The organism is Rhodococcus sp. PBTS 1 (genome assembly GCF_001620025.1).
GTDB classification, from domain to species: Bacteria; Actinomycetota; Actinomycetes; order Mycobacteriales; family Mycobacteriaceae; genus Rhodococcoides; species Rhodococcoides kroppenstedtii.
The window spans coordinates 3,544,128-3,601,584 of sequence record NZ_CP015219.1; the positions used below are offsets into that span (position 1 = coordinate 3,544,128).

The 57,457-nt window shown below is 67.4% G+C and carries 58 protein-coding genes (2 of these 58 only partly in view); 32 read left to right on the forward strand and 26 right to left on the reverse strand.

All coding sequences use genetic code 11. The features are described from left to right. From kdpB to A3Q40_RS21040, 5 genes are all read right to left on the reverse strand, one after another. Nucleotides 1–1,295, reverse strand: partial view of a potassium-transporting ATPase subunit KdpB gene (gene kdpB, locus A3Q40_RS16190; RefSeq protein ID WP_068103706.1) — the 5' portion only. The gene continues 799 nt to the left of window position 1, outside the view; 1,295 of the gene's 2,094 nt are visible here — the first part of the coding sequence; it begins with the start codon at nt 1,293–1,295; its stop codon lies off the left edge, out of view. Beyond that, nucleotides 1,292–3,064, reverse strand: a complete 1,773-nt coding sequence (gene kdpA, locus A3Q40_RS16195) for a potassium-transporting ATPase subunit KdpA (RefSeq protein WP_068103708.1) — start codon at nt 3,062–3,064, stop codon at nt 1,292–1,294. The genes kdpB and kdpA overlap by 4 nt, the downstream gene beginning before the upstream one ends. Continuing rightward, the gene (gene kdpF, locus A3Q40_RS16200; protein WP_068103710.1) at nt 3,064–3,162 is read right to left on the reverse strand and encodes a K(+)-transporting ATPase subunit F; all 99 of its coding nucleotides are present in this window, start codon (nt 3,160–3,162) and stop codon (nt 3,064–3,066) included. Before kdpF ends, kdpA begins: the two co-directional genes overlap by 1 nt. After that, nucleotides 3,159–3,314 carry a hypothetical protein gene (locus A3Q40_RS20400; protein ID WP_157889637.1) on the reverse strand — a complete coding sequence of 52 codons (156 nt, stop codon included), beginning with the start codon at nt 3,312–3,314 and terminating at the stop codon, nt 3,159–3,161. The genes kdpF and A3Q40_RS20400 overlap by 4 nt, the downstream gene beginning before the upstream one ends. A gap of 116 nt (nt 3,315–3,430) precedes the next feature. Next, nucleotides 3,431–3,562, reverse strand: coding sequence for a hypothetical protein (locus A3Q40_RS21040; RefSeq protein ID WP_256365873.1), 132 nt, complete (start codon nt 3,560–3,562; stop codon nt 3,431–3,433). A 92-nt stretch (nt 3,563–3,654) separates the two neighbouring features. Here A3Q40_RS21040 and A3Q40_RS16205 point away from each other — a divergent pair, with 92 nt between their 5' ends. Further along, nucleotides 3,655–4,272 carry a pyridoxamine 5'-phosphate oxidase family protein gene (locus tag A3Q40_RS16205; protein WP_068103712.1) on the forward strand — a complete coding sequence of 206 codons (618 nt, stop codon included), beginning with the start codon at nt 3,655–3,657 and terminating at the stop codon, nt 4,270–4,272. 210 nt (nt 4,273–4,482) lie between these two features. After that, the gene (locus A3Q40_RS16210; RefSeq protein ID WP_139203948.1) at nt 4,483–4,839 is read left to right on the forward strand and encodes a hypothetical protein; all 357 of its coding nucleotides are present in this window, start codon (nt 4,483–4,485) and stop codon (nt 4,837–4,839) included. A 134-nt stretch (nt 4,840–4,973) separates the two neighbouring features. Here A3Q40_RS16210 and A3Q40_RS16215 read toward each other — a convergent pair whose 3' ends face one another. Then, nucleotides 4,974–5,180, reverse strand: coding sequence for a hypothetical protein (locus A3Q40_RS16215; RefSeq protein WP_068103715.1), 207 nt, complete (start codon nt 5,178–5,180; stop codon nt 4,974–4,976). A 488-nt stretch (nt 5,181–5,668) separates the two neighbouring features. Here A3Q40_RS16215 and A3Q40_RS16220 point away from each other — a divergent pair, with 488 nt between their 5' ends. From A3Q40_RS16220 to A3Q40_RS16240, 4 genes are all read left to right on the forward strand, one after another. Further along, nucleotides 5,669–7,045: an NAD-dependent succinate-semialdehyde dehydrogenase gene (locus A3Q40_RS16220; RefSeq protein WP_068103716.1), complete on the forward strand. Its 1,377-nt coding sequence runs from the start codon at nt 5,669–5,671 to the stop codon at nt 7,043–7,045. Between the two features lie 136 nt (nt 7,046–7,181). Next, nucleotides 7,182–7,625: an alpha/beta fold hydrolase gene (locus A3Q40_RS16225; protein WP_235606332.1), complete on the forward strand. Its 444-nt coding sequence runs from the start codon at nt 7,182–7,184 to the stop codon at nt 7,623–7,625. 837 nt (nt 7,626–8,462) lie between these two features. Then, nucleotides 8,463–8,678, forward strand: coding sequence for a hypothetical protein (locus A3Q40_RS16235; protein WP_082833963.1), 216 nt, complete (start codon nt 8,463–8,465; stop codon nt 8,676–8,678). Between the two features lie 153 nt (nt 8,679–8,831). Then, nucleotides 8,832–9,554 (forward strand): IS3 family transposase, encoded by a 723-nt coding sequence (locus A3Q40_RS16240; protein ID WP_082833964.1) that lies wholly within the window; start codon nt 8,832–8,834, stop codon nt 9,552–9,554. A gap of 806 nt (nt 9,555–10,360) precedes the next feature. Here A3Q40_RS16240 and A3Q40_RS16245 read toward each other — a convergent pair. Further along, complete coding sequence (locus A3Q40_RS16245; RefSeq protein WP_068103718.1) at nt 10,361–11,035, reverse strand: TetR/AcrR family transcriptional regulator; 675 nt, start codon at nt 11,033–11,035, stop codon at nt 10,361–10,363. A gap of 264 nt (nt 11,036–11,299) precedes the next feature. After that, a complete protein-coding gene (locus A3Q40_RS16250; protein ID WP_068103720.1) occupies nt 11,300–12,649 on the reverse strand; it encodes a lipase family protein in 1,350 nt (449 codons plus the stop codon). A 438-nt stretch (nt 12,650–13,087) separates the two neighbouring features. Between A3Q40_RS16250 and A3Q40_RS16255 the strand changes: the two genes are divergently transcribed. Together A3Q40_RS16255 and A3Q40_RS16260 are read left to right on the forward strand one after the other, a co-directional pair. Continuing rightward, nucleotides 13,088–14,542 carry a lipase family protein gene (locus A3Q40_RS16255; protein ID WP_235606334.1) on the forward strand — a complete coding sequence of 485 codons (1,455 nt, stop codon included), beginning with the start codon at nt 13,088–13,090 and terminating at the stop codon, nt 14,540–14,542. Between the two features lie 9 nt (nt 14,543–14,551). Further along, nucleotides 14,552–15,178 (forward strand): TetR/AcrR family transcriptional regulator, encoded by a 627-nt coding sequence (locus A3Q40_RS16260; protein WP_068103724.1) that lies wholly within the window; start codon nt 14,552–14,554, stop codon nt 15,176–15,178. Between the two features lie 88 nt (nt 15,179–15,266). On the opposite strand, the gene A3Q40_RS16265 is transcribed toward A3Q40_RS16260, so the two are convergent. The 3 genes from A3Q40_RS16265 to A3Q40_RS16275 form a co-directional block, all read right to left on the reverse strand. Further along, nucleotides 15,267–15,644 (reverse strand): ACT domain-containing protein, encoded by a 378-nt coding sequence (locus A3Q40_RS16265; protein ID WP_068103726.1) that lies wholly within the window; start codon nt 15,642–15,644, stop codon nt 15,267–15,269. A gap of 196 nt (nt 15,645–15,840) precedes the next feature. After that, complete coding sequence (locus A3Q40_RS16270; protein WP_068103727.1) at nt 15,841–16,284, reverse strand: hypothetical protein; 444 nt, start codon at nt 16,282–16,284, stop codon at nt 15,841–15,843. Between the two features lie 29 nt (nt 16,285–16,313). After that, nucleotides 16,314–16,784 carry a COG4315 family predicted lipoprotein gene (locus tag A3Q40_RS16275; protein ID WP_082833965.1) on the reverse strand — a complete coding sequence of 157 codons (471 nt, stop codon included), beginning with the start codon at nt 16,782–16,784 and terminating at the stop codon, nt 16,314–16,316. Between the two features lie 37 nt (nt 16,785–16,821). Here A3Q40_RS16275 and A3Q40_RS16280 point away from each other — a divergent pair, with 37 nt between their 5' ends. Then, nucleotides 16,822–17,310 (forward strand): MarR family winged helix-turn-helix transcriptional regulator, encoded by a 489-nt coding sequence (locus A3Q40_RS16280; protein ID WP_157889638.1) that lies wholly within the window; start codon nt 16,822–16,824, stop codon nt 17,308–17,310. Nucleotides 17,311–17,317: 7 nt separating this feature from the next. Here A3Q40_RS16280 and A3Q40_RS20540 read toward each other — a convergent pair whose 3' ends face one another. The 5 genes from A3Q40_RS20540 to A3Q40_RS16305 form a co-directional block, all read right to left on the reverse strand. Next, nucleotides 17,318–18,532 carry a Dyp-type peroxidase gene (locus A3Q40_RS20540; protein ID WP_068103732.1) on the reverse strand — a complete coding sequence of 405 codons (1,215 nt, stop codon included), beginning with the start codon at nt 18,530–18,532 and terminating at the stop codon, nt 17,318–17,320. After that, on the reverse strand, nt 18,532–19,263 hold the full coding sequence (locus tag A3Q40_RS20545; protein ID WP_162269857.1) for a hypothetical protein: 732 nt from the start codon (nt 19,261–19,263) through the stop codon (nt 18,532–18,534). The genes A3Q40_RS20540 and A3Q40_RS20545 overlap by 1 nt, the downstream gene beginning before the upstream one ends. Nucleotides 19,264–19,310: 47 nt before the next feature. Then, nucleotides 19,311–20,633 carry an ATP-binding cassette domain-containing protein gene (locus A3Q40_RS16295; RefSeq protein ID WP_082833967.1) on the reverse strand — a complete coding sequence of 441 codons (1,323 nt, stop codon included), beginning with the start codon at nt 20,631–20,633 and terminating at the stop codon, nt 19,311–19,313. Between the two features lie 634 nt (nt 20,634–21,267). Further along, a complete protein-coding gene (locus A3Q40_RS16300; protein ID WP_335340804.1) occupies nt 21,268–21,603 on the reverse strand; it encodes a hypothetical protein in 336 nt (111 codons plus the stop codon). Nucleotides 21,604–21,632: 29 nt separating this feature from the next. Beyond that, nucleotides 21,633–22,295, reverse strand: a complete 663-nt coding sequence (locus A3Q40_RS16305) for a DJ-1/PfpI family protein (RefSeq protein ID WP_068103739.1) — start codon at nt 22,293–22,295, stop codon at nt 21,633–21,635. Nucleotides 22,296–22,586: 291 nt separating this feature from the next. Here A3Q40_RS16305 and A3Q40_RS16310 point away from each other — a divergent pair, with 291 nt between their 5' ends. Next, nucleotides 22,587–23,570 carry a GlxA family transcriptional regulator gene (locus tag A3Q40_RS16310; protein ID WP_068103744.1) on the forward strand — a complete coding sequence of 328 codons (984 nt, stop codon included), beginning with the start codon at nt 22,587–22,589 and terminating at the stop codon, nt 23,568–23,570. A gap of 304 nt (nt 23,571–23,874) precedes the next feature. On the opposite strand, the gene A3Q40_RS16315 is transcribed toward A3Q40_RS16310, so the two are convergent. From A3Q40_RS16315 to A3Q40_RS16350, 8 genes are all read right to left on the reverse strand, one after another. Then, nucleotides 23,875–24,618, reverse strand: a complete 744-nt coding sequence (locus tag A3Q40_RS16315; protein ID WP_068103747.1) for a hypothetical protein — start codon at nt 24,616–24,618, stop codon at nt 23,875–23,877. A gap of 52 nt (nt 24,619–24,670) precedes the next feature. After that, nucleotides 24,671–25,183, reverse strand: a complete 513-nt coding sequence (locus tag A3Q40_RS19930) for a DUF4913 domain-containing protein (protein WP_235606335.1) — start codon at nt 25,181–25,183, stop codon at nt 24,671–24,673. Then, complete coding sequence (locus A3Q40_RS20935; protein WP_068103748.1) at nt 25,180–26,019, reverse strand: type IV secretory system conjugative DNA transfer family protein; 840 nt, start codon at nt 26,017–26,019, stop codon at nt 25,180–25,182. Before A3Q40_RS20935 ends, A3Q40_RS19930 begins: the two co-directional genes overlap by 4 nt. Nucleotides 26,020–26,832: 813 nt before the next feature. Beyond that, nucleotides 26,833–28,230 carry a cytochrome P450 gene (locus A3Q40_RS16330; RefSeq protein ID WP_068103749.1) on the reverse strand — a complete coding sequence of 466 codons (1,398 nt, stop codon included), beginning with the start codon at nt 28,228–28,230 and terminating at the stop codon, nt 26,833–26,835. Then, nucleotides 28,227–29,348, reverse strand: a complete 1,122-nt coding sequence (locus tag A3Q40_RS16335; RefSeq protein WP_068103750.1) for a DUF6545 domain-containing protein — start codon at nt 29,346–29,348, stop codon at nt 28,227–28,229. The genes A3Q40_RS16330 and A3Q40_RS16335 overlap by 4 nt, the downstream gene beginning before the upstream one ends. Then, on the reverse strand, nt 29,345–29,827 hold the full coding sequence (locus A3Q40_RS16340) for a hypothetical protein (protein ID WP_068103753.1): 483 nt from the start codon (nt 29,825–29,827) through the stop codon (nt 29,345–29,347). The genes A3Q40_RS16335 and A3Q40_RS16340 overlap by 4 nt, the downstream gene beginning before the upstream one ends. Before the next feature lie 24 nt (nt 29,828–29,851). After that, nucleotides 29,852–30,277, reverse strand: coding sequence for a hypothetical protein (locus A3Q40_RS16345; RefSeq protein WP_068103755.1), 426 nt, complete (start codon nt 30,275–30,277; stop codon nt 29,852–29,854). Beyond that, on the reverse strand, nt 30,274–30,906 hold the full coding sequence (locus A3Q40_RS16350) for a hypothetical protein (RefSeq protein ID WP_157889641.1): 633 nt from the start codon (nt 30,904–30,906) through the stop codon (nt 30,274–30,276). Before A3Q40_RS16350 ends, A3Q40_RS16345 begins: the two co-directional genes overlap by 4 nt. 579 nt (nt 30,907–31,485) lie before the next feature. Here A3Q40_RS16350 and A3Q40_RS16355 point away from each other — a divergent pair. The 15 genes from A3Q40_RS16355 (at nt 31,486) to A3Q40_RS16425 (ending at nt 45,711) form a co-directional block, all read left to right on the forward strand. Continuing rightward, nucleotides 31,486–32,577, forward strand: coding sequence for a hypothetical protein (locus tag A3Q40_RS16355; RefSeq protein ID WP_068103759.1), 1,092 nt, complete (start codon nt 31,486–31,488; stop codon nt 32,575–32,577). Between the two features lie 108 nt (nt 32,578–32,685). Next, nucleotides 32,686–33,531: a hypothetical protein gene (locus tag A3Q40_RS16360; protein ID WP_068103761.1), complete on the forward strand. Its 846-nt coding sequence runs from the start codon at nt 32,686–32,688 to the stop codon at nt 33,529–33,531. 20 nt (nt 33,532–33,551) lie between these two features. After that, entirely contained in the window at nt 33,552–35,192 is a 1,641-nt protein-coding gene (locus A3Q40_RS16365; RefSeq protein ID WP_068103763.1) for a cutinase family protein, read from the forward strand. A gap of 29 nt (nt 35,193–35,221) precedes the next feature. Continuing rightward, nucleotides 35,222–35,869 (forward strand): DUF6668 family protein, encoded by a 648-nt coding sequence (locus A3Q40_RS16370; protein ID WP_068103765.1) that lies wholly within the window; start codon nt 35,222–35,224, stop codon nt 35,867–35,869. 40 nt (nt 35,870–35,909) lie between these two features. Further along, complete coding sequence (locus A3Q40_RS16375) at nt 35,910–36,194, forward strand: hypothetical protein (protein WP_068103767.1); 285 nt, start codon at nt 35,910–35,912, stop codon at nt 36,192–36,194. Beyond that, complete coding sequence (locus tag A3Q40_RS16380; RefSeq protein ID WP_068103769.1) at nt 36,191–36,475, forward strand: hypothetical protein; 285 nt, start codon at nt 36,191–36,193, stop codon at nt 36,473–36,475. Before A3Q40_RS16375 ends, A3Q40_RS16380 begins: the two co-directional genes overlap by 4 nt. Beyond that, nucleotides 36,472–36,759: a hypothetical protein gene (locus tag A3Q40_RS16385; RefSeq protein ID WP_068103771.1), complete on the forward strand. Its 288-nt coding sequence runs from the start codon at nt 36,472–36,474 to the stop codon at nt 36,757–36,759. Before A3Q40_RS16380 ends, A3Q40_RS16385 begins: the two co-directional genes overlap by 4 nt. A 27-nt stretch (nt 36,760–36,786) precedes the next feature. Next, nucleotides 36,787–37,425, forward strand: a complete 639-nt coding sequence (locus A3Q40_RS16390; RefSeq protein WP_068103772.1) for a hypothetical protein — start codon at nt 36,787–36,789, stop codon at nt 37,423–37,425. Then, on the forward strand, nt 37,422–38,246 hold the full coding sequence (locus A3Q40_RS16395; RefSeq protein WP_068103774.1) for a hypothetical protein: 825 nt from the start codon (nt 37,422–37,424) through the stop codon (nt 38,244–38,246). The genes A3Q40_RS16390 and A3Q40_RS16395 overlap by 4 nt, the downstream gene beginning before the upstream one ends. Next, on the forward strand, nt 38,243–39,763 hold the full coding sequence (locus A3Q40_RS16400; protein ID WP_068103775.1) for a hypothetical protein: 1,521 nt from the start codon (nt 38,243–38,245) through the stop codon (nt 39,761–39,763). The genes A3Q40_RS16395 and A3Q40_RS16400 overlap by 4 nt, the downstream gene beginning before the upstream one ends. After that, nucleotides 39,760–41,262, forward strand: coding sequence for an SCO6880 family protein (locus A3Q40_RS16405; RefSeq protein ID WP_068103776.1), 1,503 nt, complete (start codon nt 39,760–39,762; stop codon nt 41,260–41,262). The genes A3Q40_RS16400 and A3Q40_RS16405 overlap by 4 nt, the downstream gene beginning before the upstream one ends. Nucleotides 41,263–41,311: 49 nt before the next feature. Beyond that, complete coding sequence (locus A3Q40_RS16410; RefSeq protein WP_201132875.1) at nt 41,312–43,114, forward strand: ATP/GTP-binding protein; 1,803 nt, start codon at nt 41,312–41,314, stop codon at nt 43,112–43,114. Further along, a complete protein-coding gene (locus tag A3Q40_RS16415) occupies nt 43,111–43,473 on the forward strand; it encodes a transposase (RefSeq protein WP_068103779.1) in 363 nt (120 codons plus the stop codon). The genes A3Q40_RS16410 and A3Q40_RS16415 overlap by 4 nt, the downstream gene beginning before the upstream one ends. Further along, a complete protein-coding gene (locus A3Q40_RS16420; RefSeq protein WP_068103781.1) occupies nt 43,470–45,107 on the forward strand; it encodes a peptidoglycan DD-metalloendopeptidase family protein in 1,638 nt (545 codons plus the stop codon). The genes A3Q40_RS16415 and A3Q40_RS16420 overlap by 4 nt, the downstream gene beginning before the upstream one ends. A gap of 25 nt (nt 45,108–45,132) precedes the next feature. Further along, nucleotides 45,133–45,711: a hypothetical protein gene (locus A3Q40_RS16425; protein ID WP_068103783.1), complete on the forward strand. Its 579-nt coding sequence runs from the start codon at nt 45,133–45,135 to the stop codon at nt 45,709–45,711. 2 nt (nt 45,712–45,713) lie between these two features. Here A3Q40_RS16425 and A3Q40_RS16430 read toward each other — a convergent pair whose 3' ends face one another. Beyond that, the gene (locus tag A3Q40_RS16430; protein WP_068103785.1) at nt 45,714–46,085 is read right to left on the reverse strand and encodes a histone-like nucleoid-structuring protein Lsr2; all 372 of its coding nucleotides are present in this window, start codon (nt 46,083–46,085) and stop codon (nt 45,714–45,716) included. 215 nt (nt 46,086–46,300) lie between these two features. On the opposite strand from A3Q40_RS16430, the gene A3Q40_RS20410 reads away from it, so the two are divergent. The 7 genes from A3Q40_RS20410 (at nt 46,301) to A3Q40_RS16465 (ending at nt 53,681) form a co-directional block, all read left to right on the forward strand. Then, nucleotides 46,301–46,759, forward strand: a complete 459-nt coding sequence (locus A3Q40_RS20410; RefSeq protein WP_157889642.1) for a hypothetical protein — start codon at nt 46,301–46,303, stop codon at nt 46,757–46,759. 38 nt (nt 46,760–46,797) lie between these two features. After that, a complete protein-coding gene (locus tag A3Q40_RS16435; RefSeq protein WP_068103791.1) occupies nt 46,798–47,298 on the forward strand; it encodes a hypothetical protein in 501 nt (166 codons plus the stop codon). Nucleotides 47,299–48,026: 728 nt separating this feature from the next. Continuing rightward, nucleotides 48,027–48,728, forward strand: a complete 702-nt coding sequence (locus A3Q40_RS16440; RefSeq protein WP_235606336.1) for an ArsR family transcriptional regulator — start codon at nt 48,027–48,029, stop codon at nt 48,726–48,728. 503 nt (nt 48,729–49,231) lie between these two features. Further along, a complete protein-coding gene (locus tag A3Q40_RS20940) occupies nt 49,232–50,347 on the forward strand; it encodes a hypothetical protein (RefSeq protein ID WP_068103796.1) in 1,116 nt (371 codons plus the stop codon). A gap of 311 nt (nt 50,348–50,658) precedes the next feature. Then, nucleotides 50,659–52,317 (forward strand): type IV secretory system conjugative DNA transfer family protein, encoded by a 1,659-nt coding sequence (locus A3Q40_RS16455; protein WP_235606606.1) that lies wholly within the window; start codon nt 50,659–50,661, stop codon nt 52,315–52,317. Further along, entirely contained in the window at nt 52,314–52,769 is a 456-nt protein-coding gene (locus tag A3Q40_RS16460) for a DUF4913 domain-containing protein (protein ID WP_068103800.1), read from the forward strand. Before A3Q40_RS16455 ends, A3Q40_RS16460 begins: the two co-directional genes overlap by 4 nt. Before the next feature lie 177 nt (nt 52,770–52,946). Beyond that, nucleotides 52,947–53,681, forward strand: coding sequence for a hypothetical protein (locus tag A3Q40_RS16465; protein WP_068103806.1), 735 nt, complete (start codon nt 52,947–52,949; stop codon nt 53,679–53,681). Nucleotides 53,682–53,760: 79 nt separating this feature from the next. On the opposite strand, the gene mobF is transcribed toward A3Q40_RS16465, so the two are convergent. Next, nucleotides 53,761–57,457, reverse strand: the 3' portion of a protein-coding gene (gene mobF / locus A3Q40_RS16470) for a MobF family relaxase (RefSeq protein ID WP_068103809.1). Its footprint extends 1,112 nt past the window's final position; the window shows 3,697 of its 4,809 coding nt (coding positions 1,113–4,809); its start codon lies off the right edge, out of view; it ends in the stop codon at nt 53,761–53,763.

Genomic DNA, 57,457 nt, shown 5'->3' on the forward strand with positions numbered 1-57,457 from the left:
GCCTCGGCCGTGTCGTCCACCGCCGGGTCCACGGCGCCGCCCTGCTCGCGTACCCACGCCAGCACGGAATCGGTGGCGCCCTTGCGAACTCGATCACCGGTCAGGTCGACGCCGCTCATCCGGGTCTGAGCCGTGAAGGCCACGAACTCGCCGCGGGTCTCCGCCTCGGTGGGTGCCGCGGGCAGCTCGTGGTCGCGCACGCAGAGTTCGACGATGCTGCGGCCCTCCGGGGTTCCGTCGGCCAGGGAGGACAGCCGGGCGGCCGCGGCGAGCGCGCCGACGTCGACACCCGGCGCCGGATGCAGACCCGTCGCTCGGCGGTTGCCGTAGGTGATGGTGCCGGTCTTGTCCATGAGCAGGGTGTCGATGTCTCCGGCCGCCTCCACCGCCCGCCCGGACATGGCCAGGACGTTGCGCTGCACCAGTCGATCCATGCCCGCGATGCCGATGGCCGACAGGAGCGCGCCGATCGTGGTCGGGATGAGGCAGACCAACAGGGCGATGAGCTGAATCGGATCGGAGGCCTGGCCGGCGTAGGCGCCCATCGGACCGATCGCGACGACGGCGAGCAGGAACACGATGGTGAGCGAGGCCAGCAGGATGTTCAGGGCGATCTCGTTCGGCGTCTTCTGCCGGGCCGCGCCCTCGACGAGTGCGATCATGCGGTCGACGAACGTCTGCCCCTGCGCTGCCGTGATCTTCACGACGATGCGGTCCGACAGCACGGTGGTGCCGCCGGTCACCGCGGAGCGGTCACCGCCCGATTCGCGGACGACGGGCGCGGACTCGCCGGTGATCGCGGACTCGTCCACCGTGGCGATGCCCTCGACGACGTCGCCGTCACCGGGAATGGTCTCCCCCGCGACGACCACCACCTCGTCACCGACGGCGAGGGCGGTGGCCGACACCTCCTCGGTTCCTCCGCCGACGACGCGGCGACGAGCGACGGTGTCGCGCTTCACCGCTCGTAGGCTCGCGGCCTGCGCCTTGCCTCGCCCCTCGGCGACCGACTCGGCGAGGTTGGCGAAAATCAGGGTGAACCACAGCCACAGCGCCACGGCCCACGCGAAGACCGACGGGTCCAGCGCCGCCAGCACGGTGGTGACCACCGAGCCCACCAGGACCACGAACATCACCGGGTTGCGCGCGAGATGGCGCGGGTCGAGCTTCGCGCACGCCGTCGGGAGCGAGGTCACCATCCGGCGTGGGCTGAAGTAGCCGGTGCGGACCGGAGCGACGGCGTCACCCTCGGTGGGAGTCACCGGGTCGAGCGGAGTGAGGGTCGTGAACGTCATTGCACTGCCTCTGCGATGGGGCCCAACGCGAGCGCCGGGAAGAACGTGAGAGCGGCCACGAGGACCACGGTGCCGAGCAGGAGCGACGCGAACAGCGGACCGTGCGTCGGGAGCGTGCCCGGGTTCGGCGGGGTGCGCTTCGTGGCGACCAGGGACCCGGCGAGCGCGAGCACCAACACGATCGGCAGGAACCGGCCGAGCAGCATGGCGAGACCGAGCGAGGTCTGGAACCAGTCGCTGGTGACGGTGAGTCCGCCGAAGGCGCTGCCGTTGTTGTTGGCCGCCGAGGCGAACGCGTAGAGCACCTCGGTGAAGCCGTGGATCGATCCCGGCGTACCGGGATCTCCCGAGTTGCCCTGGTACCCCGTGGTCGACGGCAACAGCACCGAGACGGAGGTCCCGATCAACACCAGCGCCGGCATGACGAGCACCGACAGCGCCGCGAGGGTGATCTGGCGACGGCCGATCTTCTTGCCCAGGTACTCCGGGGTCCGGCCGACCAGCAGGCCGCCGACGAAGACGGCGACGATCGCGAGCACGAGCAGCCCGTAGAGCCCGGTTCCGACGCCGCCCGGTGCGATCTCCCCGACCAGCATGTTGAGCAGGACGGCCCCGCCGCCGAGCGGCGACATGCTGTCGTGGGCCGAATTGACCGCTCCCGTCGACGTTCCCGTGGTCGCGACGGCGAAGAGCGTCGAGCCGGGAATGCCGAACCGCACCTCCTTGCCCTCCATCATCGCGCCGGCGGCCTCGGCCGCGACGCCGCGCGCACCGGCCTCGGCGGCCGCGGTGACGGCGAGCAGTGCCGCGAACAGTGCGCCCATGACGGCGAGCAGGGTCAGGCCCTGCCGACGGTCGCCGACCATCGTGCCGAACGTGCGCGTCAGGGCCACCGGGATCAGCAGGATGGCTGTGATCTCGACGACGTTGCTCAGGGGCGTCGGATTCTCGAACGGGTGGGCCGAATTGGCCGCGAGGATGCCGCCGCCGTTGGTGCCCAGCTCCTTGATCGCCTCCTGCGAGGCGACCGGGGCGAGGGCGTTGGTCACGGACGACCCGTCGAGCCCCGTCGAGGCGAACCCGGCGGAGAAGGACTGAATCACGCCCTGCGTCAACAGGATCAGAGCGATCACGAACGACAGGGGCAGCAGGATCCGCAGGGTGCCGCGAATCAGGTCGACCCAGAAGTTGCCCAGCTCTCCACCCACGCGCACCCGAACGAACCCCCGGATCACCGCGGCCGCGACGGACAGGCCCACCGCGGCGGACACGAAGTTCTGCACCGCCAGACCCATCGGCTGGGTGAGGTTGGACATCGTCGTCTCCGGGACGTACGACTGCCAGTTGGTGTTGGCCACGAACGAGATCGCGGTGTTGAACGCCACCGACGGGCTCACCCCCGACAGCCCACCGTTCAGCGGCAGCACGCCCTGCACTCGCTGCAGAACGTAGAGGAAGAGCACACTCGCGGCGGAGAAGCCGAGCACCGACAACGAGTAGCCGATCCACGTCTGTTCGGCGCGGGGGTCGACGCGGCAGAGGCGGTAGATCAGGGACTCGACGCGGGAGTCCGTGCGGGGGCGGGTCCGAGTGCGCAGGGCGGTGCCGCCGCCGGTCCCGTTCGATTCGGAACCGGCGTCGTCGCTCGGGTCGTCGTCGCTCGGGGACGCGTACACCCGCGCCATGTAGTCGCCCAACGGGACATAGGCCGCGGCGAGCACGATCACGACGGCGGCGATCTGCAGACCGGCCGCCAGTGCGGGCGACATCAGAACCGCTCGGGATCGAGCAGAGCGACCAACAGGTAGATCACCAGAGCCGCGGACACCACCACCAGGATCACGCTGGTGGCGCCGTCGACGGTCATCGTCCGGCACCCGTCGTGGAGGAGGTGGCGAGGGCACGCACGAGCGCCACGCAGACGCCGAACCCTCCCGCTGCCACCAGGAGATACGCCAGATCGGCCATCGGAGTCGATGCCTCTTTCGGTCGGCCGTCGGAGCTGTCGTGCTCCGTCACCGCCGGCGGGTCGCGCGGCGGTCGTGTTCTGTCTACGACCGCCCGCCGAGGCGAACCGCGCTCCTTATGCGTCCTTGACGCGGACGCCTGACGTCATGACGCGGTTCTGACGTCCGTCAGCGGTCCTCCTCCGGCTCGAAGGTGGAGTCCTCGGAGTGGCCCACGGCCACGCCCTCGTCGGTGTCGGGGATGGTGTTGTCCTCGCCGAGGCCACCGTCGTCGTCGTTGTCGTGCCGGGGTTCGGTCATGGTGCGCTCCTGTTCGTGAGGTCGAACGGGGTGCCCGCCGGGAGCGCGGTCAAACGCGGGCGTAGCGTGCGCCGTGGACCAGGAGGCGAGACGTGGGAAGCCGCTACCCGCAATTGATCTTCGGCGAGCACGCACGGCGCCGTCAGGGTGAGGCCGTGCGCTCGGGTGCATGGTCGATCGACGGCGACCCCGGCCCGCAGGACCTGACCGAGCGCGAGCTCGCGCTGATCCGCGGCGCGTTTCAGTTCCACCTCGGCACCGTCACCCCGCACGGGTGGCCCTACGTTCAGTATCGCAGCGGCCCACGGGGTTTCCTGCGTCATCTCGGAGCACGCACGCTCGGGTTCGCCGACCATCGCGGCAACCAGCAGTACGCCAGCGTCGGCAACATCGAGTCCACGGGACGGGTCGCGCTCTACCTCGCGGACCTGCCGCGACGGCAGCGGCTCAAGGTCTTCGGCACCGCCGCCGTGGTCGACGAGGCGGACGATCCTGCCCTGCTCGATCGGCTGCGCACCCTCGACGACGGCAGCCTGGTGGGCGCGACGTGCGAGCGCAGCATTCTGATCGAGGTCGAGGCCTTCGACTGGAACTGCGCCCGCAGCCTGGTGCCGCAGTACACCGAGGACCAGGTGCGGCGTCGGGTCCAGCCCTACATCGACGAGATCGCCGCGTTGCAGGCGGAGATCGCGCGGCTGCGCGAGGGCTGAGCCTCCGGATTCCCGCGGAAGTTTCCTGCGTGTGCGGACGGTGCACCGACCGCACACGCAGGAACGATCAGCGAGAACCAACCCAGCGGTGTGGGCGCCGTTGTCGTCTGTCCAGACCCGGGTCGACTCCGGCGCTCGAGGCGTGCGCGCGCGTTAGTCTCGGCTCGTTTCTCGACCCTCGACGACTGGAGTCCCGTGTACCGACCGACCGTGAAGACCGCCACCGCGACCTGGCTGGCCGGCACCACCGCTGCCCTGGTCGTGCAGGGTGTGTTCCCTCGGCAGTTCGCCGCCACCACCGCCTGGGGCAGCAACGACGGGTGGCAGCGGGAGATCGCCATCTGGAACCTCGGCACCGTGGTGGCCGGCGCGGCCCTGGTCACGGGCCACGATGCGGACCCGGTGCGCTCTCAGCTGCGCGGGCTCGCCGTGCTGTCGACGCTGTTCGGCATCAATCACGCGGTGGCGGCCGTGGAGACCAACAAGCCCGGCAACTGGGCATGGGCGGCCATCAATGCGGGTGGACTGGTCACCGCGGTCGCGGCACTGACCGGCCGACGCCACTGAATTCGTCGGCACCACTCAGCTTTCGGCACCACCGAGCGGCCGATCCGCGCGCGTTCCAGCGTTCCGCTTCGGCTGCAGCTGACGCGGACAGCCGAAAGGCGCGCGGATCGAGCCGCAGGTGGCCCCGCGGCCGCCTACTCGGCGAGCTTCGCCACCGCCTGCGCCCACAGGAAGTACTTGTTGGTGCCCAGGTCGCGCACGGTCTTGATGTTGAACGCCGCCTTCAGATGCTCGGCGTCACTGTCGCTCACACCCTGCAACGACGCTACCGGGGCATCGGCGAGCTCCGCGATCGGCTTCTCCTCGTACGCCTTGTCGAACTTGTCGGCGATTCCGGCCATCGTGCACCTCCGCGAACGTGGTGTTCGGGCACCTCGGGCGAGACACCCGGACACCACGGTACGAGTGTGGGCGGTGTGCCGCAGGGGGTTTCGGACGGGCCGTCCGGAGTGCCGGGGATGTCCGGTGCCCGAACCCACATGGGTGCCGGGGCGGGGGAGTTCGTGGAGCCGCCTTGGGGAATCGAACCCCAGACCTTTTCATTACGAGAACGACGAGAGTCGTCCAGGCGGGTTCGCCCGAGGTTGCGAAACACCGCCTGAACTGCGACAACCGTCCGAGCCGGTTCACGACGGTTCACGGTCGTTCGTACCGACATGTGTCACTGTCGTGGCATCGAGAGGCTTCCCGAGCGCTGGGTTCCAAGTTACCGACCAGTAGGAAGCCCACAAGGTTTCGCAACTTCGCCCCGCCCCATCCTTGACCACCGTCGGAGCATCCGATTTTCCCGAATCGGAACAATGACACCCTCCCGACCGTTGAGCGGGGTGTGACGACCTACAAGACTGTCAATCCTGCCGACGGCACAACGGTGAAGGAATTCGAGACTCTCGACGGTGCCGGCGTCGAGCGTGCACTTGCCGATGCACACGCCGGTTTCCAGACATGGCGCAAGACCTCACCGAAGCATCGCGCCGACATCCTGCACAAGGTCGCCGATCTCTACACCGAGCGTTCCGACGAACTGGCCCGCACGATCTCGCTCGAAATGGGCAAGCCCCTCACCGAATCCCAGGGCGAGGTGGAACTGTCGTCGAACATCTACCGCTACTACGCCGACCACGGCCCGTCGCTTCTCGAGGACGAGAAGCTCGACGTACCCGGCGCGGAAGACACTGTGCTGCAGCGTAAGCCGGTGGGCGCTCTCGTCGGCGTCATGCCGTGGAACTTCCCGTACTACCAGGTTGCCCGGTTCGCCGGCCCGAACCTGATGGTGGGCAACACGATTCTGCTCAAGCATGCACCCAATTGCCCGCAGTCGGCACTGCTGATGGAGGAGATCTTCCAGCAGGCCGGACTCCCCCAGGACGCGTACATCAACATCTTCGCGACCAACGACCAGATCGCCGACATGATCGCCGACTCCCGCGTCCAGGGCGTCTCGCTCACCGGTAGTGAAAGGGCCGGAACCTCCGTCGCCGAGACGGCCGGACGCAACCTCAAGAAGGTCGTCCTCGAACTTGGCGGATCGGACGTATTCATCCTGCTCGACTCCGACGACATGGACGCCACCGTCGAATCCGCTACCCGGGCGCGGCTGTCCAACGCAGGCCAGGCCTGCAATGCCGCCAAGCGCATCCTGGTCGCCGAGGAGGTCTACGACGACTTCGTCACCAAGCTCGTCGCGTCGTTCGAAGCCGTGCAGACCGGCGACCCGCTGGACGCGAAGACCACCCTCGGACCCCTGTCGTCGCAGACCGCCGCCGACACGCTGATCGAGCAGATCGACGACGCCGTCGCCAAGGGCGCAACGCTGCTGACCGGCGGTAAAAAGATCGACGGACCGGGTGCCTACGTACAGCCGACATTGCTGACCGACGTCACCCCGGACATGCGCGCCTATAGCGAAGAGCTGTTCGGACCGGCCGGCGTGATCTACAAGGTCGAAAGCGCGCAGCAGGCAATCGAATTGGCGAACTCCTCCGCATACGGTCTCAGCGGCTCGGTGTGGAGCGCTGACCTCGACAAGGCCCGCGACGTGGCCGAGCAGCTCGAAGTGGGCATGGCGTTCGTCAACGAACACGGCACCACGCTGCCAGGTCTGCCGTTCGGCGGAGTCAAGCGCTCCGGCGTCGGCCGCGAACTGGGCCCGTGGGGCATGGACGAGTTCGTGAACAAGAAGCTCGTGCGCGTCTCAGCGAAGTAGATCCTGCTGGCATGGCTCCCCGGACACGATGTCCGGGGAGCTTTCGCGTTCCCCGTCGTCGAGCATTTCGACCCGGTACTGCGGGCGTAGCCGATAGGTTCGAGTTTCGTCCCCATCGCCGTGTCGAGGGGTAACCGTGGCCAACGCTTCGTCGTTCGTATCCAAGCAGGACGACATCGAGATCAGCACCTACACCTGGGCAACGGCCGCCGATCCGGCTCGCGGCGTCGTACAGATCGCGCACGGACTCGCCGAGCACGGCAGCCGCTACGCTCGCTTCGCGACCGCGCTGAACGGCGCGGGATTCCACGTTATTGCCTCCGATCATCGCGGTCACGGCCAGTCGATCGTCGATACTCCAGGCGATTTCGGTGCCGCTGCGTTCGCCGGGCTGTGGGCCGACATCGAGCAGTTCGGAGAATCGTTGCTCAGCGAGTACCCGGACCTGCCGCTGTTCTTGTTCGCTCACTCGATGGGATCGTTTGCCGCGCAGCACGTTCTGATCGAACGATCGGACCTGTACGAGGGTGTGGTGCTGTCGGGCTCGACCACCCTGAACATCGGGCGCAGGGCCGGCTGATCCGGGTTCACCGTCGAACGGACCGTCGCGACCGAATCGGACCGCGACCGGTCCCGCCAGATCTGGTCTCGACCGGCCCCGTTCTACCCCTGACCGTGTAGTCCGGCCCGGTGCGGCCCGTCCGCTGGACCGCGAACAACCTCGAACGGCTGGGCGATTCCACTCAATCAGATTGACGTCTGTTCAAATATTGGAGGGCTAACCGCGCTCACCCAGAACGACCGGATTTCCAACTTGGCGATGCTATGTCCGGCGACGCAATTCGGCTACCAATTGAGGTCTGGCGACCTCGGCGCGGCCTTCACTACAGCGATGGGAATGGGGACGGGACAGCTCTCCGCCGCGCTCGAGTCCAGAGGTCTCGGCGGTTATCTAGCCGGAGTGGCGATCGATGTGTACAGCTACGGTTTCTCGCAGGCTGCGAAAACCGACTTCAGCGGTCAAGCCATGTCGAGCACCCTTGCTTACGCTGCCGCCAATCCCACCATTGTTGCACAGGAAACGGTCAAGGCCGCTGGTGTGGTCCTAGGGAACCTATGGTCGGCTTTCGTGCCCCGGTGGTAATACAACCGTCTTAAGCGCCGCGGCTCTAGGTGTCAGCCGAAAATCTTAAGTCGGACGGTGAACAAGAAATTCTTCCAGAATCTCTTCTACGGTATCGATTATCAGTGGAGGTTAGGCGACTTGCAGCGGTAGGGGGGAGCTTGACCCGGTTTCCCGGACACCTGATCTGTAGCGTTGCTGCTGCAGGAGAGGAGTCCGAGCTATGCCCGCTGCCCATCCCGAGGAGTTCTGCCGCCGGGCGGTCGACCTGACACCCAGCCGGGGGCGAGTGTCATGCGCATCGCGTCCGACCTCGGCATCAGTGAGTCGTGTCTGCGCAGGTGGATGAAACTCGATGACGTCGATGCCGGCCGCGTCGACGGTCTGTCCACGAGCGAACGCGCCGAGCTGGCACAGTTGCGCCGAGACAAGAAGCGCCTCGAGACCGAGGTCGAGATCCTTAAACGCGCAAGCGCCTATTTCGCGCGGGAGAACATCCTCCCAAAATAGGTTTCCGGCTGGTCCACGAATTGGCTGCGGACGGCTTTCCCGTCGCGGTGACCTGCCGGACCCTCGAGGTGTCGAGATCCGGATTCTACGACTGGCGACATCGACCACCGTCCGAGCGTGATATGTCGGATGCACTGTTGGTAAACAGCATCCGTGATATCCACCAAGGCTCACGCGGGGTGCTTCGGCGCGCCGCGGGTCCACGCCGAACTCCGTCTCGGCGGTGGCATCTCGGTCGGACGCAAACGTGTCGCACGGGTGATGCGGCTACTCGGCGTTGCTGGTATCGGTGCCCGCCACAAGCGTCGCCACCGACCCGCACCAGCGGTGCACGACGATCTCGTCGCCCGCCGGTTCGTCGCCGAGCGGCCCGATCAGATCTGGTGCACCGACATCACAGAACACCCCACCGGCACGGGCAAGGTGTACTGCTGCGGGGTCCTCGACACATTCTCCCGGCGCATCGTGGGATGGTCGATCGCCGATCACATGCGTACCGACCTCGTCGTAGACGCACTGCAGATGGCGCTGTGGCGACGCCACCCCGATGCCGGGACGATCATGCACCCGGACCGCGAATCTCAATACACCAGCTGGGTTTTCGGGCAACGACTGCGCACGGCAGGACTGCTCGGGTCGGTGGGTCGGGTGGCCTCGAGCGTCGACAACACGATGATGGAATCGTTCTGGTCGACGATGCAACGCGAGCTGCTCGACACCCGATCGTGGGACAGCCGAGACCAGCTCGCCTCCGCGATCTTCGAATGGATCGAGGCCTGGTACAACCCGCATCGCCGGCACTCCGGGATCGGCTACTCCTCGCCAGTGGACTACGAACACGCCTACCATCGACGGGTCACCTCACAAGTGGCCTGAACACCCAACCCGAACTGTCCGGGAAACCGGGTCAAGCTCCGTGCTCACCACACCGTCGACCACGGACACCGCGTGTGGTCCCGTACCTAGCACGTAAAGCAGGTCCGCCACCCGAGTAGCGAGGGTATCGGTGCTGTGCGTAACTCGGCGCGTGTCAGGGTGCGGGGTAGTCGAGGCGACGACCGCGGCGCCGTGAGCACCCGCGAGGTCGGCGCGCACCTTCGCCTACTCGGTTGCGCCTACAGGACCGGACAGTAGACGCCGATCCGAGATGGATTCGTACGAGTGGTTCGAATCGGGTTCAGTCACGTGAAGGCTCCTCGGCCCTCCCACCACGACACTTGCGGCGTACCCGAAACGCGGCCAACGAATCATGCAGATGCCACAGCAACAGCTCGGTAGGCCCGCGTGCAGCAGGGGAATCCCCGCTCGACGCGAGGGCAGGAGCCGGTCAGCGCACGGTCACGGTGGGGCAGAGCGTCTTCTCCGGTTTCTCTAGACAAAGACGGTCGCGTGTCAGGCATGGCGTTACCGTGAGCATTCGCGTCGCGGCCGGCGGAGTCATCTGCGAAACCAATCATCTGAACCGATGGGGATCACCGGTTGCTCGGAGCCTTCGGTAGGTGTGGTTCCTCCACGTCGAAGCCTCGATCACCTCTCGGTGATGATGCCCTGCTGAACGGCCGTAGCCACCGACACCCCGCGCTCGTCGGAGATCGTTTTCGCTACCAGAACGGATTTGGGGTTGTTCGGGTCCGGTGACAGCCGTCAGCTCGGGTGAGCCCGTCCGAATTCTCCTCAGGTGGTCACTGCGGCCTGTCGAGTGGCGGGTCGGAGCGCGAACGCGCCAGGGGCGGCACCAGTGCGCCGACGATGGAGGTCATCACTCCCACCAGCTCGGTCAGCGGTGGCCGGGGCTCGAGCTGCGACCACCGCTGACCCACTTCCCCCACTGCGCCCGTGAAGGCGGCCGTAACGACGTCGTAGCCGCCGGGAGGAACGTAGTCGTGGGCGATGTGGGCGCGGACAAGCATCTCGAAGAAGTCGGCCCACACGCGTTTGCGTCGAATCCGGTAGTGGTCCACGCGTTCGCTCACGCCGTTCATCTCGACGAAGCAGACCCTGGCCCGGCGAGGGTCCGTGCCGAGGGCGTAGAACAGTGCCTCGATACCGACAGGTACGACATCACCGAGCGTCGAGGTCGACGGCAGTCGGTCCATTGCGTCGGCGACAGCAGCGCGCACGTGCGTCTCAATTTGTTCGTGGACGCCGATGAGCAGCGTCTCTCGGTCTTCGAACTCGGTGTAGAACTGGCTGCGGGCCAGGTTCGCGGTGGAGCAGATATCCGAGACGGACGTTCTTGCAAACCCCCTGTCCCCGTATAGGGTCAGCCCGGCCTCGAGAAATGCGGCGCGGCGCTCGGCGCGGCGCAGGGCAATGGGTTTACCGCTGTACGTCCGTTCAGGCCGCACGGTGCTCATGGGCCGATGGTATCGGCGGCATCGCTGCGACGGGTGAGCCGATGCCCCCGCAGAGTCAATTGATCGGCGCACACGGGTGGACGAATGCTCATGTCGTTCACAGAGTTCAGTCCAACTGATGTGAGATCACGGAAGTCTGCGGACGCGGAGCCGATACCGACGAGAGTGACCGCGATGGGGATGACCACGGCAGTGTCGACCACCGCCACCGCACAAGATCCGCGCCATGATGGTGCTCGATGTCCCGTGTGCAGATCGAGTGCGTCAGCGCGGTTGATGCTGCTGCGGTGCGAGTGAGTTTCCCGGGGCGATTCTCCCGCAGTTGCTCGGCGCCGGGTGGTCGGCGAACCGGTCCGTCAGCCACGCCAGTGCGCCGGGGAGCCACAGCACTGCGCCAGGGATGTGGCTGAGGGTGTCGTACTCGTCGTACTGAACGGTCAGACCTGCTTCGCAGTATCTGTTCATCAGACTGCGGACATCACCTGCGACCATGACCCCGTCGCCAGCCCCTGTTCCCGGTGCCCCGGGTTGGGTTCCTTCGACGATGCCGTTCGACGCCTGCGCCACGAACATCGGGATGGCCGGAATCGGTGCCTGCCCCATGTTGAGAGCGTTGGCCACATCGACGTACTCGGGCACCGAGTTCGGGTCGGCGTACTCGGGTTTGACCAGGTCCGTCCAGGTCAGGCCCGGGTACTGGAAGAGAACGTTCAGGATCGAGGCGTCGTCGAGGTGCGCGGACACCTCCCGCCCCCGGTCGCTGAGGTAGCGATCGAAGTCGATGTCGTACGCGCGGGAAATGCCGACTATGGCCATTCCGACGACCCCGCCCCAACCAACGCTTCCCCCTGCGTAGCGCAGATTGTTGGCTGGATTGACAAGCAATCCGCCTTGGGCGGCGCCGAGCAGATTGTCGCTGATGTCGGGCGCGTACTCGGGAGCGAGGATCGCCGCCCAGTTGGTGGCGATCGCCCCACCGGAGTATCCGATCAGGCCGATCTGCGCGTCGTCGCTGATTTCCGTTTCCGGTACTTGCTGCGATGCCCGCAGTGAGTCCAGGGTCATGCGGCCGTACTCAGGTCCCGCAGCGAAATCTGCTGTGGGACCTTGCGTATCGGCGATCACCACGGTGTATCCGAGAAGTAGCAGCGGCGCGAGAATGTTCGCTTCCCCAGAAACCGCAGTTCCGCCGATGGCATCATTTCGTCCACTCGGGGTGAGGGTGAGTAAAGGCGTGTTCCCGGCAATGGCGCGCGACGGCCCATCGTCGGGATTCAGAGAGTCGTACGCGGACTGGTAGGCAACCACTTTGCCTGGTTGTGCATTCGGTGGTCGAAGAATCGAAGTGGTACTGGCGACGGGGCGGTCCAACGCGTCGGTCGATCGGTAGAGGATCTGGATCGCTTGCAGCGGTGTCGGAACGTTGAGTACGTGGTAGGGAACGGTGCGAGTTGCCAGCACAGCCCCGGGATCGAGATCGCCCAGCGGTGTCGAACCGGTGTACTCGTAGAACGGATCGAGCACCGGAGCTGCGGACGCTGCGGGAAGGCCGACGACACCGCTCGCGCCGACACATGCGACCACCAACAGTCGACAAGCAGATCTACCGAGCATCCTGACCCCACTTCGACTGCGCCATCGGGTGTGGGCGCGGTCACAAAAATTACTACTGCCAGGTAAGTTAACACGGATTTTAACAAAGTGAAACGGGCGCGTTTGAGATGACCCGTGCCCGTCGGTGCGATGCCGACTGCCGGCACCGGCTACCTCGGCGTCGATCACGACGACCCTGGCTTGTGCGACGCAGCGGCCGAGCGGTACGTCCAGTCAAGCGGGCATTCGCACTCGGCGGCCAGGCATGTCGGTTCTGCACACAGGGGTCCAGTCGTAACGGGTGAACCCGCCATTGCGGTCGAGCGGACACAGCTGGATCACCGGAATTCAGACCGCGGCTCCGCCGCGACGTTCTCGGTGTCGATCGAACAGTGCCACCTTCGCCGACGCAGCGCACCTGCCGAATGCTGTTTGTGAATCGCCAGCATTTCACTTACTGTGACCGCAGCCACTCACGAGCAGGAGCTCATCGTGCATTCACGGTCATATTCAGCAGTTTCAGGTCGCGGTCTCGTCATCGTCGCCACCGTCCTCACCTCGATCGGGACGGGGTTGATGGCGGCGCCCACGGCGACCGCCGCCCCTGGTTCCGAGATTCCGATCGAGCCCACCGCCGCGGTCACGCTCCCGCCGGAACTGGACCCGTTCTTCACTCCACCAGCCGGCATCGTCGCGGACGCCGAACCCGGCCAGGTCCTGCGAGCCCGCACGATCACACCGGCGGCATTGAGCGTGGCGCCGATCAACGTTGAAGCGTGGCAGCTGCTATACCGCACACAGGACACGCACGGTAACGCCATCGCGACCGTGACCACAGTTCTGCGGCCGCGGGGCGACGCCCCGCCGGGCGGGCGGAAGTTGCTCTCCTACCAAATCCAGGAGGACTCCACCGCCCAGTACTGCGCCCCGTCGTACGTGATCCAGCACGGATCCATACCGGCGGACTTCGTCAACTCGGGTGAGGCGTTGACAGCGATCTCGGCTGGGGTGTCGCAGGGATGGACGGTGGCCCTTCCGGACTACCAAGGTCCGAACTCCGCGTACGGCGCCCCCGTCATTGCAGGGAGAGCGACACTCGACGGTATTCGTGCGGTGGAAAGCTTCGAACCGGCTCAATTGAACGGGGCCCAGACACCGACCGCGCTCTGGGGGTATTCGGGCGGCACCATCCCCACATCGTGGGTCGCGGAGAACGCGCACCTGTACGCCCCCGAACTCAACATCGTCGGAACTGCCAGTGGTGGGGTCGCGCTCGCGGACGGTGAGGAGACGTTGCGCCACAACACTGGTGGCGTGTGGGCCGGGTTGGTCTCGCCCACCCTCATCGGCATCGGCCGCGAGTACCCGGAGGTGCAGCGCCTGCTCGACGCCCGCACGGACGACTTCGGTCGCGTGGTCAACACGGTCAAGAGCGCCCTGTGTCATCCGCAGGGCACCAACGTGTTCCCCGGTTACGACTATCTCGCCACGTACATCGGTGGAGAGGACCCGCTGCAGATCCCGGAAGTGAAAGCAGTCATCGCCGAAGTGACCCTCGGCCATCACGACCCGACCATGCCCGTGTTCATCTACCACGCCCAATACGACGAAATCATCCCGAGCGCAGGAACGGACCGTCTCGTCGACCAGTACTGCCGCAACGACGACGTCCAGGTCACCTACGTGCGGGAACTGCTCGCCGAACACATCAGCGGGTTCATCTCCTCGCTGCCCACCGCGTTCACCTGGATACAACAACGCCTGAACGGGGTGCCCGCCCCCGAGGGTTGCGACATCACCTCGCCGACATCGACGCTCACCACCGACGGGGCGCTTCAGACCATCGGCGACGTGCTCGGCGACATCGCGGGCGCAGCTGCGGGCCGGGCGATAGGAGTGGGCGCCGGCTCGTAGAATTGCCCCATGGTCGTCCCCGCTGCACGCTCCTACGGGGGACGATCCGCACACGCCCGGCGCCTCGAACGTAGGGACAAACTCATCGACGCCGCGATCACCGTCTTCGCCACAACGGGCTACGCAGCGAGCTCAGTGTCCGAGATCTGCACCCACGCCAACCTGTCCACCAGGCAGTTCTACGCGGAGTTCGCCGACCGTGAAGGGGTTCTGGGCGCAGCGTACGACCTGGTCAACACCAACGCATCCGCTGTTGTCGCCGCCGCCGCCGCCGCGACCGTCGACGACCAGTTCGACATCCGCCTCCGGAAGATCGTCCACTCCTACCTCGCCGAGATCGTCCGAGATCCGCGACATGCGCGGATAGCGTTCGTCGAAGTCGTCGGAGTCAGTGCGCCGATGGAGGCCAAGCGGCACGCACGAGTCGAGGCGTGGATCGAACTACTGGACCTGGCGGCGGCGCCGGCGGTCGCTTCCGGCGAGCTCCCGTCGCGGGACTACAGGCTGGCGTGGATCGGGTACATCGGGGCCGTGAATGCCTTGGTGGCCCACCGAACCCTCAATTCACCACACACCCCCATCGACGATCTCGTCGAGGAACTGGTGCGGATGGCGCGCAGCGGGGTGCTGCACTGAACATGCGTGCCGGAAGGGGGGTGTCGGGCGAGTGATCATGATCAGCTCACACGCGCCCTCGTGCCGGAGTCCCAGACCGCCTGGACCCTCAGAATGTGTGCCCTGATTTCGTCCAGGCGTTGATCGCATCGGCGCGGCGGTTGGTGGGCACCAGGATCAGATCGCCGTCGAAGGTGGAGATGACGAACACGGGGCACTGAATGTTCGCCAGCGGCAGCGTGAGTCCAGCAACGATTCCGGTGGTGTCGAAGGCAATGGTTCCGTCGGTGTAGAAAGCGGTCCACGGCCCGTCGGTCGCGGCCCCCACGGGCACTCGGGATCGGGGGCACACGATCGAGAGCTCACGCTCCGTACGAGTGACGGAGAGCGCGTCGTGCGCGTCGACGTCGGCAGTCGGATCGAGTCGCGCCACGACGAACACGTCGTCGAGTTCGCTCAGCGCCGTAAGGGGAAGTTCACGGTTCATGGCCACCTCATGGGGCGACGCGGAAGACCTGTCCGGCCACAAGTATCGCGTCGATGAATGTTGGCACAGCCGGTCTGCCTCGTGTGCGTAGGGAGGTGCGCGCGTCGTCGGCGCTGCTCAGCGTTCGGGCGTCTCGGTGAGTTGCGTGGTGAGGTAGTTCCGCCACCGAATCGAGAGCCGGGACAGTGGAATCCGATCACCACTGAGGCTTCGTGATCATGAGTGCGAGAACGACAATCCAGATCATGTTCAGGTAACCGGCCTGTCCCACTGCTCGACCGCGGGCTTTCGGGTCGGTCGGGGGGTCCTGCAGCATCCTCTGTTGGGTGGGAATGACTTTCCACACCAGAAGGCCGGCGCCGAGTACGACGAGCGCGATCGAAAGCAGAACCCACAATTGCGTCAACTGGCCGGTGGCTACGGCGAGGACCGCACCCACGAGGGGGGTGATGCCCGCCAGGCGCCCGTACGCCTTGGTGATTCGGTGCATCTCGATCGCCACCGGGTGGCCCCTCTTGTCTGCGTAGGCAGCTGCTGCGTCGCCGGTCGCATATCGCGGGAACACGCTGGCAGAGACCGTGAGAGCGCCGATGAAGATGATGGCGGTCGCGATGTGGATGACGAGGAGAACGTGGGTCATATGGTGGTCCTGGGGGTCGCTGACGTGGATCAGGGGATGAGTGGGGAACCGTCGGGCCGCATGACGTACCACAGCCCGCCGTTGAGGTTGATGTCCTGCCCGCGATGCTGACCGGGTTGCTTGTCGGCTGCGTAGCGGTACAGCGGCCAATCGCGGTAGGTGACGACCTCTCCGCCCGACGGGCTGGATCGTGTGCCGATCAGCGTGGGGTTCACGCCCTCGTCGGCCGCGGGAGCCGCCCCCTCTGCAGCGGTGAGCGGAGGCCAGTTGGTGGCACAGGTGAACGTGCAACTGACCTCACTGGCCTCGTCGGGTTCGAAGACGTACAGGGTGTTGCCCTGGCCGTCGACGAGAAATGAACCCAGGTCCTGGGTGCTCGAAACTGCAAGCGCTCGAGCACGTTCGGCGTCCCCTACGGGATCCGAACCACATCCGGCGACGCAGGACAGGACGGCGCTCGACATGATCATCGCCGTCAGACGGCGAAACGGAATCGACATAACATGCAGTCTAACTGTATGTGTAGGTAGGCTGACCGTGAAGTTCGACAACCCGGCGGGACAGGAAGCATCAGTGAACGCATCGCATGACACAGGGCCGAGAATTGCCGTCAGTCCGACGATGGTGCTGATCCTGCAGGCGCGAGCACTCGAGGCAACTCTTCAGAAGAAACTCGAAGAGATCGGTCTCTCGCTCCGCCGGCTCGGCCTCCTGGGACATTTGCAGCGCGAGCCGGGCATCTCGTTCAGCGCGTTGGCGCGCCGGGCCGGCATCAAGGTCCAGAGTTTGCATCCGATCGTCGCGACGATGATGACCGACGGCTACGTCGACACTGTCGGCGGCGTCGATCAGGGCAGAGCGGCGGCAATCGAGTTGACCGACGCCGGCATCGAGGCCCTGTCGAGAGCGCATGCCCTCATCGCCCAACTCGATGTCGAAATGTTCGGGGACGGAGAGTGGGCGAAGTTGGGTGAGGCCTTGACCGATGTCGGCGAGGCTCAGGTACGTACACGCACCCCACGCTGACCCCGCGTCAACCCAGGAGCCGGCGGCCGTACCAGTCGTCGTCGTCGACCACACCGGGGAGGACGGCGAAGATGGCGCTGGTCGTTGCCTCGGTGAAGCGATTGAGGGCATCGGATTCCGCCAAACGTCGCTGCACGGGAACGAAACTGGTTCTCGGATCGCGCTGGTACGAAACGAAAATCAACCCGGCATCTTCGTCGGTGCCACCGGCAATCTGTCCGTTGGAGTACGAATAGGACCTTCGAAGCATCTCTTCACCAGCGCCGCGGCGGGGCGCAGCCAGACGGATGTGCGCATCGTCGGGGGTGGTCAGCGTCCCGCTGGTATCCACGGCGGCGAGATCGACCGGGTCGGATTCGTCCCTGGCGCCGAGTGGCGCTCCGGACGAGGTGTGTCGACCGATGGTGCGGTCACGGGTGACCCCATCTGCGCTCTCCCACTCCGACAACAGCATGCGAATACGCCGCAGCACCACGTAGCTCCCGCCTTGCATCCACTCCGGTGAGGGGTCGTCGATCCATACTGCACCGCCGCTCGAACCTCGGCTGACGGCGATGTTGTTGGTGCCGTCCACCTGGCCCATCAGGTTTCGCCCGTTCGTGCTGCTGGTGGAGGCAGCGACACCACGAAATCCATTCAGCTGCCACCGCGGAACGAGCGCATCCCCGGCTGTTCGGCGGACCGCACGAACGGCCCCGCTCAGATAGATCGCGTCGTTGGAACACAGCTGGACGAAGATGTCACCGTACGAGGCGTCGTGGTCGAGGCGGTCGCCCGGGAACGCAGGTAAGTCGATCAGTGGTTCCGGGCGAGCAATGCCGAGTCGATCCAGCATTCCCCCGCCCACGCCCACCGTCATGGTGAACATTCCGGGGCCGGAACCGCTGGAGACGGATGACGGGTCGACCGATGTGTCGCCGGACGCCAGTGCCGAGGCCACCGCTGTCCACCGCTGCATCGTCTGCGTCAACTGTGTACGGCCCGTCTCCGCGGCCAGGTCGAAGGACAGGAAGCTGGCATGGGTGGGGGTGGGATCTGCGATTCCCGGTTGGTGGGCGCCGTGGAACTCGACGGTCGTGGGTTGTACGGACGGGGCCGTCGTCGCGGCCTCGGGGGCCGTATCGGGGGCGAGCTCACGTCCCACGGACAGGCCTGCCGCGGCGGCAGCGGCGGCGGCGGCGCTCCCGACCAGGAAGCTTCGGCGAGAATTCTTGCCGGCCATCACTCGGTCACATCCCGGTTCTTCAGGAGGTTGATCGTGCCGACCGCGACCGTGGCACAGAGGACGGTGGTCGCGACAAGTGCTCGTGTGTACGGACTTCCGTCCGATCCTGCAGTCGCGACTGTGGCGAACGCGCTGGCCGGGAGCAGCCCCTGACCGAGCGGCGCGACGTTGATGATCAGGCTCTCGAACAACGCGTACACGAGTCCGACACTCAGTGCGGCAGTGGAGGAGCGCAACACCAACCCCAGAGCGCTTCCCACCAACGAGAACGCCATCATGCCGAGCGCCAGATTGCCGATGGCATAGACCGCTTGCCACACTCCTTCGCCCCACTGCGTCGTGTCGACGTTCCAGAGCCACGCGCATATCAACGTCGTGGCGACGGCCGTGAGAGCACCGATGAGGGCGGCGATGAATGCTGCCGACGCCAGCGCCAGCCACTGGCCCACCAGCCAGGAGGCTCGTCGAGGCTGACGAACGAACTGCACGCGAATGAACCCCGTCGAATACTGGCTCGTCACATGCAGAATCGACGCCGCCAGCACCACGATGCCGGTGACCATCACGGGCCGGCTCACCATCTGAGACAATGCGTCGGCGTTCGCGAGGTCGGCCAAGATGGTCGGTGGATCGGTGAAGCGCGATCCACCCGGCGCGGCGGCGGTAGTGAAGGTGAAAGTCACTGCCAGCGTTGAGAACAGCGCTACGGCGGCCAGTGCGGGCAGCACACGGCGTGGTCGCGCCACCATGATCCAGGCTGCTCTGAAAGCTCCGTTCATCGAACTGCCGCCAATGTGCTCGTCGAGGGGGTGGGTGGACGGAAACCTTCCGCATCAGCACTGGACATGGCGGCGAGGAACGCGTCCGTCAGAGTTGGCCGGACGGGCGATATTTCTGTGAGAACCACCCCCGCCGCGAACGCACTGTCGTTGAGTGTGGCAGCGATGTGGGGTTCGCCCATGACCACGATGGCACCATCGTGGTCGAGCTGCGCGGAATGTCCTTGTCCGGTGAAGATCTCCAAGACCGCCCTCGTCGCGGCGGGGTCGTCGGTCCTGCATCGAATCGTCCCGGACCGTGATTCGAGCAAACGGTTCGGTGAACCGTTGAACATGACGCGGCCGTGATTCATCGCGACCACGTGGTCACATAACTCCTCGATCTCATCGAGGGCGTGGCTGGCGATGATCACCGTGACGCCGTCTGTCGCGAGTGACCGCAAGAATGTGCGTAGTTCGACGATGCCGTGTGGGTCGAGTCCATTGGTCGGTTCGTCCAGGATTATGGTCGACGGGTGGCCCAGCAGGGCGGCAGCCAGCCCTAGGCGTTGTTTCATGCCCAGCGAGTACGTGCTGACCCGCCTATCAGCTGATTCGGTCAGGCCCACGCGCTCCAATGCGGTGTCGGCAACCTCGTCCGCCCACCCCGCGAGGCGGGTGAGTACCCGCAAGTTCTGGCGTGCAGTCAAGCCGGGCAGAAACCCGGGAGACTCGATGAGCACCCCCAGATCGGCCGGGCTGCCGCCAGTGTGGGCGCAGTGAGCAGTGTCGTTGCAGTCGGACGGCTCGACGCAGATGCCTCCCGCATCTGATTCGACCAGTCCGCACAGCATGCGTAGTGCTGTGGTCTTACCTGCACCGTTCGGTCCTATGAGACCGGTGATCCTGCCTCTGGGAACACTGAAGGTCAGAGGGCCGATCTTGGTGGCATTCGACAGCGTGGCAGTTGCACAGTCGACGACCACGGCGGCCGTTGACCGGTCGCCCTCGGTGAGCTCGACATCGAATGCATGCCCTGCGGTCGGTTGTGCGTCGGCCACCGCACCGATGTATCTCGCGCGCCACAGAGCAAGTATTCCGCCCACCCCCGGTATGACGGCGAGCCACTTCGCCGACCGGGGGAAGGGGAGAAGCAGTGCCAGGACGATCGTGGCGACGTACAGCAATCCGTGAATGGGCCCACCGGTGGCTGTGATGGCGGGGTAGTGAACGGTGACGCGATTGACCACGATGGTGAGCAGCGAGAACAGTTCCAAACTGGACACCACCCGCATCGGAGTCATCGCCGCGACCCGGTCGCGTGAGTTCGATGATTTCATCGGGACACCTCCTACATGCAGTTGGACTGAAAGCTAGCACGGCTGTGCAGATCGGTGCTGTCACGCAGCTCACGCCTTGCCTCGCGCACTCGGGGTCCGGCAGTCGACCCCATCGGTGACGTCCTTTCGCACGGGAGTAAGCGAACCGACGAGTATGGCCCGAATTCACCTGCGGGAGAGGTGGATCAAGGAGGAACCCGATCAGGGTCGGCCCGCTTGCGCAGGCGTCTTCTCGGTGCCGCGCAAGGTGGGCGTAGCCAGTCCACCGATCGCCCAAGGGCTGACGCGCAGTCGGCTTTCCGGCGCATCCGAGGACTGGGACGAACCGGCAGGTCCAGCTCGCGGTTCTTCGGTTTCCCGCCGCTGTCAGTCGACGATGACGATGATCGCCGAACACTTCCGCGGTGAAGCCTGGATACAACCAAGTGGACGAGTAGACCACGCTGGTGCAGTGAGGAAAGTCAGGCGCCGTCCTGAGGGTCCGGTCGGGGTGTTCGAGGCGCTGGTCGGAGACGAGCTGCGACGCCTTCTCGGCGTGCGCGATGTCGGGAAACAAGGGTCCGACGCGCGACGTCTGGTTCCGCGAGCTGCGCGCGTCATGACTCTTCGGGAACCCGCCCGGCATGAGTCCGGGTCAGTCGGTGTCCCCGCGGGATCGTCGCGGATTCGTTTCGATGCTCGATTGGTGGCGATCACGAACTCCGCTCACTTCCGAGCGCGGCAATCGGCCGGCGCGCGATTCGCCGCTCATCCGGTCACCAGCGATGCGAACCACGAATGTCAGGTTCAGCCGCATCGGCTTGGTGATGGTCTGTCGCCACGTCACCTCCGTTTCGTGGTCGTATTCCCGGACGGCGATGTCGGCCAGGGCTACAGTTTCGTGCTTGCCGGTAGCGCTACCAGTGATCGCGCCATCGTGCGCATCGAACTGGTAGATCGCCCGCATCGACCCGACCGGAGTCTTCATCACGACATCCCATCTGCCCGCAATGCTTTCCATCAGACGGCCTGCGGCAATGCACCGCGGTTGGTCCACACGGTTCCGCGGCGCTCGAACGCGAAGTAAGCCTCGACCGCCAGCGCGATGCGAGGTCCGTAGCTGCGGTCGAGCAGATGCAGCGCCAGATCCAAACCTGACGTCACACCGCCTGCGGTCACGAGATCACCGTCGTCGACCACCCTGGCATCTACTGGAATTGCCCCCGTTGCCTCCAAGACCTGCGTGCCGAGATGGTGTGTGTTCGCGTGTCGGCCATCCAGGAGTCCGGCCATCGCCAATGCCAGCGAACCGCCACACACCGTCGCCACCGTGACATCGGGGTGGGCCAGTGCCCGGCGCATCAACGGGCCCGCCTCGGTATCGCCGAAGCGAGCCAGCAAGACAGGGATCGTAGCCACCTCGTCGGGATCCGCGTCGACGGGTCCGAGCGCGCCGGGAACAATGACATAGCCCGGTTTGGTCGGGTCCAAATAGTTGGTCGCTTCCAGTTGCAAGGGCCTGGATCCGGTGCATCCGCCTCTGACCAAGCGCGGACCCTCGGCGGACACGAGTTCTACCTCCAGGTCGCCGCCGACGAAGTCGCTCCCGGCGATCAGAACCTCGTAGGGCGCCACGACGTCCAGCGGATCGAAACCGTCGAACAAAACAATTTGTGCGTGCATGTGACCATCCTGGGTCGTATCGAGTGCAGCCGACAGTGGCACCAGCGACATTCGTCGCCTGTAAATTGCCAGTCGGTCCAGCCTCCCAGTCGGTCCAGTCTTATCGACGCAGCGACATCTCCAACCAGGCGGGACCCGCCACACTATTGCCGACAGCACGGGGAATCGGGTGCTCCGTATCGCCCGAGCAGGACGAACCTGGGGCTGCGAACCGGCCAGGCGGTGACAATCGCTGGTGGCAGATCTGCATCAAAGCGACGTCCTGTTGCCAGGTGTCGGTACGGTTGTCCCGTGCACACCATCGCCGTTCTGGCCCTCCCGGACGTCATCGCCTACGACGTGTGCATGGCCATCGAGACATTCAGCCGTGCCCCGTTGCCGAACGGTGAAAACGGATACGAGGTTCGGGTGTGCGGCACTGAACCGATCGTCGAGGCGGGGCCGCTCCGGATTTCCACGGAATACGATCTCGACGGCTTGGTCGATGCTGACACGATAATTGTTCCCGGGCGCAACGACTGCGTCGCCCATATTCCCGCCTCGGTTTTGACCCAGCTCCGAAAGGCTCATTCGTCCGGTACCCGCATTGCCTCGATCTGCACCGGCGCATTCACGGTGGCCGCAGCCGGCTTACTCGATGGCAAGCGCGCCACCACGCATTGGGCCTCAGCCGAACTCTTCCGGCACACGTTTCCACACGTTCTTCTAGATGTGAATGTTCTATACGTCGACGAGGGGCAAGTGTTGACGTCGGCAGGTGCATCCGCAGGGCTCGATTTGTGTCTGCACATGGTGCAGATCGACTACGGATCGGCTGCGGCTGCCCGCGCGGCAAAGCTTGCTGTCGCGCCCCTCCATCGAAGTGGCGGACAGGCTCAATTCATCGCGCGGAACCAGTACCCGGTCAACCCCGCCGGGCAGAAGTCAGAACTGAACGGGACTCTCGCATGGATCGAGGAGAACGCCCATCATGACCTCACCTTGACAGACATTGCCGAGCACGCCGTGACGTCACGGCGCACATTGAACCGCAAATTCAGAACGGAAACCGGTCAGACGCCTATGGAGTGGGTGACCGGTGTCCGAATACGTCACGCTCAGGAACTGCTCGAACGCTCCTCTTATAGCGTGGAACGAATTGGCCGCGAGGTTGGCTTCGTGTCCGTGTCCAACTTCCGCGACCAATTTCGGCGCTTGAGCGGGACAGCGCCTCAGAGCTACCGCGATGCCTTCAAAGAGCACGACGCACATCATTCTGAGCGGGAAATAACTTAGTTGATAGGGAGCCTGACAACACCGGATGGGCAAAGGTCCTTGAGCAGTATCGATGCCAATATTATAAGCAATCAATTCACTGTTTAAATGTACGTACTGATTGGTCGAGCCGGGACCACGGATCGAACTGGCAAGGCCGGTTGGTTTGATTAGTGCGCCTCCTGCGAATGGCCTGCCCCATCCTTCTGCTCGATTGCTCCAATTTGCGAACAATGAGCAGTCCTACTTCCCCGACCGGGATGGCACCCGGATCTTGTCGACTTCAGCTTGGTCCGGCCGGCCCAATTGGGAGATGCATACCGTCTCACCGCCCACCACGGTCGATGCTGGGTTCGATGCTCTGATCTCTGTCTCCTGGTCTAGCGGTCGGTGCGCCAGCAGGCGCTCGTACCGACGAGCTGTCGAGTGCGGCGGCGTTGGAGGTGTCGGTGAGGAGGTGCGCGTCGATTGCTTCCGGGTCGACGCCTGCGACGGTGAGTTCTGTCCTCTCCAGTTCTCGGCGTTGCGCGGTGTCCCAGTTGACGCCCGTCAGCGAGATACGTTGCGTTATAACAGAGCTCTGCGATTGCGGCTCGTTGAGAGCAGATCTGTTGCGGTCGCCGATCTCGCGTCGGGCGCGGTCGGCGAGTTCACGCTCGACGGCGGCTGCGACGGCGGCGGTGTTCACGGTGTCGTGTAGCGCGGTGAGGTCGATGCCCTTGTCGGTGCGCAGCCGGTTCTCGATGGTGACCGCTGCCCGGTCGGCGACCGGGGAGGTGTTCTTCCAGGTGTGTGCGATCCGGACGGCGTCGACGATGTGCGCATCGTCGGCGGTGGCCCACCACTGCCGGTCATCGGTGCGGCGAAGGAACGCTTCTGCGGAGCGTTGTTCGGAGTTCAGGCGCCCGGCCAGGGCTCGTGATTGTGCCTCCGATCCGGCGGCCGCGGTGCGGAGGGTTTGCTCGCGGCGGCGGGCGAGGGCTTCGGCTACTTGCATCGCGACCTGCACGGCTGTGCGCAGGACCATGCCGGTCTGGCGGGAGAGCTGTTCGTGTTCGTCGTCGGCCATGGGTGACTCCTTGGTTCAGGGTGCCGGGTGCGTGTGGGAGGTACGGGTGCCGTCACGCGGGTGAGACCGGTGAGTCGGCTGTGTGGAGCGCCAGCAGCTCGGTGGGGATGGCGATGCTCGGCAGCGGGTGCACCTGCCGGTGGTCGGGGGTGCAGTCCTTGAACGTGCCGTCCGGGGACAGCAGTCTCGACATGTGGTGATCGGCGTGGTCTTTCCACCACACGCTCATCCCGGTGGCCGGGTCGAGCCGTAGGTACTCCCAGGCCCGCCAGAGTGCGTCGACGCGGGCGCGGGCTTCGGGGTGCAGGAACCAGCTCGGGCACCACCGCATCGCCGGGTGGTCGATGGTCTTGCGCCGGTACGCGGGGGCGAGGAAGTCGGCGAAGAACCGGTACGCGTTCGGGTAGTACGGGCCCCGAGTTTCGGGGTCGGCCCGCTCCCCCGCCCCGCCTGTCTCGTTGTCGGTGTCACTGTCCTGCAGCTCATCTCGATCATCATCGGCGCGTGATGCATCAGTCGGCCACGCTTCGCCCGTGTCGGAGCCCGGGTCGAACTCGTCGCTCACGAGGCCACCGCCGTGTCCGGCCGCAGCACTGCAACCGAGTACTTCTGCGGCTGTGGGAGCAGCGACGTGGCATCCGCCGGATCCGGGTCGTCGGCATTGATGTGCACGGCGGGGTCCTGGCCGGCACGGACCCGGGCATCGGCGACGGCACCGGCGAACGGCCCGGCGTACCAGGGCATCGTCTCGATCAGCGCCGGAGGGCATTTCGCGGCGCGCAGGATCGCCCGCCCCGCCGGGATCGCTTCGAGAGCATCCGCGGGCAGGGTGCGGATCTTCTGCCGTTGCTGCGAGCTCGACCGGCCGGAGGAGTTGGTGGAGACGGTCTGGCTCATCTCCCAGTGATCACCGAGGGCGGCGGAGGTGTTCTCGAGGAACCGGCCGTCGTCGGTGGATCCGCCGCCGCCGTAGACGCGGATCGTCGACGCGCCCCACAGCTTCTTCATCCCGCCCTGACCGAAGCATTCCTCTGCTTGGGACCAGGACTGCAGGATGGTGGTGACGGTGACTCCGCGGGAACCGAAGTGGATGCACCGGTTCGGCAACTGCCGCCACCGCACCACATTCGCAGCTTCGTCGAGGGCGTACGTCGCCGGCACCCGCAGCCGCCCCGCCGGCAACGATCCTTCCGCGGGGGTGGCGGTGGCCCGATCGACCAGGGCGTCGGTGACAGCGACAGTCAACACGGTGACCAGGGCGCCGCACTCGTTGGCGGCGTCCTCCATCGACAGGCAGAACAAGTGGGTGCGTCCTCGGCGGCGAACGCTCTCGAACAACGTCGCACGGATCCGGCACGGCAGCGGTGCACCGCCACATCGGACCACGGTGAGTCCGCGCACGTCCGCACCTCCAACGGGTCGCGTTACGGGTCGTGTCACCGTCGTGTCATCGAGACTGAAAGCCCTGGTCAGAGCCACCGGGACCGGGGACCTTTACAGTCTGGATGAAAAGGTCTGTTCCGAATACTTGCTGGTCAGAGCGGTGCCGCCGTGTACTCCACGGACCTGCGGCACTTCATTCGGGCACACCCAGGACTGAGAAAGCGGTCATGCGAATCGCATAACCGCTGTTCAGCGTACGTTTTGGAGCCGCCTTGGGGAATCGAACCCCAGACCTTTTCATTACGAGAACGACGAGAGCTATTCAGGACGGTCTGCCGGAGTCCACGAAATTGCCTTGAACTGGCGAAACAGTCCCTCCGGGGCCACATGGATTCACGGGCGTCGGTACCGAGTTGTGTCACCCTCGTGTCACGGACAGCCCGCCGGGTCCATATGAACTCACCACCAGTCCCTGGCTCCCTGCTTGCGAACGGGCAACAGCTACGGTTCCCGGCGCGGGTCTTCGCGCGAGCGGTCCGCCTTGCTCGATCTGTCACGTGCATCGAGCAGTCTCTGGCATCCGCCACCGCCACGAACTACCGTGGCACAGCCTTTGTAGGGTGCTCAGACCACCGCAAGTTGCCCTGGACACCTGGAGTCAGACGATGAAGCACACCCTCGCCAAATATGGCGGCGGAGTCGGCGTGGGCGTCGCGTTCTGAGACGAGATAGTCCACGATCTGGTCGCTCAACATTTACTCGCAGTTTGACATTCAGGCTGGCCGACTCCGCTCGGCATGGATGCACCGGCACAACCAGTGCGATCGAGCGTCATCTAGTCAACGCTCGAAGACGGAGATTTTGTGGCTTCAAAGTGATCGTTTCTTCCACCTTCAGGATGTATCTCGGGTCCGGAACCAGGTCGAACGCCCGGACGATAAGTGCAAGTGCGACAACGATCTCGTGATAAGCGAACTGCCTTCCAATGCACGCGCGCAGCCCCGTTCCGAAGGGCTTGTACAGGTGGGCGAGATTTCCTGGAACCCGTCCGCGCTCGAACCGGTCCGGGTCGAACTCGTCGGCGTCAGCTCCCCAGTCCGTGTGACGGTGCAGTTGCAACAGGACGACGAAGACCCACTCACCCTTCTCGAAAGGGTGTCCCGCCACTCTCGTGTCCTCCCGCGCCTTCCGAAAATACCCCGGCGCGACCGGCCACAACCGCAAGGTCTCGTCGACTACACGTCGGATATAACGAAGTCTGCCCACCTCATCGAACTGGAGGTCGCCGGTCGGGCACACTTCGGCGAATTCGGAGCGCATTCGTGCCACCACGTCCGGTCGCAGCGACAGGAAGTGCAAGGCGAACGCCAACACGCCGGCAGACGTCTCCTGTCCAGCGACGAGGAACGTCAATATCTGGTTCCGAATGTTGTCGTGCGACAGCCGCTCCCCGGTGGCCGGGTCGGCGGTCGACAGCATCAGGTCAAGCAGGTCCCCACGCCCCGCCGAGGGATCGACTCGGCGTGCCCGCACGATGTCATCCACCAGGCTGCGGGCGACCGCGGTATCGTCTCGGTGCTGGTTACGCGCACGCCGAAACACCGTCGCCTCCACGAAGGGGTGGGAGTAGGCCGCCCGGTTGACGTATTTCAGAACCCTTGAAATGCGGACGATCAACTCGTGCGGTGCCGCGTTCTCGAACGACCGGAAGTCGTGACCGAACGCTACGTTGCCGATGACCTCGAGGGTCAGTTTGTTCGTGTCGGCCGGGATGTTGAGCCACGCATCTGGCCCTGCTGCGGTCCAATAGTCGATGAGGAGTGCGGTTTTGGCGATCATCGAGTCGTGGTAGCGACGCATCGACGATTGTGTGAACGCGGGGGCGAGGATTGCGTGCGCCGCCGCCCACGACGGCTCGGAATTGTGTGCTGTGAATAGTCCATCTCCAGCGACCGATCTGAGATCTCGCAGCGGCACACCGAGGAGGCGCGTCCACACCTTCTCGTCGTTGACCGCAGCGACTTCTTCCGGGCCGGATACGTACGTCACGCGCGTACCGAGAACATTTCGCTCGAACATGGTCCCGTACCGTTGGGCGTCTCGCATGGCCCACTGACTCGACTCCGTGACGTGCAGGTCGAGGATGTCCCCCAGGAGGGGAAGACGCCGCGGTGGGTGCGGAAGTACTCGGTCGGCAGACTTGATCGCGCCCTCGTGGGGGATGGTCATCGGGCTTTCTCGCTCACTCGACTCGGCTTCGATGAAGGGGGCCAGTCCTTGCTGAGCTCGGCCAGAATGCCGAGCTCGCTCTTCAGATCGCCGCTCGATGCGAGAGGGAGGCGGGTGAACGCTCGGGCGGGACACCCGCGGCTTCGACGGTGAGCAGCATCGGCCAGGGCAACAGCCGCGCTGGCGGCCGACACATCGGCGTCGAGGTGCCGACCCAGGAGACTGATAGAGTCTCGGACCTCGATGCACATTCGATGAGCACGGGCTCTGGGTGAGATTCGCTGACTCGGCTGTCCCAGAACAACTTCCGGACATGACACAATGAGGTCGGCCCACATCGGACGAAGCCGCCGGCACGAACGCGACCAGTAGTCGACGCCCAAGGTTTCGACGGCGCGCTGTACCACGGGCAGTGCCGCACACACCGTGGCGAGAATCAGCAGGTAGGAGTAACTCGCTTCGTTGAGTTCGACACGGAGCTCGACGAATTCGCGAGCGCGACTTACCGCGGACAGCAGGCCCATGGCGAGGATGGACGCGGCCTCCTCCAAGCCCCATACTGCGAGCGATACGAACAAGCCGAACGACGCCATCACCGGTACCGACAGCTGGCCGTGACGCAGCTCTTCGACCGAGACGATCAGAACGATGAGCGGCATCGCGCCCGCCCACGCCGAGAACAGCCCGAAGTAGACGGCGGTAGGCCAACCGGGTAGCAGGTCGATGTAGGTGCCGGAAGAACGAGCGGACGTCCCGACGACCAGCATCACGAGCCCCGACGCCACCGCAGCGGCAAGAAGGACCCCGGTCTGTCGCGTCGACCACGACGGGGACCGCCACCGCGCAGCAACTGCTGTCAGTGGTGCACCAGCCCACAGCATCAATACGGTCCCGAGTTGTTGGGTGAACGGCACCGGAAGCGACCCGCCGCTCCCGGCATCGAGAGCAGCCTGAACGGAGGACTCGCGGGCAAGCGCCGAAAGGATTGCCAGCACCAGCGCAAGGTTGACGAGGCGTGCAGCCACGGTCTCCCGAACGAGCGCGAGCCGAGCTACCAGGACCACCAACCCCGCGACCACGACGCAACAGGTGATCGGCGCCGGCACCGACGAAGTCACGAGATGCCCATGAAGTCGTCCATGGCCGACGACCGCCGGTAGCGGGAGACACGAGCCGACATCACGAGATCGGCGAACATCTCGGCATCGCCCTCTTGGTCGTCGTCGAAGGAGGACCTGTTCATCACCGATGTCAGCGTGGTCAAGTCGATGTCGGGGAACAGAGCGGCGAGCGCCGGCTCGGGCCCCACGGATCCATGGTGGCCCAGCAGCATGTGCCCGACTTCGTGCAACACGGTCTGGTCCACCTGATAGTCCGGCGCTCCCCGTTGGTACACGATCTCGTCTCGGTCCTCGAACTCCAGCCACAGGCCACATGCGAAATCGGTGAAGTCCGGTGTGTCGACGGCGACGAGGTCGAGCCGTCGGTTGCGATGGCGAGACAATTCGAGCAGAAACGCGCTCCGGTTCCACGGACTCGGCACCAAGTGTTCGATCTGGCGCGCCGCCGCGAGAACATTCCTCGCCGTGTCGTTCATGTCCCCCCCGGACAATGTTTGTTGCTAGTTCAGGCCGACAGATCGCTCTCGGCGTTCGCGAAGCTCCCGCAGCACTGCGGTCAATCGCTCGGGATCGGTGTCTTCGTCTCCCCCGCGTAGCCTGACGCCCCGAATGCCGCCCGACACCAGCTCGTCGATCAGAGTCAGTTGGGTGTGAAGCCTGGGGGCTGCGGTCTCGTCGAGAAGGTACTCGCGACTGGACGGAAAAACCTCCGCCAAAGCCTCGACGACGTTGGCCGGGATCGGCCTGGTGCCTCGTCTGAAGCTCGCCATGTCGTCAGCACTCACGGTGGTCGCCGTGGCAATACTGACTGCGCGAGCGACGTCGTCGTGACTCCGCTCGGTGCCGTCGGATGCTCGCCAGACACGAAAGAGAAGGTCGAGTCGCCTGGACAGCGGAATAACGTGCCGCGTTCGATCGTCGATCATTGTTGCCTCCTAGAGAACCTGGCCTCGAATTCGGCGAGCAGACCCTGATCAGCGTCGATCTCCCGGCCCGCCAACCACCGCCGGTACAGCCGCTCTTTCCCGTCCTCGTCGTCGTCTGACCCCGCGGGTTCGTCGAGCAGTTCGCTGAAAACCGCGTACACCGGAGAGAGTGAACCGTTTTCACGCTTGTTCTCTTCGAAGAGGCGCGTGACGTATTCGCCGTACATCGGCCGCAGCGCCACCGCCAGCCGTCGGGCCAGGTCCTCGAGACGTGCGTCCTTCATCTCCCGGGCGATCGTGTCGAGCTCGCGCGAGATGCCGAGTAAGTCGAGAACGACGCGAAGGGCGACGGCGACGCCGTCCGGTCCGAGCGAGGCAACCCCGTCGTTTGCTCGCCTCGGCTTCGGCGTCCCGCCGCGAAGCACGTCGGACGCCGAACCCGGTTCCCATTCCAACGCGGCGTCGAGTTTCCCCAATGTCGTGGCGGACACGGTGCGGGTTGTGCCCTCCTCGATGTCTTTCAGCGTAGGTATCGAGGGCCCGCCCCGGTCACGCACCTGTGGACGCGACAGACCGAGTTCGGTACGGCGTTTCCACACGTACTCGGCTAATCGTCCAGGACCGTCCACGTCCAGAACAGTAGAGCGTCGCTGAAGTCACGAGCAAGAAAAACAACTAGACGCGTGAACAGTGTCGATGCTCGTCAACGGGGCGGCGTACTTATGTTTATTTGCGTTTTTCTATCTTTTTGTAGCGGCGCGTTGTTACTCTGCAGGTGGTGGTCCGGACTGGGGAGGCGAAGTGTCCACACCTCAGACATACGGCGGCGGTGGCGTCGGAGAGTGCAACGAGATCGTCGTCGACGTGCGAACAGGGCAACGCCTTCGCTGCTCCATCACCGGCGCAGGTGAGCATCACCGCCACGAAGCCTGGTCCGGCGACGGAGAGGTCATCGCACAGTGGGAGGCACCGCGGGCACTCTCGTCCGCCCCGTAGCGATCCCGGCGTCGTCACCACAGCAGCGCGCATTCCGGTCCGGAACCGGCCCTCAGTTCCGGACTCGCTCATCGCCACACGATGGCGCGCAATCGATTGTTCGACAACCAATTCCTTAGGAGTGGAGATCAGTCATGTCCAAGCACAGTCCCGGGCGGTCACGGAGATCACGAAGCGCAGCAACCGCTGCGCCAGTTGTCATCGGTTGCGTCGTGCTCGCCTCCGGTGGGTACGGCGGCACCGCGCATGCAGCGCCGCAGGACTTCGTGACCGCACCGGACACCGCGCAGAGCGGCACCACGAACGCCACCCCGGTCCCGGCTCCGACGTCCCAGCGTGAGTTCCTGCCCGGGTTCACCCCGTCACCGCAGGTCCAGCAGTCGCAGTGGCGCAGCTACGACGACTACCAGTCCGGCCGCCAGCAGTCCTCGACCACCACCGCGCCGATCTGCTACGCCCCGGCCCCGCAGCAGTCCGCCCCGGCCGCGCCCGCACCATTCGTCCCGCCGACCCCGCCGACCCCGCCGCCTCCGCCGACGGTGCAGCGCACCGTCATCTCCCCGATCGACGCACCGGAAGGCACCATCCTGATCGGCAGCCAGGCCGTCGCACGCCCGGACTTCATCGACGCCCGCACGGCCGAGCAGTTCAACAACTCCGCTTCCGCACTCCAAGCCGACGGCGCGAACGCCCTGGTGAACGCCGGACTGGTCGACGCACCGCAGGCCGACCGTGTCGCAGCCGGCGCCGCGACCGGCATCGTCGTCGGCGGCGCAATCGGTGCCGCCGCCCTCGGTATCCCTGCCACCGCCGTCGGTGCTGTCGGCGGTGGCCTGGTCGGACTCGGAATCGGTTCTGCCACGGTGCCGTTCGTGTGGTGGGCACCGGGCATCGGTTGGGTCTTCGGCCCCGGCGTCGGTGCCGCCATCGGTGCCGGTGTCGGTGCCGCCGCGCTCGGTGTGCCCGCGGCCGTCGTCGGTGCGGGTATCGGCGGTGCGATCGGTGGTGCCATCGGCGCGACCGCGTTGGGCGGCGAGCAGACCACCATCACCGAATCCGCCCCCGCCGCTGCGGCGCCGGCTGCCGAACCGGCCCCGGTGTGGACGCCGCCGCAGGATCTCGCCCCGGTCGTCGACTCCGCCCCCGCCTACGTCGAGCAGGCCCGCACCGCGGTCGCGGAGCAACCCGGCGGCGCAGCCGTTCTGGGCGCAGTGGACACCGCCGTCGCCGACGCGGCACCGGTGATCGAGCAGGGCACGGCCGCGCTGAACGCCGCCCTGGCTTCGTTGGGCGTCGCGGTCTGATCGCCGGGTGCAGCCGGACCCGCCACTACCCGGGGCCCGGCTGTACCCGAAGGTCCGACACCGACCTCCCGACCTTCCCACCTCCCCTCCACCGAAAGGCACACTGTCGTGGCCCATTTCGAGGACCCGTACCCCGACGACGGGACAGACGACTGGTTCACCGCCGCTGATTCCGCCCCCGCAGCGGAGCCTGCGCCGGGGGACAGTGGCCGGCGGTTGAGTCTGGCCGCCCGGCCGCTCGACGTGGACAGCGATCATGGCGTCGAGGACTGGTTCGCCGACCGCGACACCACCGCGAGCGTGGGTGGTCCGGTCGACGAGTTCGGCACCCGTACCGACACGTTGCGCGCGCACGCCGACCACACCGCGCCCGCAGCCCGTGCGTCGTGGTGGCGTCGGTACCGCAGGTCGGTTGCCGTCGCCGCCGCCCTCGTCGCCCTGGTCGGCATCGTCGGCGGAGCCGCGCTCGTGCTGACCGGCATCGGGGAGCCGGAACCGGCCACCGCAGCACCACTGCTTCCCGCCAGCACCGTCGACACCACCGCCGCTGCCGCCCCGGCGCAGCCCGCCACTGGCGAGGTCGCCGCGGCCGACTTCACCTGGTGCGACGGCCAAGCCCCCGGTGAGCCGGTCACCGGAGACACCACCGACCCCGGCATGGCCGCGATCTGGCGGTTCGAGAAGGCGTTCTACTTCGACCGCGACCCCGTCGCCGCCCGCGCCGCCGCCACACCCGACGCCGTCATGGCCTCGGCCGACCGGCTGCGCCTGGGCATCGACGCCCTCGAGCCCTCGGTGGAGTTCTGCGTCCTCGCCGACCCCGTCTCACCCGGCGTCTACGACGTGACCGTGGCCGAACGCGGCCCCGGCATCGACCCCCGCACCACCACGCAACGGTTCACCACCGCCGAGTCCGGCGGCACCACCTCCATCACCGCCATCACCCGCCGCTGACTCGACGAGAGGCACCACCGATGACCACCACCATCCGCCGCGCCGGACGCACCGCCGTCGCTTCGATGACCGCCGCGGCCGCGCTGCTCGCCGTCGGCATCGCCCACGCCGCACCGACCACCACGACCAGCTCGGCGGCGGACTGCGCGCCGCTGCACCTGGTGGTCGTGCCCGGCACCACCGAAATCGACGAGAACAGCTCACCGGACACCGATTCCGGCTTCTTCTCCCGCCTCACCGTCCCGGCGATGCGCGACGCCAACTCCGGCGACGCCCCCGCCCTCGCCCGCAGCTACGTCCCGTACCCGGCCTCGTTCGGCGGCAAGCCCGGCGATCGCTCCTCCGACACCTACGCGGCGTCGGTGCAGACCGGCATCGACAACGCCGAATCCATGATCGGCGACATCGCTGAGAAGTGCCCCGCGGCGCGGGTGTTCGTCTCCGGTTACTCCCAGGGCGGGCAGATCGCCTCCGAAGTCATCCGCGAGATCGGCGCCGGAACCGGCCCCATCGACGCCGACCGGTTCGCCGGCGGCGCGCTGTTCTCCGACCCCACCCGCGGCCAGGGCGAACCCGTCCTCGGCAGCGGTGACCGCGCACCGGCACCGGCCCCGGGCACTACCGGCGAGGCGGTGCAGTCCGTTCAGCTCGCCCCCGCGGTCGCCGCGTCACCGCCGGCCGGAGGCGGCATCGCCCCCGCCCCCGCCGAAGCGGACTTCGGCGCCGTCGCCGACCGCGTCGCCTCCTACTGCACCGCAGGCGATCTCGCGTGCGACACCCCCGCCGACGCACCCGCCGCGAAGCTCGTCGCCAACATCGCCGGACAGTCCTCGATGGACACCCGCGACCCCGTGCGCATCCTCACCGACGTCTCCACCGCCGTCGGCCGCTCCGCCCTGCTCACCAGCTCCTCGGTCGTCAACGACAACATCGACTTCGACTCCCGCGCAGGCCGGTTCGAGATCACCCCCGCATCGGAAACGGTGCTGGGAAAGATGGCCAAGTACTCCGACCCCACCGCCGTCACCGACGGCGAAGCAGTCGACGAAGCGGTCGGCGCGGTCACCAAGATCGCCGGCATGGCGATCGGCGCAGCGATCACCGTCGCCAAGGACGTCATCACCCCCGAGACCATCGGCCAGCTCGCCGCCGTCGGACTGGCGAACCCCCCGGCCGCGCTCGCCGTCCTCGCCACCAAGGTCGGCGCCGCGGCCGTGAAGCTGGTTCCCCCGGCGACCATCGACTCCGCCGTCACCACCGCGTTCGACGAGGTCACCCGCACCGTCGACAACAACGCGGGCCTGGCGAAGCTGGTCACCGACACCTCCTACTGGAACACCGCCGCCAAGCACGGCTCCTACGACAGCGTCCCGGTCGGTACTCGCGGGGAGACCCCGGTGCAGCTCACGGTGCGGTGGATCGTCGCCCTCGCCGCCGACCTCACCGGCGACAACACCCTCGCCGAGAAGGTCGGAGCTGTTCTGACCCGCAGCGCGCAGTTGCTCGCCACCACCGACACCGTCCGCCCCGCCGGCCAGATCCTCAGCGCCGGTACCGCGTCCACGCGGGCGACGTCAACCACGGCCACCTCGTCGAGCACGACGCCGTCGGCCACCACCACCACTACACCGGCCGGGGCGTCCTCGACCGGCACCCGGTGACCGACACACACCATCCAGGAGGGACGGAGATGGCCGCACAGCCGCAGGGCGACCACCAGCTCTACACCGACGACACGACCGGCTCGACCCCCGTCCCCGCCGGACTCCGCATCCCCCCGGCGGACCGGCAGGCACCGATCCATTCGGACCCGGTCGCCGGGCCGGGGCGCCCGCCGGTGATGTGGCTGCTCGGCGCGCACGGCGGCGCCGGAGTCTCCACCCTCACCCGAGTGTGGGCACCCGCGGCAGACGCTCTCGGTGGGTGGCCCGCCGCCGACCGGTACCGATCGGTGATCATCGTCGCCCGCACCCACCGCACCGGCCTCGCCGCCGCCCACGACCTGCTCCTGCAAGCCGCCGCCGGCCTCGTCGGCAGGTGCACCGTCATCGGACTCGCACTGGTGCCCGACGCACCCGGCAAGCTCCCGAAGACGCTGCGACGCAGCGCCGACGTCGTCGCCTCCGCCGCACCGGCCGTCTGGTCACTGCCGTGGGTCCCGGACCTGCGGGTGCACACCGCCGACGACCTCGCACCGTGGTCACCCGCCGAACCCGACCCGACCCCACCGGGCCGACTACGCGCCCAGGTCACCTCCGCCGCCGCCCCGCACCCCGGCCTCGTCGCCGCCGGCCACGCCGCGTTCGACGCCGCCCGCACCGCCGCCACCACTCGCTGACCCGAACCCGACCCCACCGCTCACACCACCGGAGGAACCCATGCTCACCACCACCGCAACCGTCGTCCTGGCCCAGAACATCGGCGACGTCGACCCCACCGCGCCGAGCGGAGAGTTCGGCGACAAGATCAACATGCTCATGTCCTGGCTGATGTGGGGCTGCATCTTCGCCTCCGTCGCCGCGATCATGATCTGCGGCGCCACCCTCGGCTACCAGCGCATGACCGGCGGCGGCGGAGACAGCACCGGCAAACTCGTCGGCGGCCTGGTCGGTGCGGTCATCATCGGCGGCGCCGCCGGCCTGGTGAACGGACTCGTCCTGTGACCGCCGCCGTGCACACCGCCGCCGGGGTCGACGAGCTGAACGAGACGGTCACCGGGGCCTTCGACTCTGCGGTGAGCCTGCTCGAACTGCTCGCCCGCGGGGCGTTGATCGTCTCCGCCATCGGCATCGCCGTCGGGGTGGTCATGCTCGTCTCGGGCAGCTCCCGCGCCGTCGGCACGATCCTCGGCAGCGTCACCGGCGTCGTCCTGGCCACCGTCGGACTCTCCGGCGGCATCGACTGGATAATCAGCCACGCCTCTCTGGCGGGAGTCGGCACGTGAGCGCCGCCCTCGAGCCCGCGGCGGTGGTGCTGGCGCAGCCGCCGACCTCCCCGGTGACCTTCCCTTCCGAGGTGTGGGGGCCGCTCATGACGGCCCTGTCGTGGCTGCTGTGGTTCGCGATCTGCACCTGCATCGCCGCGCTGTTCGTCTGCGGTGCGGTGTTCGTCAACCAGCGCAAATCCACCGGAACGCAGGTCGTCGAGGACGCCACCCTCGGCCGCATCCTCGTCTGCGCCGCCGTCATCGGCGGGGCCGCCGGCATCGCCCAAGCCGTCCTCGCCTGACCCACCCGTCCGAAAGGTGCCCCGCCCGTGACCGTCTCCCGCACCGCCCGCCTCACCGCCGCCGCGGTCGCCGTGATCTTCGTAGCCGCCGGATGCGGCACCGACGACACCTCCGACACCGCCGACCCGAGCCCGGCGGTCGACACCACCTCCGCGCCGCAGGACTTGCAGTGGCGCACCGTCGCCGGTGTCTCCGTGCCCACCTCGCGTACCGCCGGACCCACCGCCGGAGCCAGAGCGGCTCGGCACGGGTACGAGCGCACCCCGCAGGGCGCGGTGCTCGCCGCGATCAACGGGCAGACCGCCCTCGCCGTCGCGGACGACCGCACCTGGCCGGAAGTCGTCAATACGGTCACCGCACCGGGACCGGGCCGCGATGCGTTCGCCGTCGCCCGCGCCGGTGTCACCGTCGCCGGCGCCGTCCCCGCCACCGCCGCACCGCGGTTCGTCGGATTCGAGGTCACCGACTACCAGCTCGACCCACCGACCGCGGCGGTGTCGGTGGCACAAACCATCGGCACCGACCCGCAGCTCTACGCCTATCCCGTTGCCCTGCAATGGATCGATGACGACTGGCGCATCGTCCTGCCCACCCCGGAGGACAACATCGACGCCGCAGAGATCGCCGACCTCACCGGCTACACCACCCTGGAAGGGGCATCGTGACCCGCACCCGCACCCTGATCGTCGCCGCCGCAGCGCTCGTTGTCCTTGTCGTCGTCGGCGCATTTGTCTTCGTCGTGCCGAACCTGCGCGGCGACGACGCCGATACCGCTGCCCCGCCGGCGACACCGACCGCGCCGACACCCGAACCGGGGTCGATCGACAACGGCCGCAGCGGATTCGGCACCCCCACGGTCGACATTCTCGGCCGCAAGGTGACCGTGCCGAACAATCCCGTCGGTTCTCCGCTCCCGCAGCAACCAGCCTGGGAGCGGGCCGGCTGCAACACTGCGGGCCCGGTGCCCTCACCCGGCGGTGTGCAGATCCAGCAGACCGTCGGACTTCCGACGCTGGTGTCGGCCACCGACGGTCCGACCCGCATCGAGGGCAACGTCCTCACCGGCTACAGCCGCACCCCGCAGGGCGCTGCCCTGGCCGGGTGGAACTGGATCGGCCGCCTCTACGGACCCGGACCGGTAGCGAAAGACGCCTACGACAAGCTGAACGTCTCGACGCCGGAGCTGGACGCCCTGGTCGACGGCGACTCCTGGACCGGGGGCGGGTTCGGCGCAGCGACGTCGCTGCCCGCGCCGGAGGCATTCCGCATCCTCAGCTGCACCGACGACTTCGCTTCCGTCGAATACGCGATCAACGTCCCGATCGACGACAACGGCCAGCGGCGCACCGAGCCCGTCTGGCAGGTCATGCGCGCTGCGTTGTTCCACGACAGCGGTGACTGGCGCGCTCGACTCGACAACCGGTCGGTCTCCGCCACGAAGGACGTCACCAGCATCGCCGGGTTCACCCCCTGGGCCCTGTCATGACGCGGCTCGCCGCGGCCGTCGTGCTGCTCCTGGCCCTGATCGGCCTCGGCTCCGGCACCGCCTCCGCCCAGGAACCGACCCCGGTCGCCCCGATCACCGGTATCGCCGAGGAGGGCAACGGTTTCCAGCAACAACGCCGGGAGTGCCTGGCGGACACCCTCGACGGGAACGCATTCCAGAACTTCATGAACCAGGTCACCGGCGAGGTGGTGGCCGAAGGCGCCTGTCTGATTCAGGCCTTCGAGGACAACCCGGGCGACGCCGTGGCCACGGCCGCGTCGTCGGCGGCGTCGGCGTTCTGGGGGGACTCGGTCGGCGACTTCGCCAAGGCGGTCATGGAAGGCAACGCCCAAGCGTTCCGGACGGTGATGACGTTCTGGATGACCGCCGGCATCCCCGGCCTCGGCGCGGAAACCGCGATGTCGGGACTGCGGAACATCGTCACAGGCTTCACCGTCGCCGCCCTCTTCGCCTCACTGGTGATCGCGATGACCAAACTCGCCGTCGCCCGCAAACAAGCGGTGATGGAAGGGGCGACGGAGACCGCGTCGATGCTGGTGCGGACAGTGTTCACCGTCGCCCTGCTGCCGGTGCTGGTGCTGATGTTCCACCAGGCCGGGGACGTCGCGTCGGCGTACGCACTCGAGAGGTTCGTCGGGGGTGATCTGAATGAGAAGATCACCGCGATCACCGCCTTCGACGAGAAGACCGGTCTGGGGCCGGTGTTCGCGCTCGCCTGCGCCGGGTTCGCCTTCCTCGGCTCCGTCGCCCAGTTGATCGCGCTCCTGATCCGGGAGGCGGTGCTGTGTGTGGTGGTGGCGGTGATCCCGCTGGCGGCGGCGTCGTCGGCGACGGCCACCGGCCGCTCGTCCTACAAGTCGATGATCGCGTTCACGTTGGGGGCGTTGCTGTTCAAGCCCGTCGCGACGTTGCTGTATCTGTTCGCGTTCTGGGCGCAGTCCTCGTCCTCGGGTGACCCGGTGGCCTCGGTCATCATCGGCTCGGTCCTGCTCGCGGTGGTCGGGTTCGCGCTCCCGACGTTGGTGCGGATCATCTCCCCGGCCGCGGAGACCATCGCCGCCGGTGGCGCGCAGGCGGCCGGGTTGGCGGCGGCGGGCGGAGCCCTCGCCGGTGGGGCGGGGGCGCTCGGTGCGAAAGCGCTGTCGACCGGCGCCCGCGCGCTCGGCGGCACCGGTGGCGGGGCCGGTCCCGTTCCGGGGATGGGCGCGGCGGGGACCGGGGCGAAGGCACCGGCCGGGTATCGCGGTCAGTACACCGGCGGTGCACCCGTTCTGGGGAAGTTGCACACCGCATCCGGTGCGGTGGGGCGCGCAGCTCGGGGTGCGTCCGGTGTCGCGGCCGCCACCCGTGGCGGCACCGCCGCGACGCTCGGCGGCGCGGCCGGTGCAGTACGGACGGCGGCGTCCGGAGCGCGCAGTGCGGCGCAGGTTGCCGGTGGTCTCGGGTCCGCCGCCGGCGGGGCGGTCGGCAACTACCACGGCCGGATCCCCCGATGACCGCGGCGACGGTGCCGGGCGAACCGGCGATCTTCTCCGCCGGCACCCGCCCGAAGTCGACGTTCGCGTTCGGGTTGTCGGTCAAAGCCGTCGGCTACGCCGCCGCCGGATTCGCCGTCTCGTTCACGGTGCTGATCTTCGGCGGCGTCATCGCGGGCCTGGCCCTCATGGCCGTCATGGCCGTGCTGCTGGTGCCGCTGGTGGTGGCCCCGAACGGTCGATCCCTCTACGAGACAGGACAGTTCGCGATGCAGTGGTTTCACCGCAAGCACATCTCCCGCTCCACCGAGTACCACGCCGGACCGCACTCGCAGATCCCCGGCGGCCGGTACCGCCTGCCCGGCCTGCTCGCCACGACGACTCTGCACGTCGGCACCGACCGGCACGGCAACGAGTTCGGGATGATCCACCACCCCGCCGATCACCGCTACACCGTGGTCGTGGATTGCCTGCCCGGCGGCGACGAAGCGGTGGTGCGCAGCGAGAAGGACCTCTACACCGCCGACTGGGGCGTCTACCTCGCCGACCTGGGCCTGCCCGGTGACATCGTCGGCGCGACCGTGGTCGTGGAGAACATCCCCGCCACCGGCCTGCGCCTGGCCCGCCTCGTCGAACGGGAAATGGCCGCCGCCGCACCGGGACTGTCGGCGGAGTTCGTGCGCCAATCGTCGGTGCGGATGCCCTCGGGTCGACACCGCACCCTGGCGCGGCTGTCGATCACCTTCCGCGCCACCACCCGCGAACGGCAGAAGGAACCGGAGGAGATGGCCGCCGAGCTGGCGCGGCGGCTGCCGGACCTCTACGGCCACCTCGCCGGCGCCGGTGTCGACGCCCAACCGATGACGGCGGCGGAGATCGTGGCCACCGCGCACCGCTCCTACAACCCGTCGACGGAGAACGACTTCGAAGAACTCGACATCGCCGGGCAGCCGCACGGAGTGGCGTGGGAGGACGCCGGACCGGGCCGCGCCCGCACCGAGTGGGGTCACTACCGGCACGACGGGGCGACGTCCGTGGTGTGGGAGATGGCCGCACCACCGGAGTCGGTGTTCACCGACACCGTCCTCAAACCGCTGCTCGCCCCGCACGACGACCTGCCCCGCAAACGCCTCACCCTGATCTACCGGCCCTATTCGGCCGGGGACGCGGCGAAGAAGGTCGAAAAGCAACACCGAGACGCCCTGCACGCCATCAACTCCCGCGGCGCGAAGATCAGCTCCGCCGAAGCGGAGAAGCGTCTCGAGATCACCTCCCAGGCCCGCAAGGAAATGGTCTCCGGAGCCGGGCAGCTCCGCTACTCGGCGCTGCTGACGATCACCGCCCAAGACCCGGCGGAGGTGGGGAACGCCGCGGCGGTCACCGAATCGCTCGCCGCCCGCGCCCGCCTGCGGCTGCGGCGGGCGCACGGCTTCCAGGACGCCGGGTTCGCCGCCGGCCTCGGGCTCGGGGTGCTGCTGCCCGACCACGTCACCACTTCCGCCCTCGTCCGCCGCAGCTGACCCCGCGGCCCGCCTCCCCGGCTCCACCGACCCGAAGGGACCACCCCCTGTGACACTCACCGACACCCGCAGAGCCTCCACCGATTTCGACCAGCCGCAGCGGCGGCGCGGGTTCGTCCCGGACCTCGACTACGCCGACCTCGCTGCCCGCATCGAGACCGGCGAGGCGGCCGAACCGGCGAAGCTCAGCCGTGTCGGGATCGGCCTGGCCCGCTGGCGCAACACCCACCGCGACGCCGCCGGTTCCGGTTCACCGCAGGGCAAGCACCGCGCGGACCCGGACTGGCGGTCGGCGCTGGCGACCACGGCGGACGGGGCGCGGGGCGCCGGCGGGGGACGGATGACCTCGGTGCCCGCCCCGATCGAGTACGAGGCGTCGTCGGTGCAGCTGTGCGGGCTCAACCCGTGGGCCATCGGTGCGGCCGCCCCGAACTCGGGGACCATCGTCGGCCAGCACGCCGTCACCGGAGAAGCCGTCGCGTGCGATCCGTTCGCCTACTTCCGCGACAACCACATCGCCAACCCGTCGATGTTCGTCCTCTCCCTGCCTGGCCTGGGGAAGTCCTCGCTGATCCGCAAGGTCCTGCTCGGGGCCACCGCGTGGGGTCAGACGCCGATCGTCGCCGGGGACATCAAAGCCGAGTACGTCGCCCTGACCACGATGCTCGGCGGGCAGGTCGTCACCCTCGGCCACGGCGGTGGGCATCTCAACCCTCTGGCCGCCGGCACCCTCGGCCACGCCGTCGTGCGGCTGCGGGCAGCCCGCACCGACGCCGCCGCGACCGGGGACACCGCGCGCGTCGAGCATCTCGGCGAACTGCTGGGCACTGCGGAGCTGACGGTGCGGACGCGGCAGGTCAACGCCGTGTGCGCGCTGATCGAGCTGATTCGCTACGACACTCACTCGGTGCGGGCGTTCGAGAACTCCATCATCGGTATCGCCCTCGACGAGCTCTACTCCGACAGCGGTGGGTTCGACTACGCGAACCCGCCGCTGATCCGGGACCTCTACCAGCGCATCGACACCGGCTCCGAGGCGATGCTGCGCGCGACGTACCAAACCACCCGCGAGGGCTACCGGACGCACATCACCGAACTGATGCAGGCGCTCGGGGCGCTGATCTCCGGGCCGTTGGGGACGATCTTCGCCGACCACACCTCCCAGCCCCTCGACCTCGATGCCCCCATGATCTGCATCGACGTCTCTTCCCTCGACCGGGGCGATACCGCCCTCAAGGCCGCGGTGATGCTCTCCTGCTGGGCCGATGCCTACGGCACCGTGGAGGCGGCGCACCTGCTCGCCGACGCCGGCCTGGACCGGCAGCGGTTGTTCTTGCTCGCCCTCGACGAGCTGTGGCAGGTCATCGGCGCCGGACCCGGCATGGTCGCCCGCGTCAACGAGATCTCCCGCCTCAACCGCACCGACGCCACCGGGCTGCTGATGATCACCCACACCGGCCGCGACCTCGAAACCCTGCCCACCGAAGCGGACATCAAGACCGCCAAGGGGTTCATCGACCGCGCCGGCATGGTCGTCTGCGGCGGCCTGCCCATCGGTGAGGTCGAACGCCTCTCCGGCGAGCTGAAGTTCACCTCCGCCGAGCAGGACATGGTGACCTCCTGGTCCCGCGGGGCGGCCTTGCGGTCGGCGGAGCGGCGGACCGCCCGCTCGCCGATCGGGCGGGGGAAGTTCCTGATCAAAGTGGCCAAGGACAACACCCCCGGCATTCCCATCCAGACGGTGTTCACCGACCTCGAGATCGACTCCGGAGTCCACGACACCAACGCCCGCTTCGCCGACTACTTCGACACCGCGGCCGGCGACGCTTCGACCGGTTCGGTGCTTCGATGAGGGCCGAATACACCGCCGAGGTCAAGGAGTGGGCGCTCGAGACGTACCGCTCCTCCCGCCCGAACTACCCGTCGCGGGACCAGTGCGTGACCGCGATCGCCGATCAGATCGGCGCGCACGTCAACACCGTGAACCGGTGGATCAAGCTCGAGTTCGGGCCCTCTCGTGCACCGGCGGCGGACGAGGTGGTCGCCAAGCTCCGCGCCGCCGAAGCGGAGATCGAACGCCTGCTGCGGGTCAACCGTGACCTGAGCGACCGGCTCGCCGCCGCCTCGCCCCGCTCGATCACCGCCGAGGCCGGCACCGGCGCGCTCGGGAGCACACAGCTCCACGGTGTACAGCTCGGCGGCGCACGATGAAGAAGGGCGGGACGATCGCGTTGGTCGCCGCCCTCGCGGCGGCGCTGTTCGTGGTCCTGTTCGTCACCACCATCGGCACGGACCCGGACGATCCGTGCATCCCCCGCGGCAGCAGCAGCTCCACAGCAGGCGGAGTACCGGCCGGGTCGTTCGCCAAGCCGATGAAGACCTCCGACGGGCAGGTGACCAGCCCGTTCGGGGCGCGGTGGGGAACCCAGCACAACGGGATGGACATCGCCGGCCCGATCGGCACCCCCATCTACGCCTACGCCGACGGAGTCGTCTCCCGAGCCGGTCCCGCGTCGGGGTTCGGCAACTGGATCGTCCTCGACCACAACATCGACGGCCAGCTCGTCTCCACCGTCTACGGCCACATGTTCGCCGACGGCGTGCTGGTGAAGGTCGGGGACCGGGTCACCGCCGGGCAGCACATCGCGAACGAGGGCAACGACGGCCAGTCCACCGGGGCGCACCTGCACTTCGAGTACCACCCCGGCGGGTGGGCACCCGGCAACGCGGTCGACCCCGCCCCGTACTACGCCGCTGCCGCCGACCCCGGCACCGGCGCACCCGGGGCGGCACCGTCCCCGTCGACACCGTCGCCCCCGGCCCCGACCACGCCGGACACGGCGACCGCCGCCGGATCGGCAGAGATGGCCGCGCTGCCCGCTTCGGTCGGGTCGGAGGAGCACTTCCAGGTCGACACCGTCCGCGTCGCCCGCACCGTCCACACCACGTTTCCGCAGATCACCCGCATCGGTGGGTGGCGCGCCGACGGCGGCGGATTCGACGACCACCCCTCCGGCCGAGCCGTCGACGTGATGATCGACGACTGGTCCACCGAGGACGGCAAAGCCCTCGGCGACCAGGTCAAGGACTACTTGTGGGCCAACCGCGACGTGCTGCAGATCGAGTACATGATCTGGCGTCAGCAGTACATCCCGTCGACCGGTGAGCCGAACATCATGGAGGACCGGGGATCACCGACGCAGAACCACTTCGACCACGTCCACGTCACCGTCGTCGGCCACGGCCCCCCTGCACCCGGGCAAACCTACGGACCCGCCCCCGGCGGAGCCGGATCGGCACCGAAAGCGAACGGCACCTGCACCACCGCACCCGGCGGCGGGTTGGGCGACATGGGTGACCTCGCCGCGGGGCAGATCCCGCCGGAGTTCGAGAAATGGTTACCGCTCTCGGCGGCGCAGTGCCGCGAGCTGTCCCCGGCGATCCTCGCCGCGCAACTGAAGCAGGAGTCGGGGTTCACCGCGGGGCTGACCAGCCCGTCCGGGGCGCAGGGGTACGCGCAGTTCCTTCCCGGCACCTGGGCCTCCTACGGATACCCGGTCGACGAGAACGGTCAGGTCACCGGCCCCGCCGGGGCCGGGGACCCCAACGACGTCGGAGACGCCGTCATGGCGCAGGGCCGCTACAACTGCGCCGTCGCGAGCGCGCTGCGGCCGGGCATCGAATCCGGTGCCATCACCGGTGATCCGGTGGCGTTGATGCTCGCCGGCTACAACGCCGGCCCCGGCGCCGTCCACCAGTTCGGCGGCATCCCCCCGTATGCAGAAACACAGAATTACGTCACCACCATCACCGGTACCGCCGCCGCCTACGACCTCGCCCGCTGACCACCAAAGAACGGACAGATCACCGATGCCTGCTTCCCGCACCACCTTCCGCACACCCGGCGTCGCTGGCGCGGTCCTCGCGGCCGTCGCCGTCGTCGCTCTCATCGCGGTCGGTACCGCCCTCGTCGTGCTGACCGGCACCACCAGCAGCGGGGACGAGCGGGGCGGCACCGACGCCGGCTTCGCCATCGACCCCATCTCCGACGACCCGACCTCGGTGGCCACCGTGGTCATGGCCGGCATCTACACCTGGCAACCGTCGGTGCAGGGCTCCACCTGGGACGCTCTCCGCGTGCAGAGCGCGTTCCTGACCGGGCCGATGGCCACCGCCGCCGCAGCGCCCCCGACGCCGGCGCCGCGGCCGATCAGCGAGTGGGCCGGGTGGGCGCGCAGCGACGACACTGTCACCGCCGCTGTCGAAGCCTCCGGCGAGGCCGTCGTCGACGGGGTCTCGGCGACAGTGCCGGTGACCATCTCCCAGACGGTGTTGCACCGCTCGCGGGAGAGCACTCCGTTCACCACCTACACCGCCGACGTCACCCTGACCAGGGTCGACGACTCGTGGAAGGTGGCGAACTACCGCATCCTAAGCAGCAGCTTGTAGGGCTAGTGGGCAGTGTGGAATGCCTCGACGATCGAGGAGGGGATGCGGCCTCGGTCGCTGACCTGGTGTCCGTTCGCGTTTGCCCATTCCCGGATGGCTCGGGTCTGTTCCGGATTGCTCTTGGCAGACTTCGCGGCGGCCGCGGCGGCGTCGAGGACTGCTGCCGAGTGCGCCCTCCGCTTGCGGCCACCGATGCGCTCGGCGTGCTCGATGTAGTAGCCGAGTTTGCGGTGAAACTCCCTCGCGTTCTTGTCTCTTAGGTCGATTCGGTAGTCGACTCCGTTGACGGAGAAGTCGATCGTCTCACCTGCCCCGTCGGCGATGCCGCTGCCGTCGATGTCGTCGGTCAGTTCCACGATTTCGCGTCTCGCCACGATGCGAAGTCTAACGCTCCTCCCCAGACAATCTATCTGGGCCGTTCCACGATGCTTGGGTTGGGAAGCTGAACGCCCAATGTCGACGTTCCCGCATTCCATCGCTGCAATAAGAGGAGGCGCCGACTAGGGCCGATGGTCGTTTCCCTCCGGCACCGTTCCCACGGGTGGCTAGTTGGTGTCAGCCAGTTGAATGACAGGCAGGATGCGTTCTGGTGTGGTTCGATCCCGCCATGGGAATGGCTGACGATGCCAGGCGCCGGTTGCAGGCCAAGCAGGCCGAGAGCGATGGGCGGCAGCAAGCTGTAGAGGAATGTCTGGGTTTACTATCCTCTCAACTCGCCCGACTTGTGCCCGAATGCGTGGAGGCGTTTCACGAGCTGGGCGTGCAGCCGCGCAACCTGACGCCACACGAAAAAAATAAAATCTTTCAAAAGCGAAAAAGAATGGGCTGGATACTTATAGGAAAGGTGGGGTATACGCATTCCGACCACTCTCCCTGGTTCACGATCGAGGTGTACCCGGACGCAACGTGGACCTGGACTGGCAGCGCCCCGGCCGAGCAGATTGAGAATTGTCTCAGATACGGTAAGGCACCTTTGGTGCCGGAAGCAGAGCTCCGGGAACAGCTGTCGAAACAGGTCACCGAGATCGCGGGCGCGCGTGGCTACTGACGGGAATGGCTGACGAATCCGCAAGCAGCAAACGGGTCGTGACGGACCACGACACCAGCACCGACGGAGGCCGACCGGTGCGTAACCGACACACCGGACCTGGCCGCTGCGACACCGTATCCGTCGCCGCGGCGACCGCGGCGTTGCTGTCGGTGCCGTGCGTCGACGACCTGACCCCTGCGGACGTGCAGACGGTGGCGCTCGACAAGGCCCGCAACCAGACATGCCGAGCCGCCGAGAGCTGTCACGTCGCGCTCGGCCGCGACGCCGACACCGCCTCGCGGGAAGCGCGGGCCGCGTTCGACGCCCTCTGCGACGTCTTGCGGCTGGCCGACTGCTCCTGCGACGACTCGCCCGCCGGTTATCGGGTGCTCGCCGCTGCGGTCGCGGACACCGTGGAGTCCGTCGCGCGTTGCCTGCGGGCATGGTCCGGGCCGGCGGTGCCGTGGGAAGTCGGGCCCGACAAGACCACCGTGCTACACCTGCGCCGCGCGGCCGCGGAGACGACTACCGTGACCGGAGCGTTGGCGACTCGTTGATCGCAGCGCAGACCCGGACAGAGGTGTGGCACCGCTTCGATTCCTACGGCCGGGTTCTGTAGCGAGAATGCCGCCCAATTGGTCTGCCCCTCCCCCTTAACCACTGGGGGCCACGTTCGGCGCGTGACGAGCCGTTCAGGACCCAGTAAACGGCCGCCGGATGAGCTGGTCGCACCCCCCGACAGCAGGGATGTGAACCATGACCCGCAGCGAGGAGCGTCGGTTACCGCAGGCGACCGCGCCGGCCGAACCCACGATCGGTGAAGCCAGCGCGCCTGTCGGCGGACCTACATCGAAAGCGCCCCGCCCTGGCGGATCGACCTCTCGAGGCGGTGAAAATCTAAGATGGCTTCTGAGGCCGACGGCGGCCTCAATTGACCTTGGGGAGGGCGAAATCCGGGTGCGGCGTTTCGCAGCTACCTCGCATCGGTGTCGCACGGGTATCGCATCAGGTATCGCATTCCCTACTCTGATGGAACCGGGCCACAATCGGGGCTAGTCTCTACCGAAACCGCCCTGGTGGGGTTCGTGGCAGCATTGGACCCATGAACTCGCAACCCGAGGCGCCCGATGCTGACGCCAGTGCCGGCCCCCCGGCCCCCTCGATTTCGCCTGCTGAAACGCGCGACGAGATGCACTCGAGGGGGCGTCGTGGGTACTCGGTCATCCGGTCCGTACTCGTGCAGCAGCCGGACCCGAACAAGGACCGTCCCAGTACCGTCGGCCGTTTGACCCGAGAGCGCCATCACCGCGCACTCGTACTCTATTTGCTTCTCCTGGCGTGGTGGCCGTGGCTGCACGATCGCAAGACCCCACTGGACTCCGAAGTGTGGATCCGGGCGCTCACAGCGGAAGGTCCTGACACCGCCAACGCACTCACCTGGTCCCCGTCGACACTGTCGCGTGCATGGGGGGACCTCAAGAGTTACGGCCTCGTGGACACCAAGCGCGAGGGGCGGCTTCTTCGGGTGACACCACGGCGCGAGGACGGACTGGCGGACTACGAGTTTCCGCAAGGACAGCGAGACCTGTTCAACCGGTACTTCACCCTCCCGGACGAATTCTGGACCAAGCAGTACTTCGCGACCCTGAGCCCGGCCGCTCTCGCTGTTCTGCTGATCGTGCTGAAGGAAACCATCAAGAAGCCGGACGTCGAGCTCCTGCGTGACCGCATGCAGGAGTGGTACGGGATCTCCGGCAAGACCGTGACCAAGGGCATCCAAGAGCTCGGCAGTGCCGGGCTCCTCGGAACCCGAGTCGACCGGGTACGCGACGTACTTGCGAAGTACGGGGTCACCGATCACTACTACTACGGGCTCGAAGGACCGTTCAGCACCGAGGAGCGGATAAAGCGCCGTAGGTACGCCAAGCGCAAGCGGAACGCTGCCGAGCGCAAGAAGGCCAAAGCTGCATCCGGCAAGGAGAAGTGATGCGCACCGGTGATCGGCCTCCACAGCGGGGCCTGTGGTCCAAGCATGCGTGGAAGACGGTCCGGGAGGCCATGTGGTCCACCACGGCCACCTGCCGACTCGCATTCATCATCTGCACTTTCTGCGTGGTACCCGCGGCGGCTCTCTTGCTGTCCGCGTGGGCCTTCCGGGTCGTACTGTTCTGAGTCGGCCCGATCGGCCGACACCGCCCCCTCTCGAAACTGATCGCCGCCGGTGGTGTCGTCTGCGCGATGACGACGCGCGATTTTCCAGGGCGTGTGCGCTACCGTTGCGGTGTTCGACCGTCGATGAGGGTCACGGTCGAGCGTCCATCACCAGTGCGTACGCGGTGTGGGCACTCAACGGGTGCCGCGCTGTGCGCGTGCGTGCTGATTCGACGCTCCCGAAAGGCCCTCGATCCCCATGTTCTCTTTGCTTTCTTCGGCGTTGCCTGCCGGAGCGCAGCTCATCCCGACAATCTCGACCGTGCGTGGAGCGCGGTCATGACCGGGCGGGTGTCGTTCGTCGACGACGCTGTCCTCGACGAGACGTTGCCGCCAGGTCTGGCCGATCAGGTGCGGGAGGCCGTGCAGCCGCACGGTGACTGCGCAATCTGCGGTACGGCGTTGGGTCCGGTGCCGGTCCGGTTCGGTGTCCACCCGATGCCCGGGTCGACCCACGTCGATGTCCGTCACGCCACGTGCGGCCCGTCCGACCCGACGTCCTCGATCCACGTGATGAGGTCCACGACGTACCGCCTGGTGCCGATGCGCGTGCCGCTCACCATCGACGGCGAACCCAGAACGGTGTCCGCGGTGCTGGTCAACCCCTCGGTCGACGGGTGGGTGATCGCCGACACCGCCACATCACTGCTCGACGGCTTCCGTCGCCGCGGGTTCGCCTCCATCGACCAGGCCGTGCCGTCGGTGCCCGCCGACGAGGTGCCGTGCCGCGTCGACGCCGGCACCGTCGTCGTCGACGACCGGATGGGCAGCGGATACCAGCTCACCGATCCGCCGAGCACCTTCGTCGAGCGCATCACGAGCCAAGGCGGGTTGCTGCTCGTCGTCTCGCACGCGGTCGCCGTGGACGCGGCGCCCGACGGCGGCCCGGTACGGCTCGGTGACCTGCTGTCGAACCCGGACAGCGTGGTGCAGGCATGGGTGCCCGCCCCGCCCACGGGTAGCGACGACGAAGTCGTGGGCAGCTCGGACGAAGCCAGGGTCGGCAAGACCGTGTCGTCCGCCGACCCGCCCACCGGGAAAGAGACGCTGCTTCGCCGCGTGAACTGGACTGCGGTCGTGGCCTGCCTGATGTTCGTCGGCTCGGTGGCGGCGGCGGTGGTCGTCGACTTCGGGGCCTGGTGGGTCGGTGACGTAGCGCCGGAGCGCGTCGCTGCGGTCGACGCGGTCCTGACCGCGGGGAAAGTGACGGTGACCGTTTTGGTGTCGTATGTCGCCGCCGTCGCGGTGGTGACCGTCGCATGGAACCGGTGGCGCTACGGCTACCTCAACGCGTACTTGTTCCGATCGCGAGCGTCGTCGGCGGTGTTCACGCTGCTGGTCGGGTGGATCGTGTGGGCCGCCTGCGCGGCCGCCGCAGCGTTCGGAGGTCTGTGATGGCTGTCCGCACGACGAGAACGAACAACTCTCAGCCCGGCGAGAACATCGTTCTCGCCCTGCTCGGCCTCGCCGCGACGTGCGCGGTGATCGCGGCGGTGTCCTGGTGGGTGGGGTCGTGGGCCGCCGGCCTCGACACTTCGGTCGATCCGTTCACCGGACTGTTCGATGCGCTGCGCGGCCGCAGGCCGTGGCCCGCCCAGGCCACGGTCCTCACGGCGATGGGCGCGGCGGCAGCACTCGCAGTGACCGGGCTCGGGGTGTGGCGGTGGGCGCGAGGCCGCACCTCCGTCGACAGTGCCGCCAAAACGATGGCGCACCCCCGCAAGCTGTCGGGGATCTCCCGGTCGGCGTCGCAGGAGTTGGTGCCGCAGTTCGACAAGAAGGACCCCCGCTCGTGGGGGTTCCTCATCGGCTACACCGTGCGAGGGAACGTGCCGGTGCACCTGTCGTGGGAGACCGTCATGGTGGCCATCGCCGGCATGCGGATGGGTAAGACCGCGGCGCTGGCCATCCGCGCGGTCCTCGCCGGCCCGGGTCCGGTCATCGCCAACACCATCAAGCCGGACCTGCACGCCGCGACCCGGCTCAGCCGCGAACAGCGCGGACGGGTGGACATGCTCGACTTGCAGGCAGTCAGCGGCGCCCGCGTGGTGACGTTCTGGTGGAACCCGCTCAAACGGGTCCGCGAAATGAGCGACGCGCGGCGGGTCGCGTCGTTCTTCGTCTCCGGCTCCTCCATCAAGGGAGCAACGACCAGCAGCTACTTCGACGGCGGATCTGCCGACCTGCTGGCGTTCTACCTCCTCGCCGCCGCGGCCGGAGGCGGAGACATGCTGCACGCGATGCACTGGCTCAACCGCGATCAGGACTCGACCCCCGCGCTCGTACTCGAGGCGACCGGGCACCCCGAAGCCGCCAACGCCATCCGCACCGCCCTGCGCATCAACCCTCGTCAGCGAGACGGCCTGTACGACATGGCCCGCAGATGCCTGAGCGTGTTCATCGACAAGGACTACGCCGACGTCATCACACCGCCCCGCCGCGTGATCATCGAAGCTCGCACGAACCCCGACACGGGCGTTGCGGAAATCCGCCGGCTCCCCGGATCGGTGCATCACGACCGACCGGAGTTCGACCCCCACAAGTTCGTCACCAGCACCGACACGATCTACACCCACTCACGGAAAGGTCCGGGACCAGCACGCTCGCTGATCACCGCCCTGATCGGGCAGATCTTCGACGCCGGGCTCGACGTCGCCGTACGGAACCCGTCTCGTCGATACCCGAAGCAGATGCCGTCCTGGTGGCCTCGGTCGTGGTGGCGGCCGTCGACTCGCTCGCGCGAGGGTCGACTCGAAGTGCCGCTCGTGGCGGTCCTCGACGAGGTGACCAACACCGTCCTGCTCGACGACCTCCCCGACCAGTACTCCTACTTCGGCTCGCACGGCATCATCCCGATCTCCATTTTGCAGAACCCCCAACAGGGCCACAAAGCCTGGGGCACGGACGAATTCGACGGGATGCTGTCGAACTCGATGCACTTCTACGGGGGCGGGGTCAACAACAGCGACTACACCGCCGAACTCTCCGACATCGTCGGCACCCACGAAGTGCTGACCACCACCCGCAGTCGCGGCAAATCCGGGGGCAGCACCAGCCAGAGCTGGCAGGAACGCCCCATCATGCCGCAGCACAAGGTCGTTCAGATGCCCAAGAGTCGAGCGTTGCTGGTCATCCCCGGCAGTCCGCCGGTCCTGATCAAGAAGGTGCACTGGTGGGAAACCGACGACAAGGCCGTCATCGAGGAGTCGGTGGGCCGCTACGCGGGGACCGAAAAACTCAGAGCGTCCATCCTGGCCGGGATCGAGGACGACGACGAGTACTCCGCCGACGATGACCACGAAACGCCCTATCCACCAATGTCGTTCGACAAGGACAGCGACGACAACGATGGAGATCGCTGGTGACCGACGACTTCGAACCGACCGTCGACGGCGACGCGATCGACATCACCGGGCAGTGGGACGACCCGGAGGCAGTGGACGAGGTCGAACCCGAACGGCGGTTCCCCGACCTCGAAACGTTCGTCACCGACTTCTTCGCCCGGGTGGTCAATCGGCATCTGTCCGATCGGCCCGGTGACGGGTTGACCTGGGACCCGCGGTGGTGGCGTCACCGCGAGGTGCGGGAGCGGCTGCGGGCACTGTGGGACGCCTACGAGGGCGCCCTCGCTGCGAGCACCGAGGACCCGTCGGCGATGTCGCGGTGGTGGCTCACCGACCTCGACGGGCACCTGAAAGTGTTGCTCGACGGGCGACACGGGCCGATGAGTCACACCGACCCCGACGGTTCCTGGACCGGTCATCCTGCGCTCCGGACCGTGCCGGTGCCGGACGGCGTCGACCTCGACGATGAGTAGGTGCGGTCACGCTGCCTTGCTGTAGATCTCGGCCAACGCCAGCATAAATCCCGTTGCCACCATGACCGCGATAGTGGCGTTGGCCGGGGTGTGGTGATCCTGGTGTGCCCGTGAATCGTTGTGTACTCGCGGCCGTAGGGGCGGCCGACACGGGTCCTCCCGATAACATCGGAAGCTATGTCCAACTCGGCTTTCAAGCTCCACGACTTGATCATGGATTGGACAGTGCCACCGAACACTCCTCCCGAACAGATACGGTTCAACGGAGACCCCACCTCTTTGGAGTTCTGGCGGAGCCAGTCGCGAGCCGTTGAACTGCTTAAGGACGTCGAACGTGCCGTGGACGGGCTGCACGCGGACGGCCAGGATGTCGAAATGTTCCGGGACATCATGCCCGAGCTGTATCAGGTGGTGTTCTCCTACAGCGTGCCGTGGCAACAGATCAACGCGAATGAGCGGCCCGTTGTCGATCGAATGCTGATGCGACTGCTGAAGTCGCTCGGGTTGACACTGCAGATGGTCAACAACTCGTTGTTCATCACCGGTGATGACATCACCGACCTGCTCACCTATCTCGACGACGCGGTGACGTTGGTAAGGGAAAGCCAGGACATCGACGACGCTGTGCGGCGCTACTTGCTGGGTTTGATCGAAGAAGCACGACGGGTAGCGAATGAGTTTCAGACGTTCGGTGACGTGGAGCTTCGGTCGGTTACCTTCGAGCTTGGTGCCGCGCTGCTGGGTGCGGCTGACGACCAAGTCCCCGAGGAGCGGCGTGCCGGGTGGCTCGACCAGGCGAAAAAGCTAATCAAGAAAGCAGCCGTTTCCGCCGGCACCAAGGCGCTCGACCGCGGCAGCGACGCTTTGCTCGACGGCGCGACGGACGCCATCAACTCGGCATTCGGAGGCTGAGAAGCGCTACAGCACTGGCGGGTGCTGCGTTACCCGAGTGCGACTACCAAGACACCCGACCTTCCTGTTTTCGGAGTCGCTACAGACCCGGCCCGACATCACGGGTCCGGTCGTTGTCGCGGCCGGTCGTGCGGTCCCGCAGGTGTTGCTCGGTCTCCTGCTTGCGGGCGGCGGCGGTGCGCGCGCGCTCCTCGGCGGCCCGGTCGGCCGGCGCCAGGGCGTTGCGGCGGTCCAGCTCGTCCCGGTAGGTCTGCCGGGTGCGCTCGCTTCGGGCGGCAGCTGCGCCGCTGACCGGAGTGCGGGCGACGGCGGCCACGCGCAGTCGGCGTTGGAGTTCGGCGGTGGGGATCTGTCCGACCGCGGCACCCGTCGCACGGGCGGTGTCGGCAGTGGTCTTGCGATGCTGGGCTCGCAGTGTGTTCTCGACGTTCGCCTCGTCGGGGGTGAGTGCGCGGCGGCGCTCCCGTTCCGTGGTGAGCGCGGCCGCGCGTGAACGGAGACGGTCGCGTTCTGCGGCGGCCGCGGTGAGGGTGTCGTCGGCGGTGGTCGCGGCACGCCGATCGGCGGCCCGCGCCGCGGTGAGGGTGGCGTCGTGATCTTCCTCGGCGCGGTGAGCGTCGGCGACGACCCGGTCCCACGTCTGACGCGGCGGGGCAGCGGCGAGGGCGGCGGCGGCGGCCGCGGCGGCGGACCGGGCCCGCTCGGACCACAGCGCGGTCTCTGCGGTCGCGGCGGCGAGACGTTCCTGGTCGACGGTGCGTCGACCGAAGCGGCCCATCTGCGGTTCCCGTGCGGCGCGTTCGTTCTCTTGCGCTGCCGCGAGTCGGGCCTGTGCCCGCTCGGCGCGTGTTTGCGTATCGACGGCGTTCTGGACGGCCTTCGCCGCTGCCGTGGTCTGCGCGATGTCGTCGCGTGCGGCGGCGGCGGTCTTTCCGCCGAGTGCGGCGGTCTTGGCGGCGGTGGCGAGGCGGATGTCGCGGTCGAGTGCAGCCAGTCGCGTGCGGGTTTGCGCGGCGGCCGCCGCGAGCTGGTCGTCGCCCAGCGCGCGGATCGGGTTACGTCGCATCTGCTCAGCCGCCGCGGCGACGTCGGTGTCCGCGTGCGCGGGGGTGCGCACCGGTTCGGGTCGCGCACCGAGGGTGGACCGCGGCGCCGCGCCGACCGGATCGGCGGCGGCAGGTGCCGTCGATTCGCGGCCGTCGGTCAGGCCGAGGTAGGTACGCAGCTCGTCGGTGTAGGCGGTGAGATCGGGGTCGGTTCCGGCGACGTCGGCGACGACCGCGCGGATCGCGTCGCGTTCGGCGTCGTCGAAGCGGGTCAGGGGCAGATCGAGAGTGCCGGGGTCGGCGCCCAGTGCGGTGTCGACGACACGACGGGCGAGCTCGGCCCATTCCCGGTCGGTGAGTGCGGCCGCGACGCGCTCGGGAACGGCGCTCCGCACCGCGGTGAGGGCGTCGGCGTCGACGAGTGCGTGCATCGCGTTCCGATACGCCTGCTGCTGCGGGTGCGTGTAGTCCAGGTCGGTCACCCACAGGGCGTCCGCGCCGCGGGGGTCGACGATCGCTGCGACGGTGCTCTCGGCGAACGCGCGCAGCTCGGTGTCGGCGCCGGGGTGCTCGGGCGGCAACACCGGCAGCGTCGACCCGCTCTCGGGCACCTCGACGGTCTTGAGTCGGGCGAGGATCGCGACGGGGACGTTGCCGGCGGTGTGCAGGTCGGGGTCACCGAGCAGGTCGATCACCACGTTGCGGTCGGCGCCACGCGCGAGGACGTCGCGGACACCGGCAACGGCGGCGTCCCACCCCCGCTGCCCGGTCGCGGCGGTGTGAATGGCGGTCGGCAGCGTCGCCGACAGCAGGTGCCGGGCGTGGGCATCGCCGAGCTTGACCGCAGCGGTGTCGTAGTAGTCGCGGAAGCGGCGCGGGTCCGACGCGCGGGCCAACCCGTCGCGTAAGTGCTCGACGGCGGCGCGTTCTTCGCCGTCGCGGGCGAGGATGCCGGCGAACACGTCGCCGGGTGTCTGTTCGGGGTGCGGCGGGTGGTCGAGGTCGGGTTCGGCGAGGGCGTCAGTGACGAGGTAGGCGTAGTTGCCGGTCTTGCCTCTCGTCATCGCCACGTAGGCGGCCTGTCTGTCCACGGCGTTGGAGAGCAGGGCGCGACCGACGTCGACGGTGAGTCCTTGGGCGCGGTGGATGGTGTGGGCGTAGCCGAGCTCGGTGTGACCCTGCACGTACCAGGCGGGCAGCACCGTGTGCGCGCCGTGACGGTTGCCGGTGACAGCGAGGCTGCCGTCCGTGCCGACACCGGTGACGGTCCACAGGTCACCGTTCTGCACCGAAAAACGTGTGCCGTTCACCCCGACGGCGCGCAGTTCGGCGCGGTTGCGGCGAGTGACGATCGTGTCGCCGACGAACGCGCGGGCAGCGTCCGACAGCGCCGCCGACGGGCCGTGGCCGGTGCCGGTGTCGGCGTGGTGGATTGCTTGAGCGGCGACGTTGAGGTGGTGCACCTGGTCGTTGGTGGGGGCGAGCATCACCGATGACAACCCGCTGCGGGTGTCGGCGAGGTGGTCGTCGAGCAGTCGCACCAGCAGCTCGTCGTCGGTGCCGCCGATCATGCGGCCCCGGGCGCGGTAGAACTCGAGCGCGGCACTCTCGCCCGCGCGGACACCGAGCGAGGCGGCGGCTTCGGCCGGGTCGCGGAAACGCACCACCTCCACCAATTCCGGTGCGTCGGTCTCGCGGGCGAGCATGCCCAGTGCGCCGCCCGCGTCGACGGCGCCGAGCTGTGCGGAGTCGCCGATCATGCGCACCACCGCGCCGCGTTCGGCGGCGAGGGTGACCAAGGCGTCGAGGTCGCGGGTCGAGGCCATGCCCGCTTCGTCGACGAGGATCAGGGTGCCGCGGTCGACGCCGGTGTCGGTGCCGACGGCGCGCTGGTGGAGCACGGAGGCGATGGTGCGGCCGGGCACCCCGACGTCTTCGCCGAGCACCGTCGCCGCGGCGGCGGACGGCCCCAACGCCAGGACGGTCCGGCCCTGTTCGTGCCAGGCGTCGACGAGCAGCTTCATCGACGCGGTCTTGCCGGTGCCGGCCGGGCCGATGCCCACCGACACCAGGGTCTCCGCGGTCGCGAGTCCCTGCGCCATCGCGAGCTGCCCGGCGTTGAAGACGAACGGTGTGCCGGTCCGGGCGGTCTCGAGTGCTTCGCGGCGGGCGCGGGCACCGTCGAACGCCTCCGCCGAGACGGTGAACACCGTCTGGGTGTGTGCGGCGTCGAGGAGGCGCTGTTCGGCGTCGAGGACGGCAGTCGACGAGTACCGGGCGGCGCCGTGGTCGGTGAACACCGACTCCCCCGACGAGCGGGTCAGCGCACTGGGGAGGTCGTCGAGGGTGATGTCGAGCAGCAGCGAATCGCGGTGCAGCGCCGCCTGCGTGACCTGCTCGACGGCACGGCGGGCGTGCGCCGGTTCGGCGAACCGGACGCGGGAGAGTTCGTCCTCGACGACGGTGCGCACGTTCGCTTCCGTCCACGTCGAACGTGCGGTGGACACGCGGTCGATGACCCGCTGCGCCCACTGCGCTGCGTCGATCTCGGTGACGGCCGCCGCCGCGACGGCGCGGTTCTGCACCGACGCGAGCAACGTGTCGACACCGCCTTCGATACCGCGCTCGGCGAGGAAGGTCTCGGCGCGCTCGCGCCACTGGGTGCGCATCACCGACAGCGACACCGGCGGCGCTTTCCCCGACCGGGTGTCGAGGGTGGCTTGCTGCACG

What these genes read in the sequence shown, in the direction of transcription:
- A3Q40_RS16330 (WP_068103749.1), bottom strand. Translation starts at nt 28,230, where the DNA reads ATGACCATCCCCCACGAGGGCGCGATCAAGTCTGCCGACCGAGTACTT.
- kdpA (WP_068103708.1), bottom strand. Translation starts at nt 3,064, where the DNA reads ATGTCGCCCGCACTGGCGGCCGGTCTGCAGATCGCCGCCGTCGTGATC.
- A3Q40_RS16465 (WP_068103806.1), top strand. Translation starts at nt 52,947, where the DNA reads ATGTCCAACTCGGCTTTCAAGCTCCACGACTTGATCATGGATTGGACA.
- A3Q40_RS16340 (WP_068103753.1), bottom strand. Translation starts at nt 29,827, where the DNA reads ATGAACGACACGGCGAGGAATGTTCTCGCGGCGGCGCGCCAGATCGAA.
- A3Q40_RS16250 (WP_068103720.1), bottom strand. Translation starts at nt 12,649, where the DNA reads ATGCTCGGTAGATCTGCTTGTCGACTGTTGGTGGTCGCATGTGTCGGC.
- A3Q40_RS16455 (WP_235606606.1), top strand. Translation starts at nt 50,659, where the DNA reads ATGGCGCACCCCCGCAAGCTGTCGGGGATCTCCCGGTCGGCGTCGCAG.
- A3Q40_RS16305 (WP_068103739.1), bottom strand. Translation starts at nt 22,295, where the DNA reads ATGCACGCACAAATTGTTTTGTTCGACGGTTTCGATCCGCTGGACGTC.
- A3Q40_RS16405 (WP_068103776.1), top strand. Translation starts at nt 39,760, where the DNA reads ATGACCGCGGCGACGGTGCCGGGCGAACCGGCGATCTTCTCCGCCGGC.
- A3Q40_RS16265 (WP_068103726.1), bottom strand. Translation starts at nt 15,644, where the DNA reads ATGAACCGTGAACTTCCCCTTACGGCGCTGAGCGAACTCGACGACGTG.
- A3Q40_RS21040 (WP_256365873.1), bottom strand. Translation starts at nt 3,562, where the DNA reads ATGACCGAACCCCGGCACGACAACGACGACGACGGTGGCCTCGGCGAG.
- A3Q40_RS16375 (WP_068103767.1), top strand. Translation starts at nt 35,910, where the DNA reads ATGCTCACCACCACCGCAACCGTCGTCCTGGCCCAGAACATCGGCGAC.
- A3Q40_RS20940 (WP_068103796.1), top strand. Translation starts at nt 49,232, where the DNA reads ATGACCGGGCGGGTGTCGTTCGTCGACGACGCTGTCCTCGACGAGACG.
- A3Q40_RS16400 (WP_068103775.1), top strand. Translation starts at nt 38,243, where the DNA reads ATGACGCGGCTCGCCGCGGCCGTCGTGCTGCTCCTGGCCCTGATCGGC.
- A3Q40_RS16235 (WP_082833963.1), top strand. Translation starts at nt 8,463, where the DNA reads ATGCGCATCGCGTCCGACCTCGGCATCAGTGAGTCGTGTCTGCGCAGG.
- A3Q40_RS16275 (WP_082833965.1), bottom strand. Translation starts at nt 16,784, where the DNA reads ATGTCGATTCCGTTTCGCCGTCTGACGGCGATGATCATGTCGAGCGCC.
- A3Q40_RS16370 (WP_068103765.1), top strand. Translation starts at nt 35,222, where the DNA reads ATGGCCGCACAGCCGCAGGGCGACCACCAGCTCTACACCGACGACACG.
- A3Q40_RS16420 (WP_068103781.1), top strand. Translation starts at nt 43,470, where the DNA reads ATGAAGAAGGGCGGGACGATCGCGTTGGTCGCCGCCCTCGCGGCGGCG.
- A3Q40_RS16425 (WP_068103783.1), top strand. Translation starts at nt 45,133, where the DNA reads ATGCCTGCTTCCCGCACCACCTTCCGCACACCCGGCGTCGCTGGCGCG.
- A3Q40_RS16315 (WP_068103747.1), bottom strand. Translation starts at nt 24,618, where the DNA reads ATGGCCGACGACGAACACGAACAGCTCTCCCGCCAGACCGGCATGGTC.
- A3Q40_RS16365 (WP_068103763.1), top strand. Translation starts at nt 33,552, where the DNA reads ATGACCACCACCATCCGCCGCGCCGGACGCACCGCCGTCGCTTCGATG.
- A3Q40_RS16260 (WP_068103724.1), top strand. Translation starts at nt 14,552, where the DNA reads ATGGTCGTCCCCGCTGCACGCTCCTACGGGGGACGATCCGCACACGCC.
- A3Q40_RS16245 (WP_068103718.1), bottom strand. Translation starts at nt 11,035, where the DNA reads ATGAGCACCGTGCGGCCTGAACGGACGTACAGCGGTAAACCCATTGCC.
- A3Q40_RS16270 (WP_068103727.1), bottom strand. Translation starts at nt 16,284, where the DNA reads ATGACCCACGTTCTCCTCGTCATCCACATCGCGACCGCCATCATCTTC.
- A3Q40_RS20540 (WP_068103732.1), bottom strand. Translation starts at nt 18,532, where the DNA reads ATGGCCGGCAAGAATTCTCGCCGAAGCTTCCTGGTCGGGAGCGCCGCC.
- A3Q40_RS16215 (WP_068103715.1), bottom strand. Translation starts at nt 5,180, where the DNA reads ATGGCCGGAATCGCCGACAAGTTCGACAAGGCGTACGAGGAGAAGCCG.
- A3Q40_RS16345 (WP_068103755.1), bottom strand. Translation starts at nt 30,277, where the DNA reads ATGATCGACGATCGAACGCGGCACGTTATTCCGCTGTCCAGGCGACTC.
- kdpF (WP_068103710.1), bottom strand. Translation starts at nt 3,162, where the DNA reads ATGACCGTCGACGGCGCCACCAGCGTGATCCTGGTGGTGGTGTCCGCG.
- A3Q40_RS16295 (WP_082833967.1), bottom strand. Translation starts at nt 20,633, where the DNA reads ATGAAATCATCGAACTCACGCGACCGGGTCGCGGCGATGACTCCGATG.
- A3Q40_RS16415 (WP_068103779.1), top strand. Translation starts at nt 43,111, where the DNA reads ATGAGGGCCGAATACACCGCCGAGGTCAAGGAGTGGGCGCTCGAGACG.